At 73.7% G+C, this 56,707-nt stretch carries 54 protein-coding genes (1 of these 54 cut by a window edge); 26 read left to right on the plus strand and 28 right to left on the minus strand.

The features are described from left to right. Positions 1-101: 101 nt before the first annotated feature. Together eccB and eccD are read right to left on the minus strand one after the other, a co-directional pair. The gene (eccB, locus tag L2C96_RS02765; protein WP_237334980.1) at positions 102-1,496 is read right to left on the minus strand and encodes a type VII secretion protein EccB; all 1,395 of its coding nucleotides are present in this window, start codon (positions 1,494-1,496) and stop codon (positions 102-104) included. A gap of 3 nt (positions 1,497-1,499) precedes the next feature. Next, positions 1,500-2,873: a type VII secretion integral membrane protein EccD gene (gene eccD / locus L2C96_RS02770; RefSeq protein ID WP_237334981.1), complete on the minus strand. Its 1,374-nt coding sequence runs from the start codon at positions 2,871-2,873 to the stop codon at positions 1,500-1,502. 109 nt (positions 2,874-2,982) lie between these two features. Here eccD and L2C96_RS02775 point away from each other — a divergent pair, with 109 nt between their 5' ends. The 4 genes from L2C96_RS02775 to L2C96_RS02790 are packed head-to-tail and all read left to right on the plus strand — an operon-like array spanning position 2,983 to position 8,328. Further along, complete coding sequence (locus tag L2C96_RS02775; protein ID WP_237334982.1) at positions 2,983-4,203, plus strand: hypothetical protein; 1,221 nt, start codon at positions 2,983-2,985, stop codon at positions 4,201-4,203. Continuing rightward, a complete protein-coding gene (locus tag L2C96_RS02780; protein ID WP_020423507.1) occupies positions 4,200-4,901 on the plus strand; it encodes a helix-turn-helix transcriptional regulator in 702 nt (233 codons plus the stop codon). Before L2C96_RS02775 ends, L2C96_RS02780 begins: the two co-directional genes overlap by 4 nt. After that, positions 4,901-6,541 (plus strand): right-handed parallel beta-helix repeat-containing protein, encoded by a 1,641-nt coding sequence (locus L2C96_RS02785; protein WP_237334983.1) that lies wholly within the window; start codon positions 4,901-4,903, stop codon positions 6,539-6,541. The genes L2C96_RS02780 and L2C96_RS02785 overlap by 1 nt, the downstream gene beginning before the upstream one ends. A gap of 50 nt (positions 6,542-6,591) precedes the next feature. Next, positions 6,592-8,328 (plus strand): protein kinase domain-containing protein, encoded by a 1,737-nt coding sequence (locus tag L2C96_RS02790; protein ID WP_237334984.1) that lies wholly within the window; start codon positions 6,592-6,594, stop codon positions 8,326-8,328. Here the strand turns inward: L2C96_RS02790 and L2C96_RS02795 are convergent. From L2C96_RS02795 to L2C96_RS02820, 6 genes are all read right to left on the minus strand, one after another. Next, complete coding sequence (locus L2C96_RS02795; RefSeq protein ID WP_237334985.1) at positions 8,321-10,426, minus strand: transglutaminase TgpA family protein; 2,106 nt, start codon at positions 10,424-10,426, stop codon at positions 8,321-8,323. The two genes, L2C96_RS02790 and L2C96_RS02795, sit on opposite strands and share 8 nt — an antisense overlap. Positions 10,427-10,567: 141 nt before the next feature. Beyond that, positions 10,568-11,710 (minus strand): DUF58 domain-containing protein, encoded by a 1,143-nt coding sequence (locus tag L2C96_RS02800; RefSeq protein ID WP_237334986.1) that lies wholly within the window; start codon positions 11,708-11,710, stop codon positions 10,568-10,570. Beyond that, positions 11,707-12,684: an AAA family ATPase gene (locus L2C96_RS02805; protein ID WP_051123558.1), complete on the minus strand. Its 978-nt coding sequence runs from the start codon at positions 12,682-12,684 to the stop codon at positions 11,707-11,709. Before L2C96_RS02805 ends, L2C96_RS02800 begins: the two co-directional genes overlap by 4 nt. Continuing rightward, positions 12,669-14,582, minus strand: coding sequence for a fibronectin type III domain-containing protein (locus L2C96_RS02810; protein WP_237334987.1), 1,914 nt, complete (start codon positions 14,580-14,582; stop codon positions 12,669-12,671). Before L2C96_RS02810 ends, L2C96_RS02805 begins: the two co-directional genes overlap by 16 nt. 6 nt (positions 14,583-14,588) lie before the next feature. Further along, a complete protein-coding gene (locus tag L2C96_RS02815) occupies positions 14,589-15,893 on the minus strand; it encodes a sensor histidine kinase (RefSeq protein ID WP_237334988.1) in 1,305 nt (434 codons plus the stop codon). Then, entirely contained in the window at positions 15,890-16,573 is a 684-nt protein-coding gene (locus L2C96_RS02820) for a response regulator transcription factor (protein ID WP_235716171.1), read from the minus strand. Before L2C96_RS02820 ends, L2C96_RS02815 begins: the two co-directional genes overlap by 4 nt. Before the next feature lie 118 nt (positions 16,574-16,691). Here L2C96_RS02820 and L2C96_RS02825 point away from each other — a divergent pair, with 118 nt between their 5' ends. Further along, on the plus strand, positions 16,692-17,348 hold the full coding sequence (locus tag L2C96_RS02825) for a winged helix-turn-helix domain-containing protein (RefSeq protein WP_020419230.1): 657 nt from the start codon (positions 16,692-16,694) through the stop codon (positions 17,346-17,348). Here L2C96_RS02825 and L2C96_RS02830 read toward each other — a convergent pair. From L2C96_RS02830 to L2C96_RS02860, 7 genes are all read right to left on the minus strand, one after another. After that, positions 17,330-17,848, minus strand: a complete 519-nt coding sequence (locus L2C96_RS02830; protein WP_237334989.1) for a hypothetical protein — start codon at positions 17,846-17,848, stop codon at positions 17,330-17,332. The genes L2C96_RS02825 and L2C96_RS02830 overlap by 19 nt on opposite strands. A gap of 102 nt (positions 17,849-17,950) precedes the next feature. Next, a complete protein-coding gene (locus L2C96_RS02835) occupies positions 17,951-18,898 on the minus strand; it encodes a PDR/VanB family oxidoreductase (protein ID WP_237334990.1) in 948 nt (315 codons plus the stop codon). A gap of 16 nt (positions 18,899-18,914) precedes the next feature. Then, positions 18,915-19,640: an SDR family NAD(P)-dependent oxidoreductase gene (locus L2C96_RS02840; RefSeq protein ID WP_237334991.1), complete on the minus strand. Its 726-nt coding sequence runs from the start codon at positions 19,638-19,640 to the stop codon at positions 18,915-18,917. After that, complete coding sequence (locus L2C96_RS02845; protein ID WP_237334992.1) at positions 19,637-20,137, minus strand: aromatic-ring-hydroxylating dioxygenase subunit beta; 501 nt, start codon at positions 20,135-20,137, stop codon at positions 19,637-19,639. The genes L2C96_RS02840 and L2C96_RS02845 overlap by 4 nt, the downstream gene beginning before the upstream one ends. Next, positions 20,130-21,407: an aromatic ring-hydroxylating oxygenase subunit alpha gene (locus tag L2C96_RS02850; RefSeq protein ID WP_020419225.1), complete on the minus strand. Its 1,278-nt coding sequence runs from the start codon at positions 21,405-21,407 to the stop codon at positions 20,130-20,132. Before L2C96_RS02850 ends, L2C96_RS02845 begins: the two co-directional genes overlap by 8 nt. A 12-nt stretch (positions 21,408-21,419) precedes the next feature. Further along, on the minus strand, positions 21,420-21,800 hold the full coding sequence (locus L2C96_RS02855) for a hypothetical protein (RefSeq protein WP_027929900.1): 381 nt from the start codon (positions 21,798-21,800) through the stop codon (positions 21,420-21,422). A 29-nt stretch (positions 21,801-21,829) separates the two neighbouring features. Next, positions 21,830-22,963: an acyl-CoA dehydrogenase family protein gene (locus tag L2C96_RS02860; RefSeq protein ID WP_237334993.1), complete on the minus strand. Its 1,134-nt coding sequence runs from the start codon at positions 22,961-22,963 to the stop codon at positions 21,830-21,832. A 134-nt stretch (positions 22,964-23,097) separates the two neighbouring features. Between L2C96_RS02860 and L2C96_RS02865 the strand changes: the two genes are divergently transcribed. The 4 genes from L2C96_RS02865 to L2C96_RS02880 all read left to right on the plus strand — a co-directional run bounded on the left by L2C96_RS02865 (position 23,098) and on the right by L2C96_RS02880 (position 26,677). After that, positions 23,098-24,576 (plus strand): PAS domain-containing sensor histidine kinase, encoded by a 1,479-nt coding sequence (locus L2C96_RS02865; protein WP_237334994.1) that lies wholly within the window; start codon positions 23,098-23,100, stop codon positions 24,574-24,576. Between the two features lie 94 nt (positions 24,577-24,670). After that, entirely contained in the window at positions 24,671-25,177 is a 507-nt protein-coding gene (locus L2C96_RS02870) for a flavin reductase (protein ID WP_237334995.1), read from the plus strand. 10 nt (positions 25,178-25,187) lie between these two features. Next, positions 25,188-25,445 (plus strand): hypothetical protein, encoded by a 258-nt coding sequence (locus L2C96_RS02875; RefSeq protein WP_027929904.1) that lies wholly within the window; start codon positions 25,188-25,190, stop codon positions 25,443-25,445. Continuing rightward, entirely contained in the window at positions 25,442-26,677 is a 1,236-nt protein-coding gene (locus L2C96_RS02880; protein ID WP_237334996.1) for an amidase family protein, read from the plus strand. Before L2C96_RS02875 ends, L2C96_RS02880 begins: the two co-directional genes overlap by 4 nt. A gap of 194 nt (positions 26,678-26,871) precedes the next feature. Here L2C96_RS02880 and L2C96_RS02885 read toward each other — a convergent pair whose 3' ends face one another. The 3 genes from L2C96_RS02885 to L2C96_RS02895 all read right to left on the minus strand — a co-directional run bounded on the left by L2C96_RS02885 (position 26,872) and on the right by L2C96_RS02895 (position 28,306). After that, complete coding sequence (locus L2C96_RS02885) at positions 26,872-27,063, minus strand: LuxR C-terminal-related transcriptional regulator (RefSeq protein ID WP_237334997.1); 192 nt, start codon at positions 27,061-27,063, stop codon at positions 26,872-26,874. 80 nt (positions 27,064-27,143) lie between these two features. After that, positions 27,144-27,755: a response regulator transcription factor gene (locus L2C96_RS02890; RefSeq protein ID WP_237334998.1), complete on the minus strand. Its 612-nt coding sequence runs from the start codon at positions 27,753-27,755 to the stop codon at positions 27,144-27,146. After that, on the minus strand, positions 27,752-28,306 hold the full coding sequence (locus L2C96_RS02895) for a nuclear transport factor 2 family protein (RefSeq protein ID WP_237334999.1): 555 nt from the start codon (positions 28,304-28,306) through the stop codon (positions 27,752-27,754). The genes L2C96_RS02890 and L2C96_RS02895 overlap by 4 nt, the downstream gene beginning before the upstream one ends. Before the next feature lie 174 nt (positions 28,307-28,480). Between L2C96_RS02895 and L2C96_RS02900 the strand changes: the two genes are divergently transcribed. Continuing rightward, complete coding sequence (locus L2C96_RS02900; RefSeq protein WP_237335000.1) at positions 28,481-29,812, plus strand: MFS transporter; 1,332 nt, start codon at positions 28,481-28,483, stop codon at positions 29,810-29,812. 3 nt (positions 29,813-29,815) lie between these two features. On the opposite strand, the gene L2C96_RS02905 is transcribed toward L2C96_RS02900, so the two are convergent. After that, positions 29,816-30,403 (minus strand): TetR/AcrR family transcriptional regulator, encoded by a 588-nt coding sequence (locus L2C96_RS02905; protein WP_020419214.1) that lies wholly within the window; start codon positions 30,401-30,403, stop codon positions 29,816-29,818. Between the two features lie 125 nt (positions 30,404-30,528). On the opposite strand from L2C96_RS02905, the gene L2C96_RS02910 reads away from it, so the two are divergent. The 3 genes from L2C96_RS02910 to L2C96_RS02920 are packed head-to-tail and all read left to right on the plus strand — an operon-like array spanning position 30,529 to position 33,621. Beyond that, positions 30,529-31,821: a flavin monoamine oxidase family protein gene (locus tag L2C96_RS02910; RefSeq protein WP_020419213.1), complete on the plus strand. Its 1,293-nt coding sequence runs from the start codon at positions 30,529-30,531 to the stop codon at positions 31,819-31,821. Between the two features lie 27 nt (positions 31,822-31,848). Next, complete coding sequence (locus tag L2C96_RS02915) at positions 31,849-32,154, plus strand: hypothetical protein (RefSeq protein ID WP_020419212.1); 306 nt, start codon at positions 31,849-31,851, stop codon at positions 32,152-32,154. Between the two features lie 24 nt (positions 32,155-32,178). Then, complete coding sequence (locus L2C96_RS02920; protein WP_020419211.1) at positions 32,179-33,621, plus strand: APC family permease; 1,443 nt, start codon at positions 32,179-32,181, stop codon at positions 33,619-33,621. On the opposite strand, the gene L2C96_RS44950 is transcribed toward L2C96_RS02920, so the two are convergent. The 4 genes from L2C96_RS44950 to L2C96_RS02940 all read right to left on the minus strand — a co-directional run bounded on the left by L2C96_RS44950 (position 33,526) and on the right by L2C96_RS02940 (position 37,697). Continuing rightward, on the minus strand, positions 33,526-34,545 hold the full coding sequence (locus L2C96_RS44950) for a 3-hydroxyacyl-CoA dehydrogenase NAD-binding domain-containing protein (protein WP_020419210.1): 1,020 nt from the start codon (positions 34,543-34,545) through the stop codon (positions 33,526-33,528). The genes L2C96_RS02920 and L2C96_RS44950 overlap by 96 nt on opposite strands. Then, positions 34,542-35,630, minus strand: a complete 1,089-nt coding sequence (locus L2C96_RS02930) for an NAD/NADP-dependent octopine/nopaline dehydrogenase family protein (RefSeq protein ID WP_237335001.1) — start codon at positions 35,628-35,630, stop codon at positions 34,542-34,544. The genes L2C96_RS44950 and L2C96_RS02930 overlap by 4 nt, the downstream gene beginning before the upstream one ends. Further along, positions 35,631-37,010: a spinster family MFS transporter gene (locus L2C96_RS02935; RefSeq protein ID WP_020419208.1), complete on the minus strand. Its 1,380-nt coding sequence runs from the start codon at positions 37,008-37,010 to the stop codon at positions 35,631-35,633. Positions 37,011-37,109: 99 nt separating this feature from the next. Next, the gene (locus L2C96_RS02940) at positions 37,110-37,697 is read right to left on the minus strand and encodes a TetR/AcrR family transcriptional regulator (protein WP_020419207.1); all 588 of its coding nucleotides are present in this window, start codon (positions 37,695-37,697) and stop codon (positions 37,110-37,112) included. 20 nt (positions 37,698-37,717) lie between these two features. Between L2C96_RS02940 and L2C96_RS02945 the strand changes: the two genes are divergently transcribed. The 3 genes from L2C96_RS02945 to L2C96_RS02955 are packed head-to-tail and all read left to right on the plus strand — an operon-like array spanning position 37,718 to position 41,928. Beyond that, positions 37,718-39,655 carry a primary-amine oxidase gene (locus tag L2C96_RS02945; protein WP_255346854.1) on the plus strand — a complete coding sequence of 646 codons (1,938 nt, stop codon included), beginning with the start codon at positions 37,718-37,720 and terminating at the stop codon, positions 39,653-39,655. Positions 39,656-39,669: 14 nt separating this feature from the next. Next, a complete protein-coding gene (locus L2C96_RS02950; RefSeq protein ID WP_020419205.1) occupies positions 39,670-41,253 on the plus strand; it encodes an amidohydrolase in 1,584 nt (527 codons plus the stop codon). A 9-nt stretch (positions 41,254-41,262) separates the two neighbouring features. Beyond that, a complete protein-coding gene (locus L2C96_RS02955; RefSeq protein WP_020419204.1) occupies positions 41,263-41,928 on the plus strand; it encodes a DNA alkylation repair protein in 666 nt (221 codons plus the stop codon). A 179-nt stretch (positions 41,929-42,107) separates the two neighbouring features. Here the strand turns inward: L2C96_RS02955 and L2C96_RS02960 are convergent, their stop codons facing one another. Both L2C96_RS02960 and L2C96_RS02965 read right to left on the minus strand, forming a co-directional pair. Then, positions 42,108-42,542, minus strand: coding sequence for an ATP-binding protein (locus L2C96_RS02960; RefSeq protein ID WP_020419203.1), 435 nt, complete (start codon positions 42,540-42,542; stop codon positions 42,108-42,110). Positions 42,543-42,614: 72 nt separating this feature from the next. Beyond that, positions 42,615-42,974 carry an STAS domain-containing protein gene (locus L2C96_RS02965; RefSeq protein WP_237335002.1) on the minus strand — a complete coding sequence of 120 codons (360 nt, stop codon included), beginning with the start codon at positions 42,972-42,974 and terminating at the stop codon, positions 42,615-42,617. A gap of 143 nt (positions 42,975-43,117) precedes the next feature. Between L2C96_RS02965 and L2C96_RS02970 the strand changes: the two genes are divergently transcribed. The 9 genes from L2C96_RS02970 to L2C96_RS03010 all read left to right on the plus strand — a co-directional run bounded on the left by L2C96_RS02970 (position 43,118) and on the right by L2C96_RS03010 (position 52,363). After that, the gene (locus L2C96_RS02970; RefSeq protein ID WP_237335003.1) at positions 43,118-44,614 is read left to right on the plus strand and encodes an aldehyde dehydrogenase family protein; all 1,497 of its coding nucleotides are present in this window, start codon (positions 43,118-43,120) and stop codon (positions 44,612-44,614) included. Continuing rightward, a complete protein-coding gene (locus L2C96_RS02975) occupies positions 44,611-45,870 on the plus strand; it encodes an MFS transporter (RefSeq protein ID WP_237335004.1) in 1,260 nt (419 codons plus the stop codon). Before L2C96_RS02970 ends, L2C96_RS02975 begins: the two co-directional genes overlap by 4 nt. Continuing rightward, on the plus strand, positions 45,849-46,490 hold the full coding sequence (locus L2C96_RS02980; RefSeq protein ID WP_237335005.1) for a VOC family protein: 642 nt from the start codon (positions 45,849-45,851) through the stop codon (positions 46,488-46,490). Before L2C96_RS02975 ends, L2C96_RS02980 begins: the two co-directional genes overlap by 22 nt. Positions 46,491-46,508: 18 nt before the next feature. Continuing rightward, a complete protein-coding gene (locus tag L2C96_RS02985; RefSeq protein ID WP_020419198.1) occupies positions 46,509-47,468 on the plus strand; it encodes a LysR family transcriptional regulator in 960 nt (319 codons plus the stop codon). Positions 47,469-47,565: 97 nt separating this feature from the next. Further along, positions 47,566-48,591, plus strand: coding sequence for an amidohydrolase family protein (locus L2C96_RS02990; protein WP_237335006.1), 1,026 nt, complete (start codon positions 47,566-47,568; stop codon positions 48,589-48,591). Between the two features lie 34 nt (positions 48,592-48,625). After that, a complete protein-coding gene (locus tag L2C96_RS02995) occupies positions 48,626-49,921 on the plus strand; it encodes an MFS transporter (RefSeq protein WP_020419196.1) in 1,296 nt (431 codons plus the stop codon). Positions 49,922-49,933: 12 nt separating this feature from the next. Next, positions 49,934-50,707: a cyclase family protein gene (locus L2C96_RS03000; protein ID WP_237335007.1), complete on the plus strand. Its 774-nt coding sequence runs from the start codon at positions 49,934-49,936 to the stop codon at positions 50,705-50,707. Between the two features lie 13 nt (positions 50,708-50,720). Beyond that, positions 50,721-51,551 (plus strand): beta-keto acid cleavage family enzyme, encoded by an 831-nt coding sequence (locus tag L2C96_RS03005; protein ID WP_237335008.1) that lies wholly within the window; start codon positions 50,721-50,723, stop codon positions 51,549-51,551. Positions 51,552-51,571: 20 nt separating this feature from the next. Beyond that, the gene (locus L2C96_RS03010) at positions 51,572-52,363 is read left to right on the plus strand and encodes an IclR family transcriptional regulator (protein ID WP_027936048.1); all 792 of its coding nucleotides are present in this window, start codon (positions 51,572-51,574) and stop codon (positions 52,361-52,363) included. A gap of 4 nt (positions 52,364-52,367) precedes the next feature. On the opposite strand, the gene L2C96_RS03015 is transcribed toward L2C96_RS03010, so the two are convergent. Genes L2C96_RS03015 through L2C96_RS03025 form a run of 3 tightly spaced genes read right to left on the minus strand, consistent with a single transcriptional unit; the run spans position 52,368 to position 55,763 of the window. Next, positions 52,368-53,192, minus strand: a complete 825-nt coding sequence (locus tag L2C96_RS03015; RefSeq protein ID WP_237335009.1) for a fumarylacetoacetate hydrolase family protein — start codon at positions 53,190-53,192, stop codon at positions 52,368-52,370. 7 nt (positions 53,193-53,199) lie between these two features. Then, positions 53,200-54,129 (minus strand): VOC family protein, encoded by a 930-nt coding sequence (locus tag L2C96_RS03020; protein ID WP_237335010.1) that lies wholly within the window; start codon positions 54,127-54,129, stop codon positions 53,200-53,202. A 29-nt stretch (positions 54,130-54,158) separates the two neighbouring features. After that, positions 54,159-55,763, minus strand: a complete 1,605-nt coding sequence (locus L2C96_RS03025) for a bifunctional 3-(3-hydroxy-phenyl)propionate/3-hydroxycinnamic acid hydroxylase (RefSeq protein ID WP_237335011.1) — start codon at positions 55,761-55,763, stop codon at positions 54,159-54,161. Between the two features lie 133 nt (positions 55,764-55,896). Here L2C96_RS03025 and L2C96_RS03030 point away from each other — a divergent pair, with 133 nt between their 5' ends. Continuing rightward, on the plus strand, positions 55,897-56,707 hold the 5' portion of the coding sequence (locus L2C96_RS03030; protein ID WP_237335012.1) for an alpha/beta hydrolase. 80 nt of this gene lie beyond the right edge of the window; the window shows 811 of its 891 coding nt (coding positions 1-811); its start codon is at positions 55,897-55,899; the stop codon falls past the right edge of the window.

Here is a 56,707-nt window from a genome sequence, read left to right on the forward strand (position 1 = left end):
CCAGCTTGCGCGCCCGCGCGCCAGCCGGGCTTCGCTCTCTCCTCCCGGCCAGCACGCCCCACCGGCAGGCACAACCGCTCTGCCCGGCCGAACCTCCCTGCTCAACCGAACACAGCAGCCGGGTCCAGAGCACTCCCCAACGGCACCCGGCTGACCATCCCCGCCGGCAAGCGCACCGGCACGACCTCGCCATACCCGAGCACCCCCAGCACCTTCCGGTCGGCCAGTGGGTGCGCCCGCCCCTGGTCGGTCACCAGCAGCACCGTCCCGGCGTACGCGCCCGCGCTCGGCATCGCCTCCACCAGTGCCGCCCGCCCGGGCTCGACGTACACCCGGTCGGCCAGTGGCATCCCGAGCACGGTCCGGCCCGGCGTCGCCATCGCGGCGGTGGCGGGCATCCGCGGGCCGACGTGCACCACCGGCGCCGCGGCCCCGGGCTCGTACGTCGCGCAGATCGTGTCGCCCGCCGCGAACTCCGGGCGCTGCCGGGGCGCCGCGCCCGGGCCCGCGTCCGCGGCCGGCGCGATGCGGGCCTCCGCGGCTTCGGCCGGTCCCAGCGGGACACCGACCGGCTGGCCGCCCCCGTACGCCTGCCGCGTCGCCGGGTCGGCCCGCTGGATGTCGTACTGCAGCGGCGAAATCGGCCGCAACCGGTCCGCCTCGGCGAGGTAGTGCTCCCGGTTGCCCGCGGTGTCCAGGACGAGCAGCTGCCCGGCGCGGATGTCCGCCCGCCCCGGCACCGCCGACGACGGACCGCCCAGCCCGGCCGGCCGGACCGGCGCGATCGGCTCCCCCGCGGGCAGCACGTCGACCACCGCCATGGCCGTCCGGATCCTCGGCACGGACTGCAGCGCCAGCCCCACCGTCACCGTGTCGGCCTGCCGGATCCGGTGCCGGTGGCCCCCGGCGATCAGGTACTGGTCACCGCTGGCCGGGACCTCGGCGAGCACCGCCTCCGCCGGCGCTCCCCCGGGCGCCCCGGCCCCGACCAGCAGCACCGACTCGTCCACAGTGGAGCCGTCCGGGCCAGGCACCGGCCGTGAGCACAGGCTCCAGCCACCGGTCAGCAGCTGCCCGGGGTCCGGCAGCGAGTCGGGCGCGCCGGGGATCCCGATCTCCGCACCCCGCGGCACACCCGCGAGCGAATCGCGCGACACCGACACCGTTTCGGCACGTTCACCGAGCGCCAGCAGCGCCGAGGCGTAGTTCGTCACCGGGTGCAGCACCCCGTCGAGGTACACGTACCGCGCCCCGGTCTCCTTCGCCACGATCACCGCCGGCCGGTCCCGCCACGTCGTATTCCCGCCGGGGTTGACCAGCCCGTACACGCCGACCGCGACGAGGGCCAGCACCCCCAGCACGATGCTGCCGATCGCGGCCCCGCCCGGACGGCGGAACGGCGGCTGCTCCGGATCGGGCTCCCGCGTCACCAGCGCGGAAATGGCCCGCTGCGCGAGGAACTGGTGCGCCTGCAGCAGGTCGCGTTTGGACGCCACCGCTCACCCGCCCAGTCCGCGGACCAGCCCGTACACCCCGAGCACCGCGCACAGCACGGGCACGCAGGCGAGCACGACCGCCACCTCGAGCAGCTCGGCGTAGCGGCCGAGGAACGGGCTGGGCAGCCGCTTGCTGTGGCTGAGCCCCGCCAGCACGGCCAGCCCGCCCACCACGATCAGCACCGGCGCGGTGACGGCGAACGGAAGCCGCGCGCCGGGGCCGAGCGCGAGCGCGCCCGCGGCGGCCACCCCCGCCAGCAACAGCGGCGCCCGGTGCCGCAGGGCCGGGTAGAGCCGGGCGCGCAGGCAGAACCCCACTGACAGCACGGACAGCAGCACGACGACCGCGGTGCCGCCCGCCCGCGCGACGACGCACAGGCACACCACGGTGACCGTCGCCGCCCCGGCGATCATCCCGGTCAGCAACTGGTCGGCGCGCACCACCGCGGCGTAAACCGCCTTCCTGGGCGGTTGCGGGTCGTCGCGCACCAGGTCCGCGGTGGTGCGCGGGAGCACCGGCATCGGCACCCGCCCGAGGCGGATCGCCAGCGGGCCGGACAGCGGCGACAACAACAGCACCGCCACGGCCGCCACCGCCGCGCCGTCCGCGCCGTCCAGCGCGTCCGTGGTCGCCGGCCACGACGCGAGCGCCCCCACGACGCTCGCGGTGAGACCGGCGACGAACACCTCGGCGCGCTCGACCACGGCGACCTGCCCCAGCACCGCGGCGATCAGCAGCGCCGAACAGCCGCCGAGCAGCTGCGGCGCGCCCAGCCCGGCCGGCTGCGGCCCGGCGGCGAGCGCCAGCGCTCCCCCGGCGAAGGCGAACGGCATCGCGAGCGCGGCCACCACGGCACCCGCGCCGGCGTCGCCGAACGCCCTGGCCAGCGCGGCGCCCGCGGCGAGCAGGACGACGCCGCCCCCGAGCGCGGCCCACGCCGCCGTCTCCCACGGCGGCCCGGCCCGCACCACGGCGGCCAGCGCGAGCAGCACGGCGAACGCCCCGGTCAGCAGGCCCGCCGCGCGGGTGTGCACCGGCCCCCACAGGCGCCCGGTGTGCCCGGCTCCCTTGGCGATGGTGTCGGCGAGGTCGTCGTAGGACAGTTCCGGCCAGTGCAGGCTCCGGGACACCAGGTGCAGGACCTCGCCGTCCCGGATCCCGTACGCGGCCGGCGTCCGGCCGGGTTCGAGCACGGTGCCGTCACCGCGGCGGAGCAGCCAGCCCCCGCCGGCCACCCCGTCGTCGTGCAGGCTTTCACCGGCCCGGCGCAGCAGTCCCGGCAGGATCTCCCCCACCGGCGACCGCTCGGGCACGGCGAGGTCGATCCGCCGTCCGGGCGCGTCGATGGTCACCCGGACGAGGTTCGTCGTCGTCATGGCCCCCACCATGGGCTGGCGGGCCCGCGGCGGGAACCGTTCCGGCAGGTACCGGCCACCGCGCTGGTTGTCATCGGATCCTCATGTTCGGACCGGCAAGGTGATCGGCATGCTCCCGGCGACGACCACGCACCAGCCCCCGCGGCCCAGCGCCGCGGGCGCACCGCAGACCGCCGGGCGGCCGGTCGCGACCGTCGCCGCCCAAGCCGTCACCACCACCGCGACCCCTGCCAGGACCGCGCCGCCACGCCCCGTGGCACAGCCCACGACCCCGGCCCAGCCCGCGCCGGTCCACATCGGACACCTCGCCGAGCCGCCCGAGGAGATTCCGGAGCAGCGGCACACGCCCGAGCTGCCCGCGCTGCGGATCGTCTGCTGGCAGCTCGCGCTGGTGCTGGGCCTGATCGCGATCGGCCGCCCCTGGCCGGTGACGGCGGGCCTGCTGACCACCGCGGCGATCCTGCTGGTCTGGACCGCGGGCCGCGCGGACGGCCGCTGGCTGTCCGACGAGGTGCTGCTCCGGGCGCGCCTGCTGCGGCGGCGCCGTCGCGTGGCACGCGGCGGGGACCTGCTCGGCCACCTCGCGCCGGGAGCCCGGATCCGCACCGCCGAAGTCGCGGGCGTGCCGGCCGGGGTGATCAGCCGCGAGGAAGAACTGCTCGCCGTCCTGCGCCCGACCGGCGGTGATCCCGGTGCGTTCGCCCGGCTCACGCTCTCCGGAGCGCTGGTCTCGGGATCCGGGACAGCACCGGTGATCCGGCTCCAGCTGGTCCTGCACCGCGGTCCTCGGCAGACGCACGAAACCCGGGCCTGGCTCGCCGTGCGCGCGGTGCGCGAGCCCGGCCTGGCCACCGACGACGAGCTGCTCACCGCGCTGACCGGCGCGGTGCGCCGCACGCACCGCGAACTCCGCGCCGCGGGCCTGGGCGCGGTCGCCCTGACCGAGCAGGAACTGCGCGCGGCGCTCGCCGCGCTCACCCACACCGGCCCCGGCCGGGACCGGGTCGCCGAGGAGCGGCGGTGCTGGCGCGCGGGACCGGTCACCCAGATCGGCGTGCGCGTGACCGGCCTCGGCGCCCGCCCGCCGCGGGCCCGGATCCACGCGCTGCACCAGCTGCTCGCCGCCGTCCCCGGCGCCGCCCGCACCGTCGCGGTCACCGTGCCCGGGCACGACGCGGTGGTGCGGGTCGCCGCCACGACCGACGCCGCCGCCGATTCGGCCGTCGCGCGGCTGCTGTGGGCGCCGCCCCCGGGGCTGCGCCTGGAACGAATGGACAACCAGCACGGACCGGCCGTCGCCGCGTCGCTGCCGATCGGAGGAAAGCCATGATCCCCCAGCCCGCACTCGAAGCACGCCAGGCCCCGCCGCGCCTTTCGGTCCTCGATGGACAGTCCGCGGGGGCGCTGGTCTCCCGGCACGCGCGGGTCGCCACCAAGCTGGCCGCCGCCGAACGCGAGGTGCTCGTCGTCAGCTCGCTGTCCGGCGGCCCCGCCGATCCGGTCAGCACGTTCCGCCCGGTCGACCACGCCAACCTCGGCCGCGGGGTCCGCTACCGGATGCTCGTCCCGGACGCCGCGCGCACGACGCCCGGCCCCGCCCGGCGCCTCGGCAAGCTGGCGCAGGCCGGCGCGGAGATTCGCACGATGCCCGTCGTGCCCGTCGAGGCGCTGGTCATCGACGGCGCGCTCGCCGTGCTGCCCGGGGAGCACCGGGACATCGCGGTGCTCCGGCTGCCCAGCGTGATCGGCACGATCATGGAGCTGGTCGAGCACCTGTGGCCGGCCGCGGTGCCGCTCGTCCCGGCCGACCCGCCGTCGTGCGCGGAACTGGCCGGGCGCGACCGGGAGCTGCTGGCTCTGCTGTCCGCGGGCTGCACGGACGAGTCGGCGGCGGCCGCGCTCGGCGTGTCGGTGCGCACGGTGCGGCGCATGGTCGCCGGGCTGATGAACCGGCTCGGCGCCCGCAGCCGCTTCCAGGCCGGGGTCAAGGCCGCCGGGCACGGCTGGCTGGCAGGGAGGGCGAGCTGATGACGACCGCCGCCCGGACCCTGCTCGTGGCGCCGGGCCGGCACGGCGCCTACGCCACCGTCGGCGAGGCGGTGCTCGGCGCCCCGGACGGCGCGTGCGTGTCCATCGCCGCCGGCACCTACGCCGAGACACTGGAACTGGTGGACCGCACGCTGACCCTCCGCGCGGCCGCGGGCGCCGAGGTCGTGTTCGACGGCAGCGGGGCGGACGTGCCGGTGCTGTTCGCCCGCGGCGGCGCGCTCACCGTGCACGGGGTGACCGTGCGGGCGGGAAACGCGGCGGGGGTGCAGGCCGAGCACGCGGCCCTGACGCTCACCGGCTGCAGCGTGCACGCCGGGCGCGGCGCCGCCGTCGCGGTCCGCGGACCGGGACCGGTCGCGATCACCGACGTGTCGATCACCGGCGCGGAGCACGGGCTGGTGCTGGAAGGCACGTCCGGCGTGGTGGAGAACGTGACCATCGACAACGTCGCCGCCGACGGGATGATCGTCGGGCTGGGCGCGGATCCGGTGATCCGGTCCTGCGCCGTGAGCGGGTGCGGGCAGCGCGGTCTCTACGTCTACCAGCACGCGCGGCCGGTGGTGGAGAACTGCCGGATCATCCGCACCGCCCAGGCCGGGGTCCTGGTGGCCCACCGCGGCGAACCGGTGCTGCGGCGGGTTTCGGTGAGCGACGCGGGCGGCGTCGGCATCGACGTGGGCGCGCACTGCGGCGGCACGGTCGAAGCGTGCGACGTCACCAACACCGCCGAGCCCGCGGTGCGGCTCGCGGCCTCGGCGACCGCGACCGTGGTGGCCGAACCGGCCGGGGCGTCCGGCGGCCCGCTGGACGCGCTGCTCGCGGACCTCGACGGCATGGTCGGGCTGCCGGCGGTCAAGGCCGAGGTCCGGTCGCTGGTGGACGAGATCCAGGTGAACGCGTGGCGGTCGCGGGCCGGGCTGTCCACCGGCGCGCTGAGCCACCACCTGATCTTCGCGGGCGCGCCGGGCACCGGGAAGACGACGGTGGCCCGGACCTACGGCAGGCTGCTGCGGGAACTGGGGGTGCTCGGCGGCGGGGAGTTCCGCGAGGTGTCGCGGCGGGACCTGGTCGGGCAGTACGTCGGCCACACCGCCGAGAAGACGGCGACGGTGTTCGAGCAGTCCCTCGGCGGTGTGCTGTTCATCGACGAGGCCTACACGCTGTCGCGGCAGACCGGCAGCGGCGCCGACTTCGGCCAGGAAGCCATCGACACGCTGGTGAAGCTGATGGAGGACCACCGCGAGGAGATCGCGGTGATCGTCGCGGGCTACACCGCCGAGATGCGCCAGTTCCTCGCCGCCAACCCGGGGTTGTCGTCGCGGTTCGCGAAGACGATCGAGTTCGAGAACTACACGCCGGACCAGCTGGTCGGCATCACCGGCCGCATGGCGGCGGACGGCGACTACGAGCTCGACCCGCGCGCCCGGCCCGTCCTCGCCGGCTACTTCGACCGCATCTCGGCCGATCCCGCGTTCGGCAACGCGCGCGACGCCCGGAAGCTGTTCGAGGCCGTGCGGAAGGCCCAGTCCGGGCGGCTGCGGCGGCTCGGCCGGATCCCGGACCCCGCCGAGCTGCGTGAACTCCGGCTCGAGGACGTGCTGGCTGCGGTCGGGGCGTGATGGTTCGTACCATGGGACCGGCGACGGCGGCGATTCCGAGGACGACCACCATGACGGCAGCGGGGGACGCACCCGGCGACCTGGTTCCGCTGGGCGACGGGCCGAGCGCCACCGTGTTCGCCGGGGTGGACGAGGCGGCCGGGACGGCGTTCGCGCTCAAGGTCTACCCGGGCCGGCTCGACCGCGGCACCCGCGCCGAGCTGGACGCCGAACTGTCCGCGCTGGCCTCGGTGCGGGGCAGGGCGCCGGTCCTGGTGGCCGACGCGGTGCGCGAGCTCCCGGACGGCCGGTGCGCCCTGCGGATGGAGTTGTGCGCGCAGTCCCTGCCCGAGCTGGTGGGGGCGTTCGGGCCGATGGCGGCCGCCGACGCGGTGGCGCTGGGCCGCTCGCTGGCGTCCGCGCTGGCCGCGGCGCACCCGGCCGGGGTGGTGCACGGCGGGGTCACCCCGGGGAACGTGTTGTTCCGGCCGTCCGGCGAGGCGGTGCTGTCCGACTTCGGCCTGGCGCTGCGCCGCGCCTTCCCCCGCGACCCGGCGCGCGACATCGGGTTCCTGGCGCCGGAGACACTGCGCGACGGAACCGCCGACGAGCGGTCCGACCTGTACGGCTTGGGCGCGGTGCTGTACCTGGCGCTGACCGGCCGGTCGCCGCACCAGGGACGGCCCGGCGAGCCCGAGGGCGAGCTGGTGCTGCGGGTGCTGCACGAGCCGGCGCCGCCCCTGGAGCGGAGCGATCTGCCGCCGGGGCTGGCGCAGCTGATCACGGCGCTGCTGGCCCGGTCCCCCGACGCGCGCCCCCTCGACGCGGCCACCGTGGCCGCCCGGATGGCCGCCCCGGCCCCCGGCCAGGTGCGGCCGGCGTTCGACGACTTCGGGGGGTCCTTCGGCGCGCCATCCTTGGGCGGGCCGCCGGTGGCGCCGGGGCCACCTCCGGGCGGGCCCCCGCTGCGATCGCATCCGGGGCCGCCGTCGCACAACCCGACAGGGGAAGTGCCCTTGGGCGCGCCACCACTGGCCCCGCAAGCGGGGGCGCCAGCGGGACCACCCCCGGGCATCCCGCACGGATCGCAGGCAGGAGCGCCATCGCCGACCGCGCCACCGGCCCCCTTGGGCGCCCTGCCTCCGGGGACGCCGCCCCCGGGCACACATCCCACGGCCCTGCGTCCCGCGGGGCCGCAGCCGAATCCGGCTTCGCCGCCGGTCCCCCATGCCTCGGCGGCGCCGGCCGGGCCGGCACCCCACGGGCCCCCCGCGGCCGGGAACCGACCCGCAGCGCCCTGGCCCGCCGCCCCGCATCCGGCGCCGGGCGGGCCGCGGCTGGGCACGCCGCTCGTCGAGTACGGGCCGGCCGACCGCCCGCGCCGACGGCCGAGGCGGATGAATTCCGTCGTCGTGGCGCTGGCGGTGTTGTCGGCGCTCGCGGTGGCCGCCGTGCTCGTGCTGGTGAACACCCCGGAGGAACTGGACGTCGCGGCCGTGCCGCCGCAGATCGGGGCTCCCGGGCTGCCCTCGCCGTCGGGGCGGGCGGTGCAACTGGACCTCAACGACCCGGTCGACCTCGGCGATCACGTCGAACTGTCCTGGCGCAGCAGCGAGGCGCTGGACTTCGCGGTCATCGTCGCCGCCGAGGGCGAGCGGAGCACCACCGTCCTCGTCCAGCGCAACACCAGCCACCGGGTGCCGGTGGATCCGGTGCGCAAGTACTGCTTCCTCGTCCAGGCCACCGACGGCAACCAGGTCTACGAGAGCCAGGCCAAACCGATCCGCGGCGCGAACTGCGTCAAGTGACCCGCCGCAGCAGCGTCCACGGCTCGAACGCCGCGCGGAGCCGCGCCCGCACGCCCCGCCGGGCGAGGCCGCGCCGCACCCGGCGCACCGCCGTCCACGCCTGCGCCGCCCGGCCCTCGTCCGGCCCGGCGCCCGACCACAGCGCCACGTCCACCGTCCGGCCCAGCGACCGCAGCTCCTCCACAGTGGACTGATCCACGAACCGGGCGGCAGCGGTCGCCAGGTCCCGCACGGTCATCCCCGCCGTGACGGGCACGCCATGACCGCGCAGCCGGTCCCGCACCTCTTCCCAGGCGCCGATCACCGCGCCGGATCCACCCCGGCGCCGTCGCCGCCACGCGCGCACGCCCTTGGCCAGCGGCACGCCGAACACCCCGAGCAGCACCACGGCGAGCAGGACCGCCCCCGTCACCGCCCACGGGAAGCGGCCGGTCCCGCCGTTCCCGTCGCCGGTGCCCTCTCCTGCCGCCACCGGTGGGTCGAGCAGGTCCTGCGACGCGGGCAGCTGCGCCCGTGCCCCCGCGGTCGCGGCGGCCAGCCCGGCGCCCGCGGCCGCTCCGGGCGCGGCGGTGCCCGTCGGGTCGAGCGGCACCCAGCCGACGCCCTCCACGGCCACCTCCGGCCAGGCCAGCACGTCGCCGTTGCTCACCACCGTCGTGCCGGTCGGCGCGCGGAAGCCGACCACCAGCCGAGCCGGGATGCCCCGCACCCGCGCCAGGGCCACGTAGGCGGCGGCGAACTGCTCGCTGGTGCCGCGCTTGGCGGTCAGCAGGAACTCCGCGAGCTGGGGCCAGGAGTGCCCGGTCGGCAGGTTCTGGCCGCTGGCGAGCCGGTAGTTCTCCCGGAAGAACCGCTCCAGCGCGAGCGCCGCCTGGAAGGTGGGCCGGGTGCCGTTCACCGCCCGCTCGGCGAGCTCGGTGATCCCGGGCGGCACCGTGCCGACGCCGGACAGGCCGCCGGGCGCGTCCGGGTCGATCGCCGCGCCGTACAGCGAACCCGCCGGGATCTGCGGCGCCCACCAGGTCAGGGTGTAGTCGCCGGCGCGGCCGCCGTCCGGCACGAGCAAGGTGCCCTGCTGTTCCTCCACCAGCGGCTCGGCGCCGCTCACCCCGGCGGGCCAGGTCTGGCTCGGCAGCCACGGCCCGCCGAGGTCGACGGCGGAGATCCGGGCCGTGCGCGCCTCGACCGGCACGGTCACCGCCGGGCCCGGCCGGAGTTCGCTGCCGAGCGTGCGGTAGCGGGCGCCGGGCGACCAGTTGACGCCGTCGAACTCGTCCAGCACCGCCACGGCCCACCGGTCCACCCCGGCCGCGCCGTCGACGCGGAACACCGGCGTGCCCGGGTGGGCGAGCCGGTAGGCGATGTCGTCCAGCGGGTTGGCGATCTGGACCTGCGTGAGCGGGGCGAGCTGCTCGTCCTTGAGGGAGTACTTCGCCGGCGGGGACGGGACGGCGACCCCGGCGACCACCACGGCCGCCGCGGCGAGCGCGACGGCCGCGGACGGGAACACCGGCCGCCGCCCCTGCCCGCGCCCGGTGGCGAGCACGGCGCCCGCCGCCACGGCGTACGCGAGCGCCGCGCCCACCGCGCCCCAGCCGGACGCCGCCGCGTAGAACTGGCTGAGCACCACGACGGCGAGGCTCGGCACCAGCGCGGCCAGTGGCCGGGTGAGCCGGAGCAGTTCGGCGCCGAGCACCGCCGCGAGGACCGTCAGCAGCGGCACGAACAGCAGCACCGCGGGCTCGGGACGGGCCGGCCAGGTGGAGCGCAGGGCGAGCTGCCAGGACTGGGACACGCCGTCGGCGAGCGCACGCAGGGTCTCACCGGTGGGCACCCCGCCCACGGTGGTCGGCCACAGGGTCGTCTCGACGACCGCGAGCAGGCCGGCGACCAGCGCGACCAGGGGCCGCCAAGCCAGCGAGCCCGGCGTGCGCATCACGGCGACGACGACGAGCACGACGGCCGCGGGCACCCCGACCGGCGCCAGGAGCGCGGAAAGGCCGAACACCGGAGCGAACAGCAACCCCGCGACCACAGCCGCGAGCACCACCCCGGCGGCGGGGGTGATCGCGGCGCGATCTCCACGTGCGGTGCTCATCCGACCACCCCGGACCATGTGATTGGACAGTCCGGATGCGACAGTCGTGCGACGAAGGTGTGCTTCACGCCGTCACCTCGTGCGCTGAGCGCAGCCACGAACGGCAGTCCACAGCAGACACGTGCGATGTCCAGGCGTGCCTCACCCCGCCACCTCGTTCCACAACCGCACCGCCTGCACCGCGTCGGCGGCCAGCAGCACCCGTGCGCCCGGCGCCGCGGCCATTCGTGGTCCCGGTCCTTCCAGCGCGACCAGGAAGATCGTGTCGAACCGGTCCCGCAGCCAGGTCAGTGCGGGCGGCTCCGCGCGCGCCGAGCTGACCAGCACCAGGCATCCGCCCGCGCCGCCGCGTGCGGACAGCGCCGGCGGCACCAGCGCGTCCGCCGGGGCCTGCGTCGCCTGGCACAGCTCGTCCAGCAACTGCCGGGTCGCGGGCAGGCCGCCGGGTGTGGGCAGGTCGAGCCCGCCCGCGGTGACCAGCCGCGACGGGTGCCCGGCCCGCGCCGAGGCCACCAGCAGCGACGCGGCCACGTCGGCCGCCTCCTCGAACCCGGCAGGCGACAGCGATCCGGCGCGGGTGTCCAGCAGCAGCGTGAACCGCGGCTGCTCCGGGTCCACGAGGTCCCGCACCATCAGCCGCCCGGTGCGGGCCGTCGCCTTCCAGTGCACGTGCCGCACCTCGTCCCCGGGCACGTACTCGCGCACGTCCTGCAGGTCGATCGAGCCGCGCAGCGCGTCGTCGGTGCGGGCGCCGTCGTGGTGGTGCCGCGGGTGCCCGCTGACCAGCACCCGGGCCGGCAGCTGCCGCGGGTGCACCCACAGGTCCGAGGTCTCACCGGTGGGCTTGCGGTTGACGGCCAGCCCGAACGGGTCGGCCCGGTGCAACGTCAGCGGGCCGACCGGGTGCCGCCCGCGCGCGCCGGTGGGCAGCTCGTAGTGGTAGGTGGCCTCCGCGCCCGGCGCGAGCGCGCGCACCGAGACGGTCTGCGCCTGCCCGCCGATCCCGTCGGTGGCCAGGAACGCCGCCTGCCGCCGCTGCCCCGGGTTGCGCACCCGCAGCCGCGCCAGCGCGGCACTGCCCCGTTCGACCCGGTCCGGGTACACGGCACGGCGCACCTCGACACCCAGCCCGCGCGCCGTGACGGCCACCGCGGCGAGCACGGCGACCAGCGCCACCGCCCCCAGCGCACGCAACAGCGGGTACCCGCCCCACTGCCCGAACACCAGCAGCGGCACCGCCGCGACGAGCACCGCGACGCCGCGCCCGGTCAGCCGCCGCCTCACCGCCGGGCCGCGCCGATCGCCGGCGCCGGGGTGGCGGCCAGGACCTCGTCGACGATCTCGGCGGTGCCGCGGCCGTTCAGCTCGGCGTCCGCGGTGAGGATCAGGCGGTGCGCCAGCACCGGCACGGCCACGTCCTTGACGTCGTCCGGGGTGACGAACGCCCTGCCGTCGGTCGCGGCCAGCGCCTGCGCGGTCCGCACCAGCGCGATGCTGCCACGCGGGCTCGCGCCGAACCGCACCGCCGCGTGCTCCCGGGTCGCGGCCGCCAGCCGGGCCGCGTACTCCACGACCGCCCGGTCCAGGTGCGACCCGCGCACCTCCGCGATGGCCTGGCGCAACACCCCGATGTCGACCACGGTGGGCAGCTCGTCCGCGGTGACGCCGGCGCACTCGCTCATGACCACCAGCACCTCGGAGGCCACGTCCGGGTAGCCGACCGACAACCGCATCAGGAACCGGTCCAGCTGTGCCTCCGGCAGCCGGTAGGTGCCCTCCATCTCGATCGGGTTCTGCGTGGCCACCACCAGGAACGGCCGCGGCACCTCGTGCGCCACGCCGTCCACCGTCACGCGCCGCTCGGACATGACCTCCAGCAGCGCGGACTGGGTCTTCGGAGTGCCGCGGTTGATCTCGTCGGCCACCACGATGTTCGCGAACACCGCGCCCGGGTGGAACCCGAACTCCTCGTCCTTCTGGTGGAACACGCTCACGCCGGTGATGTCGCCGGGCAGCAGGTCCGGCGTGAACTGGATGCGGCTCCACTTCCCGCCGATGCTGCGCGCCAGGCACCGCGCCAGCGTCGTCTTGCCGAGGCCGGGCACGTCCTCGATCAGCAGGTGCCCCTCGGCCAGCAGGGCGGCCACCGCCAGCCGCACCAGCTCCGGCTTGCCCCGGATCACCTGCTGCACGTTGTTCGCGATCAGCCCGGCGACCTCGCCCGCTCGTGTTGCGCTCTGCACTATCCCCCCGGCCATACGTAGTAGTTGGAACGGACACCGTTGACTTCGACCCACACGCGGTAGCCGACGCTCTCGAACGGGAAGTCCTCGAACACCTCGTTGCCCTCCGCGTCGGTCCGGACGCCCCGGCCCGGGTTGGAGTAATCCGTGTTGTCGGAGAACACCTCTACCTCGTACCTGGTGTTGGGGTCGAACCCGGTCATCTCCACGTGCATGTAAGCGCAGTCCGGCGCCTCACAACCGTCGTAGGTCGTGTCCTCACCCCGGCGGATCGTGATCTGCGGGGTCCGCTGCACCGGCACCAGCGTCTGGACCGTGGCCGGCGCTCCCCGCCCGGCGCTGTTCTCCGCCACCACCGTGACGGTGTAGGTCACGCCCTGCTGCAACCCGCTCAGCGTGGCCGACCGCGCGCTGCCCGGACGGGTCATCGCCCCGCCCGCGCCGGACCCCGGCCGCCAGGAGATCTGGTAGGCGGTGACGGCCGCGCCGTTCGGCGGCGCCGCACCCCAGGTGAGCTGCACGTTCTCGCCCTGCACGGTGGCGCGCAGCCCGGGCGGCAGGCCCGGCGGGCTCGCCGGCACCGGCGGAGGCGACGGCGGCGGCACGGCCCGGGACGACGACGGCGGCGACTGGGTCTGCCCCGGCGGCCGGCCCCCGTCACCACCCGACGGCGGCCGGTTCTGACCCCCACCGGGCGGCGGCCCGTTCTGCGCCGGTCCATTTTGGACCGGTCCATTCTGCGCCGGTCCGTTCTGGGGCTGCGAAACAGGCGACTCCGGCGGCGGGGCGACCGGCGCGCCCGGCTCGTCCGGCCGCTGCGTGCCGACCACCGGCACCTGGTTCACCGCGCCGTCGTGGTCCACCACCAGCACGTGCCGCCCCTCGGCGCCGTCCACGTACACGCGGGCGTCCTCGCCGCGGGCCAGCCGCGGTTCGCCCGCCTCCGGCGGCACCGGCATCGTCCGCTTCGGATCGCCCTGGCTGCTGTAGGTCAGCACCGTGCTGCGGGTCAGGTCGAGCAGCACCACCGACGACCCGCTGACCGTCGGGCCGGCGTAGTCGCCGTCGGCCAGCGCCAGGCTGATCGGCGTCGCGGGCGCGCGCCGCCCGTCCAGCCCGGCCGCGTCGACCAGGTGCAGCCGCCGGGTCGCCGGGTCGAGCACGGCCACCCGGCCGTCCGCGTCCGCCGGGGCGATCCGGGCGCCGGGCGGCAGGTCCATCCGCGCGGGCACCGGCTCGCCGAACCCGTCCCCGGTGACCGGGCGCAGCACGTCGGAGGTGGTGTCCACGAACGCGGCGTCCCGGCCGACCACGGTCAGCCCGCCGGTGTGGCCTGCGGGAGCCGCCACCGGGCAGGACACCTGCTCCGCATCGCGCGGGAGCCGGCACAGCACCCCGGAATCCAGGCGGTGCAACCACACCGTGCCGTCCGGAGTGGCCACCGGGTCGCCGAGCACGCCGCCCGCCGGGATGGTCACCGCGCCGTCGCCGAGCCGCACCACCCGGCCCGCCTCGCGGTAGACCAGGTAGGGCCCGCCCGGCGTCTCGATCGCGACCGGCACCTCGCCGGTCGGCGGGACGAAGCTGCGCTCCACGCTGAGGTCGGACTTGCCGAACTCGTGGATCCGCGACCGCCCCACCACGTACCCGCTCGTCTCGCCCTGCACGACCTGGCTGCCCGGCTCCAGGCCCGGCACCTCCGCCGAGGCGTCCACGGTGCGGGCCGAGCCGTTGATGTGGAAAACCCGGTCCAGGCCGGGGAAAGCGACCCAGTGCCCGCCCGGCGCGACGTTCAGCCCGGGCAGCGGCCGTCCCGCCGCCGACACCGCCACCGCGACACCGGCGACCACGACCGCCACCAGCAACGCCATCGGCAGGCGGCGCCGCAGGCCGTGGGAAGTCCGCTCGTCCATCTGCGTCTACCCCCGATGCTCGCTGTACCAGGGCGCGTGGCCGGGCTGGGCGGCGCTGCTGACGGGCAGCACGAGCTCGAAGATCGCGCCGCCCTCCTCGGCGTTGTACACGCGGAGCACCCCGCCGTGCGCCTGCGCGACCCACCGCACGATCGACAGCCCGAGCCCGCTGGACCCGCCGCCGCTGCTGAACCGGTCGAAGTTCTCCGCCGCGACCGCCGGGTCGATCCCCGGCCCGTGGTCGGCCACCGTGACCCGGCCGCCCGCGACCGTGATGTGCACCAGCGCCTGCGCGCCCGGCTGCCGCCCGTACCGCAGCGCGTTGTCGAGCAGGTTGCTGATCGCGCGCTGCACCAGCGCCGGGTCGGCGTCGACGCGGGTCGGCGCGGCGGTGACCGTCACCTGGGCGTCCTCGGCCGGGGTCTCCGCCACCACGCTCGTCACCAGCTGGTCCAGCCACACCGGCTGGATGGCCAGCCGCTCCACCCCGGCGGCGAGCCGGGCCCGCACCAGCAGGCCGTCGATGATGCTGCCCATCCGCCCGGCCAGGCGCACCGTGCGGGGCAGCAGCTCGGCGCCCTGGTCGGGGTGCCGGGTCGCGGTCTCGGCGAGCGCCCGCAGCGCCGCGACCGGGGTGCGCAGGTCGTGGGCGGTCTCGGCGAGCAGCACCTCCTGCTGCTCCAGCGCCGCGGTGGCCGGCCGGATCGCGCGCCCGGACAGCAGGTGCCCGGCGACGCCGACCGCGGCCAGCAGCAGCACGCACCCGCCGATCACCATCAGCAGCAGCCCTTCGTGCCGGGACTGCTCCGGCCCGGCGTCCATGGCCGCGACCACCGCGCCGATGTACTGGCCGGTGCTGTTGCGGAACGGTTCGGCCCCGATCCGCACCAGCGCGCCGTTCGTCGCGCGCACGTAGCCCTTCAGCAGGGTGCCCGACTGCACGGCCCGCTGAGCGAGCCCGCCCAGCACCGCCAGGTCCACCGGCACGCAGGTGCGGCGGCTGACGTGCGGCTCGAACCGCTCGGCGCCGCCGGGCAGCACCGCGAACTGGGGGCACTGGGTGTTCAGCTCGTCCTCGGCGACGAACGCGGTGACCAGCGTGTCGTCGTACTGCAGGAGGCGGGTGACGGTCGAGGTGACGCGGCGCAGCTCGCCGTCCATCGCCTGCTCGCCCTTGTCCGCGTCGGCCTGGACCACCAGGACCGCGAACACGACCAGGCCGATCGCGTTCATCGCGGTGAACAGCCCGGTGAGCATCCAGCGCAGGCGGCGCAGGCGGTGCGCGGCCGAACCGCTCCGCGGCGCGCTCACGGCGCCATCCGGTAGCCGACCCCGCGGACGGTCTGCACCGCGTCCGGTTCGCCCAGCTTCCCCCGCAGCCGCCGCACCACCACGTCCACCACGTTCGACATCGGGTCGGTGCTGGAGTCCCAGCAGTGCTCGATCAGCTCGGCCCGCCGCACCGCCTGCTCCGGGCGCGCCATCAGGTACTCCAGCACCGCGAACTCCTTGCCGGACACCGTGAGCAGCACGCCGTCGCGGCGCACCTCGCGGCGGGCGCAGTCGACCTCCAGGCCGCCGTGCCGGAGCACGGACGGCCGCCCGGTGCCGGAGCGGCGGCACAGCGCGAGCACCCTGGCGGCGAGCTCGGCCGCGGCGAACGGTTTGACCAGGTAGTCGTCGCCGCCGTGCTCGAACCCGGCGATGCGGTCGTGCACCGTGTCGCGCGCGGTCAGGAACAGCACCGGCACCGCCCACCCGGCCTGCCTGCGCCGGTGCACGAAGTCGATCGCGTCGCCGTCGGGCAGCATCCGGTCGAACACCACGCACGCGTGCCCGGGCTCGGCGAGGGCCGCCGACGCCCCGGCGAGGGTCGCGGCGGTGTCCAGCCGGAGGCCGGCGGCGGTGAGTTCCGCGGTGACCGCGACGCGCAGGTCCTCGTCGTCCTCGACCACCAGCACCCGGGGCCGGGTCGTCACAGGTGCGGACACGGTGGATCCTTCGTCACGGGGAGCGTGTGCCCGGAAGCTTAGCGTCCCGCCGGATCTTGTTCGCCCGGTTTGCGGGTTTTGGCAGGAACCGGCCGCGCCGGGGCGATACCGTGGCGGGGTGCGTGTGCTGGTCACCGAGGACGACGAGAACCTCCGGGTGGCCGTCGAGGCGTCGCTGCGCGGGTCCGGGTTCGCGGTGGACGTGGCCGCCGACCTGCCGGCGGCGGACGAGGCGGTGAGCGTCAACTCCTACGACTGCACGGTGTTCGACCGCATGCTGCCGGCCGGGGACGCCCTGCGGTACGTGGCGGGGCTGCGGCAGCGGGGGTGGCCGGTGCCGGTGCTGTTCCTGACCGCGCGGGACACCGTGGACGACCGGATCGCCGGGCTCGCCCACGGCGACGACTACCTCGTCAAGCCGTTCGCGATGGCCGAACTCGTGGTGCGGGTGCGCAGCCTGTGCCGTCGCGGCCCAGCGCTGCCCGCCCCGGTGCTGCGCCACGGGGACGTCGAGGTGGACACCGGGCGGCACGAGGCACGGCGCGCGGGCACCCCGCTGACGCTGACCGCGAAGGAGTTCGTGGTGCTGGAGCGGCTGGTCGCCGCAGGCGGGCGGCCGGTCCCCCGGTCCGAGCTGATCGCCGCGGCGTGGGACGAGTTCGTGCCGCCCGCCTCGAACGTGCTGGAGGTGCTGATCGCCGGGCTGCGCCGCAAGCTCGGGCCGCCGCCGGTGGTGCGCACGGTCCGGGGCGTCGGCTACCTCCTCGGCGCCTGACCGCCCACCGCGGAGCCGGCGCGGATCGCGTGCTCCAGCAGCTCGTGCCCGTCCAGCGCGCCGGAGAACCGGATCTTCGCGCCGTCGGCGAACGCGACGGTGCAGCGGTAGTCGCGGATGACCAGCCGGGTCAGGAAGGTGCTGCGGCGCGGGTGGAACGGCGTGACCGCGGTGACCGCCTGCCACGGCCAGGCCCGCGTCCGCCCCTTCGCCGTGTGCGCGAGGCCCGCGTCGCGCACCTCGAACGTCTCCGACAGCCCCTGCCGCGCCACGTGCACGACGAGGAACACCGCGAGCGTCGCGGCGAAGACGGTCACGGTGATGCCGAACCCGATGGCGGTGCTGTACTGGTAGGAGTACCCGGACAGCATCATCGGCGTGGTCAGTGCCCCCATCACGGCGGCGAGGACGACCGCGGCGACGGCGATCAGCGCCAGGCGCACGTGGGAGACGCGGTAGCGGTGCCCCACCGGGCCGAGCAGGTCGGGATCGGTCGTCACGGGGCCACCTCCGGTCGGCTGCTGCACGATCACCGGACGATCGTGCGGCAGCCCGCCACGCCCGGCCAGGGCCGTGGCAGCAACCGGACAGGCGACTCCGGCTCAGTACAGCTCGATCTTCAACCGGGCCGTCCTGGCGCGGGAGACGCACAGGGCCATCTGGTCCCCGGCGGCCTTGTCCGCGGCCGACAGGCAGCTGTCCCGGTGTTCGGGCACGCCCTCCAGCACCCCGGAGACGCAGGACCCGCAGATGCCCTCCTCGCAGGACTTGAAGACCTCGATGCCGTTCTCCCCGAGAACCGCGAGGATCGACTTGCCCGCGGGCACCTCGAACACCTCGCCGGTGTCCAGCTCGACGGTGAACGGCTGGTCGCCGCTGGTGTCGACGTCGGCGGCCACGAAGTGCTCCACGTGCACGCGCGACTCGCCGACGACGGGCGCGAAGACCGCCGAGACCTGCGCCATGAACCCCTCCGGCCCGCACGTGTACACCTGCGCGTCCGGGGTCAGCTCGCCCGCGACCTCCTTCAGGATCGTCGGCTGCTCGGCGCGCGGCACGCCGAACCGCAGGTGCACGCGGTCGCCGAACTCGCGCTCCAGCAGGCCGGCGAACGCGGCCTGCTCACGGGCGCGGGCGAAGTAGTGCAGCTCGAACTCCGCGCCGCGGCGGTGGAGCTCGTAGGCCAGGCTCAGCAGCGGGGTGACGCCGACGCCGCCCGCCACCAGGACGTGGCGGGCGCCGTCGGCGACGCGCAGCAGGTTGCGGGGCTCGCCGATCTCGAGCGTGTCGCCGGCCTCGACGGTGTGCAGCGCCTCGGAACCACCGCGCGAGGCGGCTTCCTTCTTCACCGCGATCAGCAACGACTCCGGATCATGCGGCGGCGAGCACAGCGAATACTGCCGTACCAGGCCGGTCGGGCCGACGACGTCGACGTGCGCACCGGCCTCGTACGGTCCCAGCGGGGCGCCGTCGTCGCGGACCAGGCGCAGGCTGCGGATCCCGGCGGCTTCCTGCCTGACCTCCGCGACGCGGACCACGGTTGAAGTCATCGTCCCTCCCTCGGGTTCAGCGCAGGTAGAGCCCGCCGTTGGCGTCCCAGCAGGCGCCGGTGACGGAGGCGGCCTCGGGCGAGGCGAGCAGGGCGACCATCCGGGCGATGAACGCCGGGTCGCCGAGCCTGCCCACCGGAATGCTCCGCGCGAGCCCGTCGACGTCGTCCACAATGGACCGCACCGCCGGACTGTCCTGCGGGCCCGGCGACACCGCGTTCACCGTCACCCCGTGCGGCGCGAGCTCACGGGCGAACACCTTGGTGGCGGACAGGACCGCGCCCTTGGAGGACGCGTAGTGCCCGCCGGTCGCGGTGCCGCCGTTCTGCCCGGCGAGCGAGGCCATGTTCACGATCCGGCCGTAGCCGTGCGCGGCGAAGTGCGCGCCGAAGACCTGGCAGGCGGAGAACGTGCCGCCGAGGTTCACCTTCAGCACGGCGTCCAGCTCGTCGGCGGTGATGTCCATCAGCTTCTTCGCCTGCGTGCGGGCGGCGTTGTTGACCAGCACGTGCACTGATCCGAAGTCGGCCAGCACAGCGGCGAGCAGGCCGTCCAGCGCCGCGCGGTCGGCGACGTCGACGGCGTACCCCGTGGCCTCGCCCAGTTCCTTGGCCAGCGCTTCGGCGGCGCCCCCGTCGAGGTCGGCGATCGCGACTCGGTAGCCGTCGGCGTGCAGGCGGCGCACGATCGCCTCGCCAAGGCCGTGGGCGCCGCCGGTGACGACCGCGGTCTGCGCGCTCACAGCAGGAACCCCGCGGCGGGCACGGCGTCCTCGCTGTCCACCAGCCGCACGACCTTCTCCGCGATGCGGTCGCCGGAGGACGACAGCCGGACGCGGTGGCGCACGTCGGCGGCCCAGATGTCGTGCCGCCCGCGCTTGTAGGCGATCAGCACCTGCGCCGAGCGCAGCACGACCTCGGTGTCGGTCACGGTCTCCGGCACGAACCGGGACACGGTGCGCACGGTGCGGGCCGCGTCGACGGCGGCGATGGCGTAGCCCTCGGTCATGCGGGTCACGCGCATGGCCCGCATCCGCGCGTCGTCGTAGATCATGTTGAGCGTGCCGGCGAAGTCCTCGGTGTCCGGGTCGATCGGCACGACGTAGCGGGCGTCGTCGGTGTAGAGCTCCTGCCACACCAGGTAGTCCTTGCGGTCGAGCAGCTCGGCCTCCCGCCAGACCAGCTCGACCGCGCGGGCCACCCGGACGTCGGTCAGCGGGACGGTGATCGTGTCAGTCATCGCTCATCATCTGCTTCCACATCCGGTACGCGGCGCGCATCCCGGTTTCGTCGGTCACGTGGGCGGTCGGCCAGCCGTGCTCGTCGTCCTTCTCCCTGCCGAGCCCGCGGTTGACCAGGATCGGCATGTCCGGCGCGGCCTGGGCGCCGCGCTGCACGCGGTCCCAGCCCTCGGCGTCGTCCGGGGTGCCGAACCCGAACGGTCCCTGGAAGTGCTCGTGGATGCGCAGCCGCTCGCGGTTGACGACGTCCAGCTCGGGCGGCCCGTCCGGGCCGATCGCGATGTGCTCGATCAGCGTCTCGTCGACCGAGATCGGCCGCAGGACCCGGAAGAACGCCGCCGACATCGACACGTTCGGGAACAGGTTCAGGTTGAACCCGGTGCCGTGCATGGCGCGGACCACCTTGCGCACGGCCGCGTCGTCGAGCGTCTTGGACAGCTCCGCAACGACGTGGTCGAAGCGGGCCTGCAGCGGTTCGCTGCCGTCGTCGGCGTCGAGGTCGGAGTGCTCGGGCACCATCTGCATGACGCTGTGGCCGTTGCCCAGCGCGTGGGTGATCGCCGCCGGGTCGGTCATGAACGACATCATGTCCGCGGTCTCGGCGTCCACCGACGCCATCCACGACCGGTGCACGATCGGGAAGTGGTAGCCGTCGGTGGTGTTCTCCAGCTGGATCTTCCAGTTGCCGCGGAACCGGAACTGGTGCTTGCCCAGCACCTTGATCGGGTAGCCGCCGCCCTGCTTCATGAACCGGTCCAGCCACAGCTTCGCGTCGCCGAGGAAGTCCGCCAGGGGCTCGATGCCCTCGTCGAACGTCGCGAAGACCATGCCGCCGTAGGACTCGGTGCGCAGCTTGCGCAGCGACAGGTCCTTCTTGTCCGCCACGCCCTCGTACCCGTCCGGGTACGGGATGCCGCGCAGCGTGCCGTCCAGGCCGTAGGACCAAGCGTGGTACGGGCAGGTGAACCCGTTGGCCTTGCCCCGCGGCTTCTCGCACAGGCTCGCGCCGCGGTGGCGGCAGCGGTTGAGCAGCGTGTGCAGGGTGCCCTTGCGGTCCCGCGACACGATCACCGGCTGGCGGCCGACGTAGGTGGACTTGAAGGTGCCCGGCCCGGGCAGCTCGCTCTCGTGCGCGACCCACACCCAGGTGCGCTCGAAGATCTTCGTCATCTCCTGCTCGAAGATCTCCGGGTCCGTGTAGAGGCGGCCGGCGACGCGGTCGTCGAGCACGAGGTCCGCGGGCGCGGCGGCGAAGATGTTCTCGGTCATGGTGTCCTCTCCTCAGCCGGGCAGCTCGACGTCTTCGCGCACCGTCAGCGCGCGGCCGATGCGGGCTTCGACCTTGGCGAAGCGCCACAGCTTCGCGCCGCCGTCGCCGACCGGGGTGGTGCGGAACAGGTTGCAGGCGGCCTTGACGGTCTCGGCGGTGTCCACGTCGGCGAGGATGTAGGCGGTCCACGGCCAGCCGTCGGAGGGGCCGACCATGTGCGAGTCGTCGTCGATGTCGCCGATGAAGTCCACGCCCGGCAGGGCCTTGATGCCGTCCATCATGGACACGAACGCCTGCCACACGTGCCCGGGCGTGATGCCGTCGGCAGGCAGGTCGAAGAAGTTCTGGTTGATGCCGATGCAGAACAGCACGCGCAGGGGCGTCGCGCTCATCTCGGTCCTCCTCGTCGGTGGTGGTCGGGTCAGCGGAAGCCGGGGCTGGTGGGCGGCAGTCCCATGAGGACGGCCCCGGCGGAGTCGAAGATCGCCGGCCCGAGGAAGGCGTGCTGCTTGGGCACCAGCGCGTCGCCCGCCAGGTCGCGCAGCGGGTGCTCGGTGTAGATCGGGGCGGTGCCGGAGATCTCGACGAGCCGGTCCACCACGCCGGACGCCACGCGGGCCAGGTGCGCGGAGGCCAACCGCAGCCGGGCATTGTGCTCGTCGGTGGCGGTGTCGCCGCGCAGCACGTGCTGCCACACCTGGTCGCTCAGGTCGTAGAACCAGGCGCGGGCCGAGCTCAGGTCCGCCTCGGCGCGGGCGACCTCGGTGCGGTAGTAGGCCCGGTCGGCGAGCTTCGGCGCGCCGGTGACCCCGGTGTAGCCGCCGCCGACCTGCTTGGCGTGGTCCAGGGCCGCGCGCGCCACGCCCGCGCCGACCACGGCGAGGACCTGGGAGGCGTAGGCGATCGTCGGGTAGTGGTAGAGCGGCTCGTCCACGGTCGGCGCGCCGCCGCGGATGAAGGTCCACTCGCGGGGCACCTCGACCCCGCGCACGACGATGTCGAACGAGCCGGTGGCCCGCATGCCCACGACGTCCCAGTCCTGGACGATCTCGACCTGGTCCGGCCGCAGGACCGCGGTGCGCGGCTTGCCGCCGGACTCCTCGTCGCCGGGCAGGCCGACGCCGATCAGGTCGGCGCCCATGCAGCCGCTGGCGAACTTCCAGTGCCCGTCGACCAGGTAGCCGCGCTCGGTGGCGGCGGCGCGCTGCATCGGGAACAGCGCGCCGGCGAAGGCCACGTCCGGGCCGTCGCGGTACAGCTCGGCCTGGGTGTCCAGCGGCAGAGCGGCCAGGTAGATCTGCGCGGAGCCGAAGCTCGCGACCCAGCCGGTGGAACCGTCGACGACCGAGATCCGCTCGACGGTGTCGAGGAACTCGGCGGGCGGCAGCGGCTGCCCGCCGAACTTGCCCGGCGTCGCCGCCCGGTAGATCCCGATCTGCTTGAGCCGTGCGACGAAGTCCTTCGGCACGTAGCGCTGCTCGCGGAACTCCTGCCGCCGCTGCGCGAGCTCGGCGAGGACGTCGTCGAACCCGACGCCCTGCGGGGTGTGCACCATCGCGCCTCCTCCTACTCGCGGGTTGCCCCCCGACGGTAGGCAGCCGGGGCCGCCGCGCGGAATTGGTGGTTCTGCGGCACCGGGTAGGGGATTCCTTCAGCGCGCGCCGGCCGCGCCCGGCTTACCCTGGCGGGATGCAGGTGGATCCACGCGCGCCCGAACTGGTCACCGAGGACTTCGTGACCATGCTCCACGCCAGCCGCATGTGCGTGCTGGTGCACGACGCGGCGACGAAGAACATCCTGTGGGCCAACCCGGCGGCGTGCGAGATGCTCGAGTGGAGCGTGGCCGAGCTGCGTCCGCTCAAGGCGAACCACATGAGCAGCACCGCGCGCCAGTACGACCGCGTGATCGGCCGGGCGTGGCTGCAGGACGCGGTGGAGAAGGGCACGAACAGCATCGAGTGGCACTACCGGTCCCGCACGGGACGGGTGATCCCGACCGAGGCCATCGCGATCCGCGTGGAACTCGCGCAGGGGCCGGCGGTGATGGTGCAGTTTCGCGACATCGAGCGGGAGCAGGAGATCGAGCAGGAGCTGCGGCGCACCGCGTCCTACATGGACGCGCTGGCGCACCGCACGTCCACGATCGCGCTGATGCTGGACCGGGACGGCGTGCTGCGGTTCGCCACCGACACGGCGTTGAAGGTGATCGGCGCGGACAGCGGGCAGCCGCTCGGCCCGTTGTCGGGTTACGGCACGCTGCGGCTGGCCGGCCGCCCGGCGTCCTGGCCGGAGGTCCTGGAGCGGGCCGATCCGGTGACGACGGTGCAGCTCGCGCTGACCGGGGCGGACGAGCCGGTGTGGCTGGAGGGCAGCCTCGAACGGCTGCAGGAGACCGGCGGGGACGCGTTGCTGATGATCCTGCACGACGTGTCCGGCCGCGTGCAGGAGGACCTCCGGCGGGAACGCGAGCTGCAGCAGGAGAACTACCTGGCCCGCTACAACGCGATGGGCGACATGGCGATGGCGATTGCCCACGAGCTGGGCCAGCCGCTCGCGGCGGCGGCGAACTTCCTCGGTGGCGCCGCCCGGCACGCGTCCGGGACGGCCGCGGAGCAGGTGCGGTTCGGCATCGACAGCGCGGTCCGGCAGATCGACCGCGCGAGCGCCATCGTCGCGGCCCTGCGCGCGTTCGTCGGGCACCTGGAGCACGTGCGCCAGGTGGCCGACCTCGGCGAGATCGTCACCGAATGCCTGTACTTCGTGCGGCTGCGGGCGGACGCGGCGGGCGTCGACGTGGTGGTCCGCGAGCCGCCGGGTCCGGTGCCGGTGCGGTGCGAACGGGTGCTGACCGGGCAGGTGGTGCTCAACTTCTGCTTCAACGCCATCGACGAGGTGGCGGCCTTCGGCCCGGAGCGCCGCGAGATCGTGCTGACCACGCGCGCCGAGGGCGGTGAGGGCGTGCTGACTGTGGAGGACTGGGGACGCGGCCTGCCGCGGGACCCGTTCGCCGAGTCGTTCACCTCGAAGGAGCACGGCAGCGGGATCGGCCTGGCGTTGTCGCACCGGATCATCACCCGCCAGCACGGCCGGATCTGGGCCGAGCCCCGCGACGGCGCCGGCTCGCGGTTCGGCTTCGCCCTGCCGCTCGCGGAAACCCCTGAGACGTAAGGGAAACCCTTACCGGGGCGGGAAGAACTCTCACTTCCCGGCGGCCCCGCCGCGCGCGTACGTTCGAGCTGTTCGGCGATCGTTTGGAGGAATCGTGCCCGAGCTGACCCGGCAGCAGACCGAGTTCCGCGCCGCGATGGCCAACCTCTCGGCGGCGGTCACCGTCATCACCACCGACGGTCCCCGTGGCCGCGCCGGCATGACCGTGAGCGCGGCCTGTTCGGTGACCGACTCGCCGCCGACCGTGCTGGTCTGCGTGAACCGCACCGCCCGCTCGCACGACGTGCTGGTCGGCAACGGCAGGCTGGCGGTGAACGTGCTGGGCGCCGGCCAGGAGGACCTGGCGCTGCACTTCGCCGGCGCCACCGGCGTGCCCACCGCGGAGCGGTTCACCGACGGACGGTGGGACCTGGCGACCCACGGGGTGCCGGTGCTCACCGGGGCGTGCGCCTCGGTGGTCGGCACGATCGTCGCCGAGCAGGCGTCGGGGTCGCACTCGGTGCTGTTCGTCGAGGTGGACACCGTGATCAGCGGGGACGACCCCGCCGCGCTGGTGTACTTCCAGCGCCGGTTCCACAGCCTCGGCACCACTGCGGCGTAGGAGAGCGGCCATGGAGCGGATGACGCTGACCTGCTACAACGACACGCACGGCTACGGCTGGCGGCACGTGGACCTGTTCGTGCACGACGCCGAGGGGCGCGAGCTGAACTGGGTGCACTGGCAGGTGCCCGACGACGGCCCGGAGGCGGCGGACGCCGTGACCAGGAAGGTCGAGCCGACGTTGCGCCGGACCTCGGAGTGGCGGCACGGCGTGAGCGAAAGCGGCATGGACTTCTGGGTCGCCGACGCCGCCTGGGAGGACGCGTGAAGCCGCTGCGCGCGCCGTGGTCCCTGCGGGAGCTGGTGAGCGGTTCGGTGGACGGGGCGCTGCGCCGGTCCCGTGAGCGCATCGCCGAGACGGAGCCGGCGCTGCGGGCGTGGGTGGAGCTGGCGTGGCCGGAGCCGGTCGCGGCCGGTCCGCTCGGCGGCGCGCCGCTCGGCGGGGTGCCGCTCGGGGTGAAGGACATCATCGACGTGGCCGGCCTGCCCACGCGGTGCGGATCGGGCCTGCGCGCCGGCAGCCCGCCCGCCGCGGCCGACGCCGCGATCGTGACGGCGTGGCGGCGCGCGGGCGCGGTGCCGGTCGGCAAGACGGTGACCACGGAGTTCGCGTTCTTCTCCCCCGGCCCGACGGACAACCCGAGCGCGCCGGGCCACACGCCGGGCGGGTCGTCGAGCGGCTCGGCGGCGGCCGTCGCGTCGGGGCAGGTGCCGCTCGCGCTCGGGTCGCAGACCGCCGGTTCGGTGATCCGGCCCGCGTCGTTCTGCGGGGTCGCGGCGATGGTGCTCAGCCACGGCCAGTTCCCGGTCGACGGGGTCACCGGGCTGAGCCCGAGCCTGGACAGCCACGGCTTCTACACCGCCCGGGTGTCGGATCTGGCGCTGGCCCACGCGGCGCTGACCGGTTCGCCGGACGCGGCCGGACTGCCCGCCCGTCCCCCGCGGCTGCTGCTGTGGACGGGCATCGCCGGCCCCGCGATGCGCGCGGCGCTGGCGGTTGCGAGGGACCGCCTGGTGGCGGCCGGTGCGGTGGTGGAGGCGTTCCCGGACGAGCGGCTGATCGCCGACCTGACCGCGGCGCACCCGGTGGTGATGGCGTACGAGGCGGCGCGGGAGCGGGCCGCCGAGCTGGAGCGGGTGGCGGAGTTGAGCGCGCCCCTGGCGACGCTGTTGCAGACGGGTGCTCAGACCCCGGAGGCGGAGTACCGGCGGGCGCGGGAGTTCGTGCGGTCGGCCGCGTCGGCGGTGTCGGATTTCCTGGATTCCTACGACGCGATCCTCGGCCCCGCGGCGCCCGGTCCCCCACCGGAGGGGCTGGCCGCCACGGGAGATCCGGTGCTGAGCCGGCCGTGGCAGGCGCTGGGTGTTCCACAGGTGGCCGTGCCCGGGCCGTCCACTGAGGACGGTCTGCCGCTGGGGGTGCAGCTGATCGGCCGGGCGCGGGAGGAGACCGCTTTGCTGACCACGGCTTGCTGGGTGGAGCGCGCATTGTCGGAGTGATCGCGCGCTCGGCAGTGGGCGCACGGGATCCACAAGGGACCTCCCGCCGGGAGGCAGCGCGACTCGCTCGGTGAAACCGGGGGGCGCCATCCGGCCCCGCACCACGCACCGCCGAAATGCGACGCGGCCCGCCAGACCGGCGAGCCGCACTCAGCCGTGAGCACTCGGGCTCCACAAAGGACCCGCAGAAACCCTCACACCACCACGCGGTGCGTGAGGATGTCGTGCACCAAGGCGCCCAGGCTCTCCGCCCCCGTCTTCGCCTTGATCCGCGCCCGGTGCACGTCGATCGTCTTCACACTCGTGCCCAAGCGGTTCGCCGCCATCTGGCTGGACACCCCTTCGACCACCAACCGCAGCACCTCGCGCTCCCGCTGGGCCAGCACGCAGCACCATCCACCGACCGAATGCAGCGCGGCTCGCCGGGGGAAACCGGCGAGCCGCGCTCAACGATCCACAAGCGACCTCACACCAGCACGCGGTGCGTGAGGATGTCGTGCACCAAGGCGCCCAGGCTCTCCGCCCCGGTCTTCGCCTTGATCCGCGCCCGGTGCACGTCGATCGTCTTCACGCTCGTGCCCAGGCGGTTCGCCGCCATCTGGCTGGACACCCCTTCGACTACCAACCGCAGCACCTCGCGCTCCCGCTGGGTCAGCTGCGCCAGGCGCGCCTCCACCGCCCGGCGCGCCGCCTCGCGGGTGAACCGCCGGCACGCGTCCTGCTGCTGCCGTTGCACCACTTCCAGGATCCGCTGCGGCTCGTAGGGTTTCTCCAGAAAATCCACCGCGCCGCGGGTCATGGCGCGCACCGACATCGGGATGTCGCCGTGCGCGGAGCAGAACACGACCGGCGCCGGGTAGCCCCGCGCGGTCAGTTCCTCCTGCAACTGGAACCCGCTCATGCCGGGCATCCGCACGTCGACGATCACCACCGCGGGCTCGTCCGGGTCGAACTCGGCCAGGAAGGCGGGCGCGTCGGGGTAGGTCAGCGCCTGGATGCCGACGCTCTCCAGCAGGAACGCCAGCGACTGCCGCAGGCCCTCGTCGTCGTCGACGATGTGCACCACCGCGTCGGTCATGGCTTCATCAGTACCGACGCAGACGGGTGGTCGCTGGCGAAGTGGTCCGGCAGCGGCGCCACGAACACGTTCTCGGTGCGGGTGCGGGTGATCCGCCACCCGCCGTCCTCCTTCCGGAACGCGTTGTTCAGGCGGCTGGACCGCAGCAGCGCACTGCCGTCCGAGAACAGCCACGGCTGCATGTGGATCCACTGGCCGTCCGCGGTGTCACCGTGCACGTGGATCTGCTCCGACGTCAGGTAGTGCGCGTTCAACAGCAGCGCCGGATCCCGCTTCTCGCCCCAGAACCGCTCGAAGTGCTCCCGGATGGCCTGCTTGCCCTCGGCCCGCCCGAACTGCCCGTCGTAGTACTCGCCGACGCCCTCCCACACCGCGTCCTCGGTGTAGAGCTCCAGGATCAGCTCGATGCGCTTGGCGTCGTCGGAAATCCCGTACTCGGGCAGCGGCGTGTCGCACAGGAACATGTAACGAGCCTGTAGCCGGCGGATTTCGGCTTCGGCCTCGAGCACCTCGACCCGCCGGGCGAGTGCTTCGAGAGCGGTGTCGGTCAACGGGATTCTCCTTCTCCGAGCGGGAGGCGCGATGCCGAACACCATCTGTCACCGGCGCGAACCTTGTCAAGCGCGCTGCAGGTTTCCCCTATGCGGCTGCGGGATTTGCGACTGGGAGCCGCGGCGGGCGCTTCCTACCGTAACGGGAACCACCACGGACGATGAGGACGGTCGATGACCACACACGGCCCCGCTCAGCCCAGCCTACCGCGCATCGGAGTGGCCGCCGCGGTCGGCACTTCGCTGGAGCTGTACGACTTCCAGATCTACGGAACCGCCGCCGCCCTGGTGTTCGGCCAGGTGTTCTTCGCCACCGGCGACGCGTGGTTCGGCACGTTCATGAGCCTCGCGACGTTCGCGATCGGCTTCGTCGCGGCGCCGCTGGGCGGCGCCGTCTTCGGCTGGCTCGGCGACCGCCGCGGCCGCAAGACGGCCCTGTTCGGCGCGTTCGTGCTGATGGGCCTGGCGACGCTGGGCATGGGCGTGCTGCCGACCTACGCGGCCGTCGGCGTCGCGGCGCCCGTCATGCTGGTGCTGCTGCGGTTGTGCCACGGCCTGGCCAGGGGCGGCGAGAACTCCAGCGCCGCCGTGCTGGCGATCGAGCATGCCCCCGAGCGGCGCCGCGGCCTGTACGGGTCCTTCGTGGCGATCGGCTCGCCGGTCGGCACGATCCTCGCCAACCTGGCCTTCACGCTGGTGCTGCTGCTCCCCGACGACGACGTCACGGGCTGGGGCTGGCGGATCCCGTTCCTCGCCGGCGGCCTGGTGCTCGTGGTCGGGCTGTGGATCCGCAAGGGCGTCGCGGAGAGCCCGGTGTTCCGGGAGATGGCCGAGCAGGAGGGCGCCCGGGTGAAGGCGCCGCTGCTGGCGGTCGTGAAGGCGAACTGGCGGCGGCTCGCGCTGGTCGCGGGCGTCAACATCGGGCTCACCGCCAGCACGTTCGCGCTGGCCACGTTGATGCTGTCCTACGCCACGGCCCGCGCCCCGGAGGGGCTGGGGCTGCCCCGCCAGCCCATCGTCAACGGCTCGATGATCGCCCTGGTCTGCCACGCGCTGTGCAACGTCGGCGCGGCGTGGCTGTCCGACCGCCTCGGCCGCAAGCCGGTGATGCTGGCCGGTGTCGTGCTGTCGCTGGGGTCGGCGCTGCTGATGTTCCCGCTCAGCTCGGCGGGCACGGTCGCCGCGGTCAACACCGCCGTGATCATCGGGTTCTGCGCCACCGGTGTCCTCTTCGGACCGATGTACACGTTCTTCTCCGAACTGTTCCCGCGCGAGCAGCGCCAGTCCGGGGTTGGCGTGGGCTACCACGTCGGCGCCGTGCTGGGCGGCGGCATCTCGCCGATGATCGCCAACCGGATCGTCGCAGGCACCGGGGACGCGCTCAACGTCGGCTTCTACCTGGCCGCGCTGCTCGGGCTGTCGCTGGTGTGCCTGCTCTGCCTGCCCGAAACCGCGCCGGTGCGGGCGCGCCGCCGGAGCGCGGCGGTCCCGGAGCCGGTCCGGTGACGGTCAGCTCTCCGGCCGCAGGCGCGTGAGCACGTGGCGCAGGGTGTCGAGGACCCGTTCGGTCGGCAGCTCGTCGACCCCGCAGATCTGCTGGAAGACCAGGCCGTCCATGGCCGCGAACACCAGCGCGGCCAGGCCCTCGTCGTCCAGCCCGGCGGCGGCGAGCTCGGCGCGGATCGCCGCGCGGTAGCCGTCGTAGAGCTCGCGGACCTGCGGGGCGAGCTCGGGGCGGCGCCGCGACTCCAGCGTCAGCTCGTACTGGAACGCCTGGGTCTCGGGCTGCTCGGCGACGAACTCGGCGAGGCCGTCGCCGAGCAGGTCCAGCCTGCCCGAGCCCGGCTCGGGGGTCACCGACGGCACGCTGCTGTCCAGGGACCGCCGCAGGGCCTGGGCGGTCAGCTCGTCGATGCTGCCGAAGTAGTGGGTGACCAGCCCGTGGTTGACGCCGGCCTCCTTCGCGACCGAGCGGTAGGTGAGCTGCCGGAGCCCCTGGCGCGCCACGACCCGCACCGCCGCCTCCAGCAGGGCCTCCCGGCCCGTGCCGTGCGGCCGCGCCCGCCCGCGGGACGCGCCCGCCGTCTCGTTCGTCACCGTCGGAATGGTACCGGCCGCCAAATTATCCACTTGACTAATTTAGCGGACCGAGTCACAGTTGGGCACACCCCGGACGCCCGCCACCGGCGGCGTCGACCTCTCCTTCCGCAAGGGATTCCCTCATGCCTGAACGCGCCGATGTCGTCGTGGTCGGAGCCGGGTTCGCGGGCCTGACGGCCGCCCGCGAACTCACCCACCGCGGCACCACGGTCACCGTCCTGGAAGCCCGCGACCGCATCGGCGGCCGCACCTGGACCGCCGAGCGGCTGGGCCGCCCGCTCGAACTCGGCGGCACCTGGGTGCACTGGACCCAGCCCCACGTGTGGGCCGAGATCTCCCGCTACCAGCTGGAACTGACCCGCAGCCCGGTCCCCGCCCGCGCCTACTGGCACGTCGGCGGGCAGGCCCACGAAGGCAGCGCGGACGAGCTGTTCGCGCGGTTCGACCCGGGGATGCAGGCGTTCCTCGCCGACAGCCGCGAGTGGTTCGAGTGGCCGTGGGAACCGTTCCGGCGCCCCGATCCGGACGTCCTGCACGCGCTAGACCGGCAGTCCGTCACCGACCGGATCGACGCGCTCGGCCTGCCGCCCGCCGACCGGGAACTCCTGGCGGGCATGTGGGCGCTGAACTTCAACAGCCCGCCCGAGGACGGCGCGCTCACCCAGGCGCTGCGGTGGTGCGCGGCGGCCTCGGGCAGCTGGCCGCTGATGTTCGAGACGTGCGCGACGGTCAAGTTCACGCACGGCACCAAGGCACTCGCCGACGCGATCGCCGCCGACACCGACGCCGACATCCGCCTCGGCACGGTCGTCACGAAGATCCGCCGCACGAGCACCGGCGTCGCCGTGGAAACCGCGTCGGGCAAGACCTTCGAAGCCGGCGACGTCGTGGTGACCCTGCCGCAGAACGTCCTCCCCTCGATCGAGTTCGAGCCCGGGCTGCCCGCGGTGCTGCGGGACGCGGCCCGCGCCGGGCAGGCGTCGAAGGGGATGAAGACGTGGATCCGCGTCCGCGGCGAGGTCGAACCGTTCGTCGTGTTCGCGGGCCCGGACTCGCCGCTCACGTTCGGCCAGACCGAGTACACCGTGGACGGCGACACCCTGCTGGTCGCGTTCGGTCCCCGCGCGTCCGCGCTGCGGCCGGACGACACCGAAGCGGTCGCCAAGGCCCTGGCGCTGTGGCGGCCGGACCTGGAGGTCGTCGCCGCCGACGGGCACGACTGGGTCGCCGACGAGTTCGCAGGCGAAACCTGGCCGATGCTCGCCCCCGGCCAGCTCCGCGCGCTCGAAGAGTTCCGCAAGCCGCAGGACCGCCTGCACTTCGCCGGCAGCGGCTACGCGACCGGATGGGCCGGGTTCGTCGACGGCGCCATCGAAACCGGTCTGACCGTCGCGCGGCGGCTGCTCACCCGCTGACACCGTCCACAACAGAGAGGAAACCCCGTGCCCTACTTCGTCGAGTTCGTCCACTACCGCACGGACCTGCCCGAGGACCGTCTCGTCGCGTTGCGCTCGGCCGCGATCCTGGCCGTGCGGGACGCCCATCCGGACCTGCTGTCCGTGCCCGCGCTGAGCCGCGGCGAGGACGGCTCCTGGACCGACGTGTGGATCTACCGGACCCAGGAGGCGGCCGAGAAGGCCAACGCCGGGGCCGGCGACATCCCCGAGTTCACCGCGTTCGCCGGCGCCCTCTCCGGCGTCGAGATCACCGCAGGCCACATGCCCGAGTCCGCCGTCTCCCCGCTCTGACCGGAAACCCACGGAAGGACAACGATGTCTCTCCCCACACCGGATCACGGGACCGCCCTGCGCCGGGGTTCGCTCGGCGTCGCGGCGATCGTCTTCTTCGTGCTGTCGGCGCAGTCGCCGCTCACCGGGATCGCGGGCGCGCTGCCGATCGCGATCACCCTCGGCAACGGCCCGGCCGCCCCGGCCACGTTCCTGCTCGTCGGGGTGGTGATGGCGTTGTTCGCCGTCGGCTACATCACGATGAGCAGGAACGTGACCGACGGCGGCGCGTTCTACACCTACATCGGCCGCGGCCTCGGCACGACGACCGGCACCGCGTCCGCCTTCGTCGCCCTGTTCGCCTACTGCACCGTCCAGGCCGCCATGTACGGCCTCTACGGCGTCACCGTGTCGGGCCTGCTCGCCGCCTACGCCGGGATCTCCGTGCCGTGGTGGGCGTGCGGCCTGGTGACCATGGTGCTCGTCATGGCGTGGGCCTGGCTGAACATCGAGATCGGCGCCCGCGCCCTGGCCTGCCTGGTCGGCCTGGAGATGGGCATCCTGCTGGTGTTCGCGGTGATCACGTTCGCCCGCGGCGGCGGGCCGCAGGGCCTGGACTTCGGCGCGACGTTCGGCCCGTCGGCGATCGCCTCCGGGGCGCCCGGGGTCGCGTTCACCTTCGCCGTCGCGTCGATGTTCGGGTTCGAGTCGACGGCCCTGTACGCGCCGGAGGCCCGCGACCCGCGCCGCACCATCCCCCGGGCGACCTATCTCGCGGTGGCGGTCGTGGCGGTGTTCTTCGCCTTCGTGGCCTGGATGGTGGTCAGCTTCTACGGCGCCGGGTCCGTTGTGGACGCCGCGGGCCAGGCGGTCGGGGCGGGCGAGGCGAGCGGGCTGGTCGCCGGCGCGATCCAGGCGACGCTGGGCGGCTGGGCGGCGCACGCGGTCGGGATCATCCTGGCCACGTCGTTGCTGGCCGGCGTCCTCGCGTTCCACAACGCCATCAACCGGTACCTGCACTCGCTGGCGGAGAACGCGGTCCTGCCGCGCCGCCTCGCCTGGACCAACCGGCACGGCTCGCCCTACCTCGCGGGCGTGGCCTCGACGGTGGTCGCGGCCGCGCTGGTGCTGCCGTTCGCGGCGCGGGGCATGGACCCGGTGCTGACGTTGTTCTCGTGGTTCGGCGGGGTGTCGGTCGTCGGGCTGCTGGTGCTGTACGTGCTGACCAGCGTGTCGGTGCTCGCCTGGTTCCGGCGCGACCGGCGCGGTGAGTCCACGTGGCACACGCGGTACTCACCGGCGCTGGCCGCGGTCCTGATCCTGGCGGGGATCGTGCTGCTGATCGTCAACTTCGGCACGCTCACCGGCGGTTCGGGCGCGACCGCCGCGGTGCTACTGGCGTCCGTCGCGGCCGTGTTCGTCCTCGGGCTGGTGGTCGCGGTCGTGCACCGGCGACGGGCCACCGCCGCTGTGGCTCTCGCGTCCTGACGGGGACCGGGCCGGCACCGGCGTGCCGGCCCGGAGCTCCGGTTCCCGCAGGCGGAACAGTTCGGCGAACTCCCGCATCCGCGCCGCGCGGTACGCCGGGACGCCGTCCGGGTCGAAGGTGTAGAAGCCGGTCCCGTCCCGCAGACCACGGCGGCCGGCGGCCATGTTCTCCTCGATGACGTCCGGGTGCCGGAACCGGTCGCCGAGCTGGGCGGCCAGGTAGCGGGAGGCGTAGTACAGGATGTCACCGCCGCCCCAGTCGATGAACTCCAGCGGCCCGAGCACCGAGAACCGGGGGCCGAGCCCGGCGCGCACGGCGAGGTCGATGTCGGCGGCGCTCGCCACGCCCTCCTCGACCATGCGGGCCGCCTCGTTCATCACCAGCGCCTGCAGCCGCGGCACGATGTAGCCTGCCGCGGGCCCGCACACCACCGGGATCTTGCCGAGGCGCTCCAGCAGGCCGGTCAGGCGGGACACCGCGGCCGGGTCGGTCTCGTCGCTGCGGCTGACCTCGACCAGCGGCATGACATCGGCGGGGTTGAGCCAGTGCGCGTTGACCGCCCGTTCCGGCCGCTCGACCAGTCCGGCGATCTCGGTGACCAGGAACGTCGACGTGGTCGAGGCGATCACCGCGTCCGCGGCGACCTCGCGGCAAACCCAGGCCAGCACGTCCCGCTTGATCTCCAGCACCTCCGGCACGGCCTCGAACACCACCGAGGCACCGGCCAGCGCGCCCGGCTCCCGCCCGCACACGGTCACTCCGGACCCGAGCCGGGCGCGAAGCCGGTCGGCGTATTCGCGCCGTTCTTCATCCGCGCGGTCCTTGACGTCGGCCAGCACAACGGGAAAACCGGCCGCGAGGCAGGTGAGCGCGATGCCCTCCCCCATGCGGCCGGCCCCGACGACGGCGATCTCGTCGCTCACGAGGTGAAACCCTCCCGCAGCAGCCGCGTCAGCTCCGGCCGGGAGAGTTCCGCCAGCCCGAGGCTTTCCAGCGTCCGGCCCTCCGCGTAGAGGTCCCGCCCGGTGACCGCCGAGGCGATGCTCAGCAGCCCGGCCGCGACCGGCGTCGGCACCCCGGCCCAGCGGCCCACCGACACCAGCAGCGACAGCCCCAGCCGCGTGTCCTCCAGCATGTAGCGGTGGGTCAGCAGGTCGATCTTCTCCCGCCAGTCGCCGGAGTCGGTGAGCTTCTCGTGCGCGGCCCGGCCGTACATCCACTCGTCACCGTCGGTGGCGTAGTGGTCGGCCAGCGGGAAGTGCGGCGCGCCGTAGCCCAGCGCCTCCCGCAGCGCGATGCGCTCGCCGTCCAGCGCGTCGGTGACCCGCCGGATCGCGGGTTGCGTGCCCTCGTTGTGGATGTCCCACGCCTCGAAGTGCTCCAGCGGCCCGGCGTTCATCAGGATCAGCGGCGGGTGGATCACCGGCCCGGCGTTCATCAGAGCCCCGCTGAGGCCGTCCTCGCTCTCCTCGACGCTCGGATAGGCCGCGCGCACCACGTCGAACGCCTTGGCCGCCAGCCGCGCCGGGAACACCCCGGTGGGCAGCCGGGTCGCATAACCACTGATCACCACCTCGGTGGCGCCGTGCCGCCGGGCCAGGTAGGGCAGCGTGCCGGTCTCGGCGAACGCGACGTCGGCCGGGTTGCCCGCCTCCGCCAGCGCCTTGCCGAACAGGACCGACCCGAGCGTGCCCGGCGGCAGGAACACCACCTGCCCGTCGGTGAGCAGCGGGGCGAGCCGGGCGGCCAGGTCGGCGTGCGTGGTCGAGGGCAGCGGGATGACGATCAGGGCGGCGTCACGCACCGCCTCGGCGAGGTCGGTGACCAGCTCGCCCACCCGCACCTGCCGGGTGCCGCGGTGGTCGCGGACGGTCATCGCGCCGGCCTCGCGGAGGGCCTGGTGCGCGGCGGCGTCGCGGCGCCACCACCGCACGTCGTGGCCGTTCTCGGTCAGTTCCGCGGCCGCGGCCCAGCACCCGTGGCCACCGCCCAGCACTGCGATCCTCATTCAGCTGACTCCTTCCGGTTGTGCGGCGGGTTCCCCGGCCGCGCGCTCCGCCGCGACGCTGCGCCGGAAGTGCCGGCACCCGCGCCACAGCAGCAGCACCGTGAGCACGGACGCGAGACCGTAGACAATGGACAGTGACGAGCCGACCATCTTCGGGTCGCCGAACACCCGGTCGGTGACCAGCGCGACGAGCGTGGTGCCCAGCGCGAGCCCGATGAGGTTCGAGATCAGCAGGAAGATCGCCGACACCTGGGCCCGCATCTGGTTGGGGCTGAGCACCTGCATGGCGGCCGTGGAGGCCGGCATCGGGAAGGAGGCGAAGAACATCGCGACGGCCAGCAGCGCCAGCGACAGCCACAGCTGGCCGACCTGCGTGAAGGCGACGACCGGGACGGTCATGCCCAGCGCGCCGATAACCCCGGCCCGCATGGCCGCGTCGGTGTGGCCGCGCCGCGCCAGCCGGTCGACCAGCCAGCCGCCGAAGAGCACGCCGCTGCCGTTGGCCACCAGCACCACCACGCCGAGCAGGTAGCCGGCCTCGGTGGAGGTCAGTGAAAACGCGCGGATGTAGAACGCCGGCGTCCAGGCCATCATCCCCAGCAGCACCAGCGCGTAGAGCGAGAACCCCAGGTAGTGCGCCGCGAACGTGCGGCGGTGCCGCCACAGGAACCCGATCACGTGGCGCAGCGCGACCTTCTGCACGCCGCCGTCGGCGTCGCGCCGGAGCCCGCGGCGGCGCGGGTCGCGCACGGTGAGGAACACCAGCAGCGCCAGGACGATCCCGGGCAGCCCGACGATCAGGAACGTCAGCTGCCACGCGCGCACCTCGCCGAGCAGCGGCAGCGTGACCGCGTCCACCGACTTCAGCAGGTTGATGACGTACCCGCCGATGATGAACGCGGCGGCACCGCCGATGAACGAACCGAGCGAGTAGATGCCGTAGGCGCGCCCGAGCTTGCTCTTCGGGAACATGTCGCTGAACATGGAATACGCGGCGGGCGACAACGCGGCCTCGCCGACGCCGACGCCGATCCGCGCGAGGAACAGGTGCACGAAGTTCTTCGCCAGCCCGGAGGCCGCGGTCGCCAGGCTCCAGAACGCGACCCCGATGGAGATGATCAGCGGGCGGGAGCGCTTGTCCGCCAGTATCGCGATGGGCAGGCCCATCACCGAGTAGAGCAGGGAGAACGCCAGCCCGTTGAGCAGGCTGAACTGCGTGTCGGTGAGGTGCAGGTCGCGCTTGATCGGCTCGATCATCAGCGACAGGATCTGCCGGTCGACGAACGAGAACACGTAGGCGAGCATGCAGATCGCCACCACGTACCACTGGTAACGATACGATTTCCGCGCTTCGGGCAACAGGTCTTCGTCCAGCGGCACGAACGCCTCCCGTGATTTCGCCAGCGTTGCTGGAAAACGCTAATCACGGGAGGATCCGGGCGACATTGGGTGTTTCCCGTCGCCCGCTGAAGGATTCCCCTACGCCAGCCCGTCCAGGAAGGCGTCGATCATCCGGCGCTGCAGCTCCGGCGTGGTCGTGCCCGGGGTGAGCAGCGCCAGTGCCTGCACCCCGTTGAGCATGGCGAGCAGCTGTTCGACCACGACCTCGTCCGGCACGGGCGTACGGACCTCACCGGCGGCGCGGGCGTCGCGGAGGAACCCGCCGATCCGCTCGCGCCAGGCGGTCATCGCGGCGTCGTAGACCGACTCCAGTTCGGCGTCGGCGAGCGCGCGCTGCCAGAACGGCAGCACGACGCGGGCCTCCTGGCGGGTGACGTCCTCGACCGGCATGACCTCGTGGCAGAACACGCGGAGCGCGGCCAGCCCGGTCGCGTCGCCGAGCCGGTCCCGCACGCGGGCGTCGGTGTTGTCGACCACGCGGGTGAACGCCGTGCGGATGACGGCGTTCTTGCCGGGGAAGTAGTGTTTGAGCGCGCCGTTGGCCATGCCCATCTCGTCGGCGATGGCCCGCATGGTGGCCGCGTCGATGCCGCGCTCGGCGATCACCCGCCACGCGGCGTTGGCGATCTCCGCGCGGCGCTGGGCGTGGTCGACCTGCTTCGGCATGCCTTCACGGTAACGGGCTCTTGCGTTCGCGGCGAAGATGCCTCACCCTTTCGTCTACACGTGGAGAAAAAAGGAGCCCGACGATGCCTCCGCACCCGCTCGACCCGTTGACGGCCGACGAGATCACCACCGCCCGCCGCGTCCTCGCCGACGCCGGCCTCCTCCCCGGCACCGCCCGGGTCGTCTACCTGGGCCTCGAAGAACCCGCCAGGGACACCGACCGCCCCGATCGCGTGGCGCGGATCCTCCTGCACGACGTCACCGGCGGTCAGGACGTGCTGGTGTCGCTCACCGCGGAGTCCGTCGTCGCGCGGCGCGCGCTCGACCCGGCCGTGGACGGGCAGCTGCCCGTGCTGGACGAGGAGTTCGCGCTGGTCGAGGAGGTGCTCGCGAAGGACGAGCGGTGGCTGGCGGCGCTGGCCGCCCGCGACCTGGACGTGGCGAAGGTGCGGGTCGCGCCGCTGTCGGCCGGGGTGTTCGACTACCCGGAAGAGACCGGGCGGCGCATCCTGCGCGGTCTGGCGTTCGTGCAGGAGCACCCGGCGGACCACGCGTGGGCGCACCCGGTCGACGGGCTCGTCGGGTTCGTCGACGTCCTGGCCAGGGAGGTCACCCGGGTGATCGACCTCGGCCCGGTGCCTATCCCGGCCGAACCGGGCAACTTCGACGACCCGGCCGTCACCGGTCCACTTCGGACCACCCAGAAGCCGCTGGAGATCACGCAACCGGACGGCCCCAGCTTCACCCTCGACGGGCACCTGCTGCGGTGGGAGAACTGGTCGCTGCGGATCGGGTTCGACGCCCGCGAAGGCCTTGTCCTGCACGAGATCTCGTTCCGCGACGGCGACCGGGACCGGCCGATCGTGCGCCGCGCCTCGATCTCCGAGATGGTCGTGCCCTACGCCGACCCCTCCCCCATCCGCTCGTGGCAGAACTACTTCGACACCGGCGAGTACCTCATCGGCCGCTACGCCAACGCGCTCGAACTCGGCTGCGACTGCCTCGGCGAGATCACCTACCTGGACGCGGTGATCGCCGACGAGTTCGGCCACCCCCGCGTCCTGCCCAACGCGATCTGCCTGCACGAGGAGGACTACGGGATCCTCTGGAAGCACACCGACCTCTGGGCGGGCTCGGCGGAGACCCGCCGCCAGCGCCGCATGGTCATCTCGTTCTTCACCACGATCGGCAACTACGACTACGGCTTCTACTGGTACCTCTACCTGGACGGCACCATCGAGTGCGAGGCCAAGGCCACCGGCGTCGTGTTCACCTCCGCCTACCCCGGCAAGGGCTACCCGTACGCCTCCGAACTCGCACCCGGTCTCGGCGCCCCGTACCACCAGCACCTGTTCAGCGCCCGGCTGGACATGGCCGTGGACGGGACCGCGAACCTGGTCGAAGAGGTCGACGTGGAGCGGGTGCCGATCGGGCCGGACAACCCGCGCGGCAACGCCTTCACGCTCCGCAAGACGCCGCTGCGGAAGGAATCCGAAGCGCAGCGGCTCGCCGACAACCGCCGCGGCCGGATCTGGCACATCACCAACCCGGAGTCCCGCAACCGGCTCGGCGATCCCGTCGCCTACGCGCTCGTCCCGGAGGGCAACCCGGAACTGCTCGCGGACGACGCGTCGTCCATCCACGCTCGCGCCACGTTCGCCACCAAGCACCTGTGGGTCACCCGTTATGACCCGGCGCAGCGCTACGCGGCCGGCGACTTCGTCAACCAACACCCCGGCGGTGCCGGGCTGCCCGCCTACGTGGCCGGTGACCGCGACCTCGACGGGCAGGACCTCGTCGTGTGGCACACCTTCGGCCTCACGCACTTCCCCCGCCCGGAGGACTGGCCGATCATGCCGGTCGACTACACCGGCTTCAAGCTCAAGCCGGTCGGGTTCTTCGACCGCAACCCCGCCCTCGACGTGCCGCGGGCCCGCGGATCACACTGCTGCGACTGAGTGGAGGAATTCCCGTGTCCGTTCAGATCCACCGCAACGCCCGCATCCGCACGCTCGACCCGGCGCGGCCGGAGGCCTCGGTCCTCGTCGTCACCGACGGGGTGATCACCGCGGCCGGCGGCGAGGACCTGCTGGCGGCTCACGACGGCGAGGTCGTCGACCACGGCGGCGCGTTCCTGATGCCCGCGCTCGCCGACGTCCACAACCACCACCTGACCGCGGGCCGGGCCGACCTGTTCGAGCTGCAGTTCGACGGCACCGAGGACCTGCCCGGCCTGCTGAGCGCCATCCGGAAGTGGTCGGCGGAGCTGCCGCCGGACGGGTGGGTGGTCGGCGGCGGATGGGGCAGCACGCTCATTCCCGAGTTGTCCACTTCGGACGCTCTGGCGGCGCTCGACGAGGCCTGCGGCGGACGGCCGGTGCTGCTGCGTGACGACAGCTGCCACAACCGCTGGGTGTCCTCCGCCGCACTGGAACGCGCGGGAATTTCGGCGGACAGCGGGCTGCTCATCGAGTCCGCCCTGATCCCCGTCGAGCGGGCGTACGCGGCGTCGGCACCGTCCGATGTGGAGCAGGACGCCCGGGCTTCGCTGCGGGGCATCGAGATCCTGCACTCGTTCGGGATCACCGCCTTCCAGGACGCCGCCGCGTCGCTGCCGATGCTGCGGGCGCTCAAGCACCTCGACGACACCGGGCGGCTGGACGCGTGGGTGGTGACGTCGTTGCAGGTCAACGACCAGATCTTCGGCACCCACCCGCTCGGGCAGGACCTCATCGACCTGCGGGAGGACTACCGCGGCGGCCACCACCGGCCGGACTTCGTCAAGATCTTCCTCGACGGGGTGCCGACGTCGAAGACCGCCGCGTTCCTGCGCCCGTACCTGCCCGACGACGTGCACGGCCCGTCCTGGCGCGGCGAGACCACCATGACCGCCGACGAGCTGACCGGCTGGCTGCTGCGGGTGGCGGCGCAGGGGATGTCGGCGAAGATCCACTGCACCGGGGACGCGTCGGTGCGGATGACGCTGGACGCCGTGGCCGCGGTGCGCGCCGCCGGGCACGAGGACGCGAAGTTTCACATCGCGCACGGCCAGTACGTCGCCGAGGAGGACGTGCCGCGCCTGGCCGAACTCGGGGTGACCGCCGACCTGTCGCCCGCGCTGTGGTTCCCCGGCGTCATTTTCGACGCGATCTGCGCGTGCGTGCCGCGGGAGCGGGCGGAGAAGCTGCACCCGAACCGGAACCTGGTCGACGCCGGGGTGCTGATCGCCGGCGGCTCGGACTGGCCCGTGGTGCCCTCGCCGAACCCGTGGCCGGGCATCCAGGGACTGGTGACGCGGGCCGACCCGACGGGCACGCATCCCGGCGAGCTGTGGCCGGAGCAGGCACTCACCCTCGAGGAGGCCCTGCACGCCTACACGCTGGGCGCGGCTCGGGCGATGGGCGTCGACGACGTCACCGGTTCGCTGGTGGCGGGCAAGTCGGCCGATTTCGTGGTGCTCGACCGCGATCCGTTCGCCGTGCCCGCCGACCAGCTGGCCGGCACGCGGGCCGAGGAGACGTGGTTCGCGGGCCGCCGGGTGTACCAGCGCCGGTAGGGTGGCGTGATGGTGGCGGAGGTGATGGCCGAGCTGGCCGCGCTGGAGGACCCGAAGGCGCGGGCGGTCAACGAGAAGCACGGTGACGACCACGGTGTGAACCTGGGCAAGCTGCGCGCGATCGCGAAGCGGCTGAAGACGCAGCACGACCTGGCGCGCGAGCTGTGGGCGACGGGCGACACGGCCGCGCGGCTGCTGGCGCTGCTGATCTGCCGCCCGAGGGCGTTCGAGCGCGCCGAGCTGGACGCGATGCTGCGCGAGGCGCGGGCGCCGAAGGTGCACGACTGGCTCGTGAACTACGTGGTGAAGAAGAGCCCGCACGCGGAGGACCTGCGGCTGTCCTGGCTCGCCGACGCGGACCCGGTGGTCGCGAGCGCCGGGTGGGCGCTGACGACGGACCGCGTGGCGAAGCGGCCCGGGGGGCTCGACCTGGGGAGGCTGCTGGAGGTCATCGAGGCGGAGATGAAGGACGCCCCGGACCGCCTCCAGTGGGCGATGAACCACTGCCTGGCGCAGATCGGGATCTCCCACGCGGAGCACCGGGACCGGGCGATCGGCATCGGGGAGCGGCTGGAGGTGCTCAAGGACTACCCCACGCCACCGAACTGCACATCCCCCTACGCACCGACGTGGATCACGGAGATCGTGCGACGGCAGGAGGCCAGCCCGGGGTGAGCTCGGGATGAGGCAGCGGCGCGGTTGCCTGGCCGAGCCGCCCGGACCGCCCCCACCGGAGCACCGGAACCACGCCCATCGGCATCGCCGAGCGCCTGGAAGTGCTCAAGGGGTGGATCACCGAAATGGTGCGACGGCAGTTGGCCAGCCCGGGGTGAGGCGGTTGGCCTGGCCCGGCGTCAGGGGCAGCGGCCCCACGGATAGCTCGTGCAGTCGATCGCCGCCCACACCGTCTTCCCACCGTCGCCGCGGCGCCGGCTGCCCCAATCCCCGGTCAGCTTGGCCACCATCGCCAGGCCCCGGCCACGCGGACTGGCCGGGTCCGGCCTGCGGAGTTCCGGTCGCCGCGGGGAGGGGTCGTCCACCTCGACGCGGATCCGGCACGGGTCGCGCTCCCGCCACAGCCGCAGCTGCCCGGCGCCGCCCGCGTGCTCGTGGGCGTTGGTGAGGATCTCGGTGGCGACCAGCTGAACAGCGACGAGGTGGTCCTCCCCGAGATCCGACAGCGCTCTGGCCGCCCACCGCCGCACCGCCACCAGCGGCGGCACCGTGCCCGGTTCGAGGTCCAACGTCAGCGGTTCCGAGATCTCCGACATCGGCTGCGTGGTCACCATCCCCAACTCCGTCCTGTCTGCTCAAGACGGTCGCCGACGACCACCCTGCTGGCCGGACGCCAAAACCGCAACTCAAGCGACGCCGGCCTCGGCGTGCGCGACGTCGGTGTAGACAGCGAGCGTGCCGGTCAGCCCGCTCAGCTCGAGAACCCGCCGGGAGATGCCGTCCGCCACGATCCGCAGCCGTGTGCCGCCGCGCAGGTGCGTCTCGACCAGGGCCCGGAGACCGCAGGCCGCCAGGAAACCGACCCCGGTCAGGTCCACCACCAGCACCCCGGGCGCCTCCCGCAGCGCCGTCGCCAGCGCGTCCTCGAGCACCGGCATCGCCTCGAGATCCACTTCGCCGTGCACCGACAGCACCAGCCCGGTGCCGGTGCGCCGCACCTGGACGCGGCACAGGGCCCGGGGCGGGTGGTCGAAGCAGGTCTGCATGGTGCCGCCATCATCCACCCTCCCCGGACCGCCCGCACCCTCCGCACATAGAGTCTCTCGATTTCCGGCATAGCCAGAATTGGCTTCCTTGTGGATCGCGCCCGGCTCACGATGTGTCGCACGAAGCCAGATGGGAGCGTGACGTGACAACAACGAGCAGCCCAGGGGACGTGATCCGCACCCGGTGGTCCTCTTCGGACGACGCCGACCGGTTCACCGTGGAGAACCCGGCCACCGGCGAACCGGTGGCGGTCGTGCAGGGCGCCGGGGTCAAGGAGACCGACCTCGCCGTCCAGGCGGCCTACGACGCGCACTTCGCGTGGAAGGCCCGCAGCCCGCGGGAACGCGGCCGCTGGCTGTGGAAGATCGCGCAGGCGGTGCGCGAGAACGCCGACGAGATCGCGGCGCTGGAAACCTCCGACAACGGCAAACCGCTGTCCCAGGCGCGCCAGTTCGACCTGGAGGCGGCCATCGCGATCTTCGAGCTGTTCGCGAGCCTGTGCGAGGCGATGCCGAACCAGGTCCGCGACGCGGGCAGCACGCTGGACATCACCACCCTCGAACCGTACGGGGTGGTCGCCGCGATCGTGCCGTTCAACTGGCCGCCCCTGCACGCGGCGGGCAAGCTGGCCCCCGCGCTCGCGGTCGGCAACGCGGTGGTGATCAAACCACCGGAGCAGGCGCCGCTGTCGGTGCTGCGCGTCGTGGAGATCGCCCAGTCGATCCTGCCCGACGACGTCGTCCACGTCGTGCCCGGCACCGGCCGCATCGGGGCCCGGCTGGCCGGGCACGAGCTCGTCGGCAAGATCTCGTTCACCGGCGCGCCGAGCACCGGGTCCGCGGTCATCAAGACCGCCGCGGACAACCTCACCCCGACACTGATGGAGCTCGGCGGCAAGAACCCGTTCATCGTCTTCGACGACGCCGACCTCGGCAGCGCCCTGCCGTGGGCGATCGAAGGCGGGTTCTTCAACCAGGGCGAGGCGTGCACGGCCGCGTCGCGGGTCCTGGTCCAGGCCGGCGTCCACGACGAGGTGGCGCGCCGCTACGCCGAAGCCGTGCCGCGGCTGCGGGTCGGCGACGGCGCGGACCCCGGCACCCACGTCGGCCCGATGGTGACCGAGGCCCAGCGCCGCCGGGTCCTGGACTACATCGACGTCGGCATCGCCGAAGGCGCCACGGTCGCGGCCCAGGCGCCGCTGCCTGCCGACCCGCGGCTGGCCGGCGGCTTCTACGTCCCGCCGACCCTGTTCACCGGCGTCCGGCGGGACATGCGCATCGCCACCGAGGAGATCTTCGGCCCGGTCGTCACCCTGATCCCGTTCCAGGACGAGGCCGAGGCGGTCAGCATCGCCAACGGCACCGACTTCGGCCTGGTCGCCGGAGTGTTCACCCGTGACTCCGAGCGCGCCCTGCGGGTCAGCCGCGCCCTGCGCGCCGGGATGGTGTTCGTCAACAACTACAACCGCGCCTTCACCGGCACCCCGTTCGGCGGGGTCGGCGCGAGCGGCTACGGCCGCGAGCACGCGCTGGAAACCCTGCACGAATTCGGCTACAGCAAGAGCATCCGGCTGCCCTCCGGCACCAGCGAGATCCCCCGCTGGGCGCCGTCGCTCGAAGTCACCGGGCGGAACGGGTGACGACGGCGGCCGCCGGCACGGCGGTCCCGCCCGAGGTCCGGCGCCGGGCGCTGCGCAAGGTCGCGTGGCGCCTGGTCCCGCTCGTCCTGCTGATGTACACGGCCGCGTTCCTGGACCGGGTCAACCTCGGCACCGCGGCCCTGACCATGAACGCCGACCTGGGGCTGTCCGCGGCCGCGTTCGGTTTCGCCACCGGCATCTTCTCCGCCGGCTACATCGCGCTGCAGATCCCGAGCAACCTGGCGCTGCAGCGGGTCGGCCCGCGCCGGTGGCTGGCGTTGCTGATGGTGTGCTGGGGCGCGGTCGCCACCTGCACCGGGTTCGTGCAGGGCCAGGGCTCGCTGATCACCCTGCGCGTGCTGCTCGGCGCCGCCGAGTCCGGGTTCCTGCCCGGCATGCTGCTCTACCTCACCTACTGGTTCGCCCCGGCCAGGCGCGGGCTGATCAGCGTGATCGCGAGCCTGCCGTTGTACGCGGTGATCGGCACGCCGCTGTCGGCGGTGATCCTGCAGGGCACCGACGGTCTGGGCGGGCTCGCCGGGTGGCGGTGGATGTTCATCCTGGAGGGCCTGCCGTCGGTGCTGATCGGGCTGCTCGTGCTGGTGTGGCTGACCGACCGGCCGGAGAAGGCGCGCTGGCTCACCCCGCAGGAGCGCGCGGCGGTGCTGGCCGAGGTGCCCCCGCCCGAGGGCGGCCGTCCGCGCATCCGGCTCGCCGACCTCACCGGGCGGCTGCGGGACGCGCGGCTGCTCACCTTCGCCTTCGCGACCGGGCTGCTGTGGGTCGGGTTCGCCGCGCTGACCGCGTTCCTGCCGCTGATCATCGCCGGTTTCGCCGAGTCCTACGACACCCGGCTGAGCCTCGTGCAGACCGGCCTGGTGACCGCGCTCGTCTACCTGCCCGCGATCGGCGTCGCGCTCTTCTGGGCGCGCCACTCCGACCGGCGCGCCGAACGGGTGTGGCACTCGGCGGCGGGCGCGCTGCTCGCCGCGGTCGGCGTGCTCGTCGCGATCAACGGCAACGGCCTGGTCGTCACCCTCATAGGCACCGTCCTGCTCACCGCGGGCATCTACGCCAGCCTGTCGCTGATGTGGCAACTGCCCATCGGCCACCTCCGGCCCGGCCCGGCGGTGGCGGTGGGCAGCCTCCCGGCAGAGCCGCTCAGTGCCCTCGTACAGGTTGCGGGTACCAGGGAAACGTGGTCGGTGGCGAGAATCAGGCCCCCTTCACGCGGATGCGGCCGGCCAGGACGGTGAGCGCGGCGCACGGGCTGGGCCAGTACGAGGGCGGCTGGTTCCCCGGTCTGGGCATCGCCAACCGGATCGTCCCGCTCGGGCCGGACCAGTACATCGAGGTGGAAAGCGTCATCGACGCCTACTCGCCCGAGCACAACGCCTCCGACCGCTGGTTCTACGAGCAGATCCGCGGCGGCGACGTCTACCTCGGCTGGTGCCTGCGGGTGGACACCCGCGCCGAACTCGAAGCCGTCGCCGCGCGCCTGGGCACCGGCATCATCGAAACGGGCTTGCGGCAGCGGCCGGACGGCAGCCTCAGCGCGCCCGCCCGCACCCCGGACACCGTGTCGTGCTGGAGCCGCGGCCTGCCCAACGTCTTCCACCTCCCCGACCTGAGCGTCCATCCGGCCGCGCAGCCCTGCCCGTCCGCGGTGACGCCGCGGGGGATCGCGTGGATGGAGGTCGGCGGCACCCGGGAGGACATGGTCGCCTGGCTCGGGCCGGAGGCGGCCGGGCTGCCGCTGAGGTACAACGGCGACCGGCCGGGCCTCTACGCGGTCGCGGTGACCACAGCCGACGGGGAGATCGTCATCCGGCGCACGGCCGTCACCCAGCCGGAGCCCGCCGGGCGCGGGAGCTGAGCGACCTACGATTCCGGGGTGACCGCCGATCGCGCGAAGGGAACCGGGATGGAGCCTGCCGACCAGGGCGAGCTGCGGCTGTCCGGACTGGACCTGCCGCTGCTGCACGCGTTGCACGCCCTGCTCGCCGAGCGCAGCGTCACCGGCGCGGCGATCCGCCTCGGCCGCAGCCAGCCCACCCTGTCCAGCGCGCTCGCCCGGCTGCGCCGGCACTTCGGCGACGACCTGCTGACGCGGTCCGGCAACCACTACGTGCTCACCCGGTTCGCCGAGCAGCTGCGCCCGCTGACCGGGGTGGCCGTGGCCGCCGTCGAGCGCGTGTTCAGCGCCGAGGCCGAGTTCGACCCGGGCGAGACGAGCCGCGAGTTCACCATCGTGTCCTCCGACAACGGCATCAGCGTCGTCGGCGGGCTCCTGGTGGCGCGCGTCGCGCGGGAGGCGCCCGGCGCGCGCATCCGGTTCGTGCCGGTCACCCCGGAATCCATCAGCCGCAAGGACGAGTTCTACCGCACGGTCGACGGCGTGCTGATGCCGCACGGCTACCTCGACCTGCCCCGCAACATCGACCTCTACACCGACCGCTGGGTGTGCGTGGCGTCCGCGGCCAACACGCGGATCGGCGACCGGCTGACGATGGACCACCTGCGGGAGCTGCCCTGGGTGGCGACGTTCGGCGACCCGCTGGGCCGGGCGCCCGCCTGGCGGCAGATGGAGATGCTCGGCGTGGTGCCCCGGGTGTGCGCCACGGCCGAGTCGTTCCTGGCGATGCCGCAGCTCGTCCGCGCGTGCGACGCGATCGCGCTGCTGCAGGAACGCGTCGCCGCGCTGGTCGCGGACGTGCCCGGACTGCGGATCCTGGAGTGCCCGTTCGACGCGATCCCGCTCGTCGAGGCGTTCTGGTGGCACCCGATCCACGACGACGATCCCGGCCACGCCTGGCTGCGGCGCTGCCTGACCGGACTGCGGCCGGACGCATAGAGTCCGTCCATAACCGGCATCGGAAGTATTGGCTTCCTTCGGAATGCCCGCGGCCGAAGAATCGGCAGGGTCCCCGCTCTTCCCTGGAGGCTCACCGATGAACAGCCGACCGCCCACTGTGGACGTGCACGCGCACGTCTGGCTGGACGACGTCGAGGCACTGGCCGCCGGACGGCCCGGCTACCGCGAGCACACCGAGCTGGAACTGCGCCGCGCGGGCACCGCGTCCGCCGCGGTCAGCGCGGACCAGGCGGTGCGGCGGCGGCCCCGGCTCACCGACGTGACCACCCGGCTGTCCCTGATGGACGAGTCCGGAGTGGACGTCCAGGTGGTGTCGGTGGTGCCGACGCAGTACCACGGCTGGGCCGACCGGGGCCTGGCGGCCGAGATGGCCGCGACCACCAACGCGGGGATCGCCGCGCACTGCGCCCTGGCGCCGCACCGGCTGGCCGGCCTGGGGGTGGCGCCCCTGCGCCACCCCGACCTCGCGGTCGCGGCGCTCGACGACGCCGTGCTCGGGCACGGGCTCAAGGGCGTGGAGATCTCCTCGCACGCCCCCGGCGTGGAGCTCTCCGACCGCGCGCTGGACCCGCTGTGGCAGCGGGCCGCCGAGCTGGACGCGGTGGTGTTCCTGCACCCCTGGGGGTGCACTTTGGACGAACGGCTGGGCCGCTGGTACCTGTCCAACTCGGTGGGGCAGCCGGTCGAGCACGCGGTCGCGTTGTCGCACCTGGTGTTCGGCGGGGTGCTCGACCGGTTCCCTGGCCTGCGCCTGATCGCCGCGCACGGCGGCGGCTACCTGCCGCTGTGCCTGGGGCGGGCCGACCACGCCTGGCACCACCGCCCGGACGCGCGCGGGTGCGCCGAGCCGCCGAGTTCGTACCTGCCGCGGCTGTGGTTCGACTCGCTCGTCTACACCCCCGGCGCCCTGCGCGGCCTCGTCGCCGCCGCCGGCGCGGACCGGGTGCTGCTCGGCTCGGACTACCCGTTCGACATGGGGGTCGCCGACCCGGTCGCGCGGGTGCGCGCCGCCGGGCTCGACCCGGCCGCCACCGCCGCCGTCACCGGCGGCAACGCCCAGCGCCTCGGCCTCCTGCCCGCGGCGGTGGCCGCCCGCTCCTGACGTTCTCCCCCGCCTTCAACGAGGAAGGAATCCCATGACCACCACGTCCACCACCGGCAGGCCGGTGGCGCTGCGCCGCGCCGCGGTCGCCAGCACCGTCGGCAGCGCGGTCGAGTTCTACGAGTTCACCATCTACGGCTTCCTGGCGGTCGTGTTCGGGCCGCTGTTCTTCCCCTCCGGCGACGCCGCGGCCTCGACGCTGTCCGCGCTCGCGGTGTTCGGCGGCGGTTACCTGGCGCGGCCGCTCGGCGGGATCCTGTTCGGCGCGCTGGGCGACCGGATCGGACGGCGGTCGGTGCTGATGGCCACCATCTTCCTGATGGGCGGCGCGTCCACGCTGATCGGCGTGCTGCCCACCTACGCGCAGGCCGGGCTGGTGGCTCCGCTGGCTCTGCTGGTGCTGCGGCTGGTGCAGGGCCTGTCCGCGGGCGGCGAGTTCACCGGGGCTCAGACCTACATCGTGGAAATGGCGCCGCCGCGGCGGCGCGGCGCGCTGGGGTCCCTGCCCGCGCTCGGGATCGGCCTCGGGTTCGGCGTCGCCTCGCTCGTCGTCGCGCTGCTGAGCACGGTGCTGACCGCGGAGCAGCTGAGCGACTGGGGCTGGCGGTTGCCGTTCCTGCTGTGCCTGCCGCTGACGATCGTGTGCCTGTTCCTGCGCCTGCGGCTGGAGGATTCGCCGCAGTTCACCGAGATCGTGGCGAAGGCGGAGCGGACCCGGACCCCGGTGCGGGACGTGCTGCGCGGGCACCTGCCCGACGTGCTGCGGGTCGGGGCGCTCACCGTCGCGACCCTCGGCCCGGGTTTTCTCGCCAAGCTGTACCTGGGCATCCACCTGGTGCAGGTCAAGGACTTCCGGCCGGCCACCGTCTACGGCCTGCTCGGCGTGGTGCTGCTGGCGACGGCGGCGCTGTTCCCGGTGATGGGGCAGGTCAGCGACCGGCGCGGGCGCCGGCCGATCGCGCGTGCCGGGTTCGCCGCGTTCGCCGTGCTGTCGCTGCCGCTGTTCCTCGTCGTCGACGGGACCTCCAGCCTGGCGGTGATCCTGCCGGTGGTGCTGGTGTTCGCCGCGATCGAACCGTTCGTCTCCGCCGCCGTCTACACGACCTTCGCCGAGCTGTTCCCCGCCCGGACCCGTTACACCGGCACGTCGATCGGCTTCAACCTCGGCACCATCGTGGCCGCCGGGCTCGGCCCGTTCCTCTGCGGGCAACTGGTCGCGTGGACCGGCTGGGGCGCGGCACCGGGGCTGTGGGGCACCGCGTGCGCCCTGCTCGGCCTGCTCGTGATCGCCATGACGAGGGAGACCGGCCGGGCCGGTCTGGCCCGCTGAGAAAGGACTTCCATGACCAGGATCGTCGACCTGTCGGTGCCGCTGCGGGCGGGCATCGCCTCCGACCCGCCGGGCCTGCTGCCCGAGATCGACTACTACTCCCACGCCGAGACCGCGCAGGAGGTGGTCTCGTACTTCCCCGGGGCCACGGTGGACGACCTGCCCGACGGTGAAGGCTGGGCCATCGAGCGCCTGCGCGTCACCACGCACAACGGCACGCACCTGGACGCGCCCTACCACTTCGCGTCCACTATGGACGGTGGCGCGCGGGCCGTCACGATCGACGAGGTGCCGCTGGAGTGGTGCCTGCAGCCCGCGGTGAAGCTGGACTTCCGGCACCTGCCCGACGGGTACGTGGCGACCGCCGCCGACGTCGAGGCCGAGCTGGCGCGGATCGGTCACGACCTGCGGCCGCTGGAGATCGTGGTGGTCAACACGGCGGCCGGAGCCCGGTACGGGCAGGACGACTACGTCTCCGCCGGGTGCGGCATGGGCCGGGAGGCGACGCTGTACCTGCTGGAGCGCGGCGTGCGGCTCACCGGGACCGACGCTTGGAGCTGGGACGCACCGTTCGTCCACACGGCACAGCGCTACGCGCGCGAGCGGGACCCGTCGGTGATCTGGGAGGGCCACCGCGCGGGCCGCGACATCGGCTACTGCCACCTGGAGAAGCTGCACGGCCTGGAGGACCTGCCCGCCGACGGGTTCTCCATCGCCTGCTTCCCGGTCAAGATCCACGCCGCGTCCGCGGGATGGACGCGCGCCGTGGCGATTTTCCACGAGTGAAGGAGAACTGTTCGTGAGCGTCGTGATCACGGTCGCGCCGACCGGCCCGATCGCCACCAAGTCCGACAACCCGCACCTGCCCACGCAGCCGGAGGAGATCGCCGACGCCGTGGCCGCGGCCTACTCGGCCGGGGCGTCGGTCGCGCACATCCACCTGCGCGACGCCGACGGACGGCCGACGGCCGACCCGGACACCGCGCGCCGCACGATGGACCTCATCGCGCAGCGGTGCCCGATCCTGGTCCAGCTCTCCACCGGGGTGGGGCTGACGGTGCCGTTCGAAGAGCGCGCCGCGCTGGTCGAGCTGCGGCCCCGGATGGCGACGTTGAACCCGTGCAGCATGAGTTTCGGGGCGGGCGAGTTCCGCAACCCGCCGGACGCGGTGCGGCGGCTCGCGGACCGGATGCGGGAGCTGGGCGTGAAACCGGAACTGGAGGTCTACGACACCGGCCACCTGGACGCCTGCCTGCGACTGCGGGACGAGGGCCTGCTCGACGACGAGCCGATGCAGTTCTCCCTGGTGCTGGGCGTCGCCGGGGGGATGGCCGCCACCCCGGAGAACCTGCTGACGATGGTGCGGCGCCTGCCCGAGGGCGCGGTCTGGCAGGTGATCGCGATCGGCCGGGCGAACCTGCGGCTGACCGCGATGGGGCTCGCCCTGGGCGGCAACGCGCGCGCCGGCCTGGAGGACACGCTGTACCTGCGCAAGGGCGAACTGAGCCCGGGGAACCTCCCGCTGGTGGAGCGCACGGTCCGGCTCGCGCGGGAGCTCGACCTGAGCGTGGCCGGCGTCGAGGAGACCGCGCGGCTGCTCGGCCTCCACCCGGAGCCCGCGAAGACCTGAAACGCGGTATGGTCGTCCGCATGTCAGGACAACCGCGTACCGGGTCGTACCGGGAGCGCAACTCTACGGCCGACCGCGCCCTCGACATCCTGATGATGTTCACCGACGAGGAGCGGGTGCTCTCCGGCGCCGCCGTCGCCGCCCGCCTGGAGGTCGCCCGCTCCACCGCCTACCGCTACCTGCAGAGCCTGGTGGCCAGCCGGTTCCTGGAGGAGGCTCCGGGCGGCGGCTTCCGGCTGGGCCTGCGCGTGCTGGAACTCGGCCGCATCGCGCGCCGTTCCTACGGGCTGTCCGAGGCGGCCGCGCCGGTGATGGCCAAGCTGAGCGAAGCGGTGCGGGAAACGGTGTTGCTGACCCGTCGCGTCGGCGAGCTGGTCGTGTGCGTCGACCGCGAGGAACCACCCGCGCACCACGTCCGCCTGTCCTACGAACGCGGCAGCACCCTCCCGCTCAACGCCGGCGCGTCCGCCCTCGTGCTGCTGGCGTGGAGCGATCCGGACGAGGCCCGCGCGGTGCTGAAGTCGGCGCCCCTGCAGCGGTTCACCCCGGCGACGCTGACCGACGTCGACGCCGTGATGCGGCGCCTGGCGGAGATCCGGGAGCAGGGCTTCTCCGTCACCCGCGGCGAACTCGACCCCGACGTGCTCGGCATCGCCGCGCCGATCCGGGACGACGAGGACCGGGTGGTCGCCGCGATCAGCGTCGCGGCCCTGGCGTCGCGGGTGCCGAAGAAGCGCGAGGCGCCGATCGTGGAGCAGGTGCGGTCGGCGGCCGCCGAGATCGGCGGCCGCCTCGCCCTGATGAACGGCTGACCGGTCAGCCCTCGGCGCGCACCCGGTTGACGAGCGTGCCGATCCCCTCGACCGACACCGTGATCTCGTCGCCGTCGCGCAGGAACACCTGCGGATCGCGGCGGAAACCCACGCCGCCCGGGGTGCCGGTCAGGATGACGTCCCCGGGGAGCAACGTGGTGAACTCCGAGATCGCCGCGATCAGCGTGGGGATGCCGAAGATCAGCCGGGAGGTGTCCGAACTCTGCAGTTCGCGGCCGCCCAGCACGGTGGTCACGCGGGCGGCCGTGAGATCCGCCTCGGCCGGGGTGACCAGGTACGGCCCGAGCGGCGTGGAGCGGTCCCACGCCTTGCCCGGCAGCCATTGGTGCGTCTTGTACTGGTAGTCGCGCATGGTGACGTCGTTGGCCACGCAGTAGCCGAGCACGTGGTCCACGGCCTTCTCCGGCGGGATCCGCCGGCCCGCCTTCCCGATGACGACCGCCAGCTCGGCTTCGTAGTCGACCTGGAGCGACTCCGGCGGCAGCACGATGTCGTCGTACGGGCCGATCAGGCTGGAGGCGAACTTGGTGAACAGCACCGGATAGGTGGGCAGGTCGCGTCCGGTTTCGCCGACGTGCGCGTGGTAGTTGAGGCCGACGCACACGATCTTGTCCGGGTTCGGCACCGGCGGGCACACCCGCACCGCGGCCATCGGGACGGCCTCGGCGGGCCGTTCGCGGGCCGCCGACAGCACGTCGGACGGGGTGTCCCGGCCCAGCTCCGACAGCCCGTCGAGTGGGACCAGCCGGTCCCCCTCGACCCGGCCGACTCGCCGGGCGCCGCCGAATTCGTAGGTCGCGTACGGCATGGCCGCCTCACTGCCCTTCCGAGGTGGTGCGCCAGCTCGCGAGCTGACCGCCCCACAGGTTCACGCTGCGCGGCACCGGATCCCACCGGCGCGGCACGTAGGTGACGCGGTCGTCGTGGAACTTCTCCATCTCCGCGGACAGCTCCACGTGGTTGCCCGCCGGATCGTCGAAGAACACGAACAGGTTGTTGCCCGGCCCGTGCCGCCCGGGACCCCACACCACGTCCACGCCCTCGTCGGTCAGCCGGTCGCACCAGGCCTTGAAGTCCGCCCACTCGGCGAGGTCGTAGGAGTAGTGGTCGAGCTGTCCCGGCCGGCCGCCGGCGACGACGGCGAGGGTGTGGTGGTCGCGGTCGCTGCGCAGCCACGCGAACCGGCCGTCGGCGAGCTGGTCGGAGATGCGGAACCCGGCGATCCCCACGTAGAACCCGGCCATCGCGGCGACGTCGCGCGTGGACAGGGTGACGTGCTGGTACTTGACCGGGCGGCGGCCGGTGTCGGCGGCGTGCTCACCGCCGCGGCGCACCGGGCCGTGGAAGTGGACCGTGTTGCCGTCCGGGTCGGTGCAGACCAGGCCCGGCTCACCGGTGACCGCTTCGGTCAGGTACGCCTCGTCCAGCGTGCTGACGTGGTGACCGGCCGCGGTGAGCCGTTTCTCCAGTCCCGCCAGGCCGTCCGGGTCGCGGACCTCGAAGGCGATGTGGTCCAGGCCCGCTTCGCCGGGCAGGAGGTCGAGCACGTGGTGGCCGCTCCCCCATCCCAGGCGCCGGCCGCCGCCGGGCAGGTCGTCGTGCGGCACCAGGCCGAGGACCCGGCCGTAGAAGTCGGTGGTGGACGCCACGTCGGGGACACGCAGGCCCAGGTGGGACACCGCGGTCCGGCGCAGGCTGCCCGCGGCGCCGGGCTCGGCGAGAATCACGCGTTCGGGTGTGGGCACGGGTTTCTTCCTCTCTCCACTGTGGATGGTCAGGCGACCGGTTCGGGAACGGGGCGGCGCGCCAGGCGCAGCGGGCCGGCCAGCGCGGGCGGCCCGGCGGGCCGCCAGGCGGCGGCGACGAACCGGTCCGGCCGCAGCAGGACGACCCGGCCCCGGTAGCCGGCGAGCTCGGCGTCCAGCCCGCCGTCGACGTCGACGAGGACGCGGTGCCCCCGGGTGGACGGCATCCGGTCGTCCACCGCCACTTCCGCGACGGCCGGCGCGAGCGGGCCGGCGAGCGCCGCCGCCTCCCCCGGATCGACCCCGACCCCGAGCAGGGCCCACCCGGTGCCGAGAACCTCGTCGAGCAACCGGATGCGGTGCGCGGCGGTGTCGAACACCCGCGGCTGGCCGATCATCCGCCCGGCGAGCCCGGGTTCCCCCGCCAGCAGGCCTTCGGTGTAGACGTGCGGCGGGCGGTACCGCATGTGCTCGAAGTACGCTCGGCCGTGCTCGGTGCGCATCGCGGCGCCGATGAGCCGGTCCCGCTGCCGGGCGAGCCGGGGACTGGTCGTCATCACCACCCGGCCCAAGCGGGCCGAGAGCCGGACCGTCGCCTCGACGTGCGGGCGCCGCTCGGTCTCGTAGGTGTCCAATGCGGACTCGCCCAGCCGCCCGGCGAGCACGTCGGCGATCTTCCAGGCCAGGTTCGCCGCGTCCCGCACGCCGGAGTTGAGCCCCTGCCCGGCGAAGGGCGGCATCATGTGCGCGGCGTCGCCGAGCAGGAAGACGGCGCCGTCGCGCCACCGGTCGGCGACCACGGCGTTGAACCGGTAGTTCACGGCCCGCTCGACCTGGCCGGGCGCGATGTCGCGGTAGGGGGCCAGCAGGCGGCGCACCAGCGCGAAGTCCGGCCGCTGTCCCGGGCTGCCTTCGCCCGGGTGCAGCAGGAACTCGTAGCGGCACCGGCCGTCCCGCCCTGGCACGATCACGTGCGGGCGCGCCGGATCGCCGTGGTGCATCCCGTACCGCTGGTCGTGGTGGTCGCCGAGCACGTCGGCCACCAGCCACACCTCGTCGTGGCTGCGCCCGGTCATGCCGATCCCCAGCAATTCGCGGACGGTGGAGCGGCCCCCGTCGCAGCCCAGCACGTACCGGGCCCGGACCAGCGACGTCGTGCCGTCCTGCCGGCACCGCAGCCCGGTCCGGCCGTCGGGGCACCCGGCGAGGCCGGTGACCGTCGTGCTCATCCGGACTTCGGCGCCCGGGGCTTCGACGAGGTGGCCGTGCAGTTCGCGTTCCAGGTCGGGCTGGGCGAAGGGGTTCTTGAACGGGTACCCGTGCCGGAACGGCCACGGGCTGCCCGCGTGGAAGACGGGACGGCCGGTCGCGTCGTAGTACCTGGTCCCGGTGCCGGGCACGATGATGCGCAGCAGACGGCCGGCGAGCCCGGCCGACTGGTACACGCGCAGCGCCTCGTCGTCGATGCTGATCGCCTTCGGCTCGTCGCTGGTGCGCGGTTCGCGCTCCAGGACGACCACGTGGACGCCGCGGGCGGCCAGCAGCGCCGCCGCGGTCATGCCCACCGGCCCGGCCCCGACGACCGCCACCTCGCAGTCGGTCTCCGCGGTGGGCGGCGGTTGCTGTGTCTGCACGAAGTCTCCTCCCTTCCCCAGGTGGTGCTCGTTCACGCTAAGCCACCGGTGTCCTGGATACAAGAACTTGTGTTGCGCTTTTCAGGACAGTACCGTCGGCGGGACAGCGCCGGAGAAGACAAGGAGCTCCCCTGTGAGTTCGGAACAGCTCGAGCAACTGAAGAAGAACCTCCGTGAAGGCCCGCTCGACATCGGCGGACCGGTCGCCGAGACCCGGCGGATGTTCGAGGCGATCCACGCCGATCTCCCGGTCCCCGACGACGTGCGGCTGTCCGAGACCAGGCTCGGCGCGGTGCCCGCCCTCGCCGCCGAGCCGGCCGGGGCGGCCCGCGACGCCGCGATCCTCTACCTGCACGGTGGCGCCTACGTCGTGGGCAGCTCGCGCAGCGCACGCGCGGTGGTCGCGGCGCTGGCTGCGCAGGCGGGCTGCCGGGCCGTGGCCGCGGATTACCGCCTCGCCCCGGAACATCCGTTCCCGGCGGCCGTCGGCGACGCGCTCGCGGCTTACCGCGCCCTGCTGGACCAGGGGATCGACCCGGGCCGCCTCGCGCTGGCCGGCGACTCCGCCGGCGGCGGGCTGGCGATCGCGACGCTGGTCGCCGCACGCGACGAGGGACTGCCGTTGCCCGCCGCGGCCGCGGTCTTCTCCCCCTGGGCCGACCTGACCCTGTCGGCCGGCTCGCTGATCAGCAAGGCCGGCGCCGACCCGGCCCTCACGGCGCGGTCGCTGAGCACCCGCGCCGCGGACTACCTCGGCGGGCAGGACCCGCGCACGCCGCTGGCCAGCCCCGTGTTCGCCGACCTGACCGGCCTCCCGCCCCTGCTGATCCAGGCAGGCACGGCGGAGATCCTGCTGGACGACGCGGTCGGCCTGGCCGCCGCCGCGGCGCGCGCCGACGTGGACGTGGACCTGCAGATCCGGGCGGAGATGCCGCACGTGTGGC

Origin of the sequence: Amycolatopsis tucumanensis (assembly GCF_021654135.1) — a bacterium.
Lineage (GTDB): Bacteria > Actinomycetota > Actinomycetes > Mycobacteriales > Pseudonocardiaceae > Amycolatopsis_E > Amycolatopsis_E tucumanensis.

Excerpts from the sequence above, each read along its gene's own strand:
- L2C96_RS02835 (WP_237334990.1), bottom strand. The coding sequence starts at position 18,898 with ATGACTTCAACCGTGGTCCGCGTCGCGGAGGTCAGGCAGGAAGCCGCC.
- L2C96_RS02930 (WP_237335001.1), bottom strand. The coding sequence starts at position 35,630 with ATGAGGATCGCAGTGCTGGGCGGTGGCCACGGGTGCTGGGCCGCGGCC.
- L2C96_RS02965 (WP_237335002.1), bottom strand. The coding sequence starts at position 42,974 with ATGCAGACCTGCTTCGACCACCCGCCCCGGGCCCTGTGCCGCGTCCAG.
- L2C96_RS02855 (WP_027929900.1), bottom strand. The coding sequence starts at position 21,800 with ATGAGCGCGACGCCCCTGCGCGTGCTGTTCTGCATCGGCATCAACCAG.
- L2C96_RS02920 (WP_020419211.1), top strand. The coding sequence starts at position 32,179 with ATGTCTCTCCCCACACCGGATCACGGGACCGCCCTGCGCCGGGGTTCG.
- L2C96_RS02850 (WP_020419225.1), bottom strand. The coding sequence starts at position 21,407 with ATGACCGAGAACATCTTCGCCGCCGCGCCCGCGGACCTCGTGCTCGAC.
- L2C96_RS02910 (WP_020419213.1), top strand. The coding sequence starts at position 30,529 with ATGCCTGAACGCGCCGATGTCGTCGTGGTCGGAGCCGGGTTCGCGGGC.
- L2C96_RS02940 (WP_020419207.1), bottom strand. The coding sequence starts at position 37,697 with ATGCCGAAGCAGGTCGACCACGCCCAGCGCCGCGCGGAGATCGCCAAC.
- L2C96_RS02995 (WP_020419196.1), top strand. The coding sequence starts at position 48,626 with ATGACCACCACGTCCACCACCGGCAGGCCGGTGGCGCTGCGCCGCGCC.
- L2C96_RS03010 (WP_027936048.1), top strand. The coding sequence starts at position 51,572 with ATGTCAGGACAACCGCGTACCGGGTCGTACCGGGAGCGCAACTCTACG.
- L2C96_RS02960 (WP_020419203.1), bottom strand. The coding sequence starts at position 42,542 with ATGGTGACCACGCAGCCGATGTCGGAGATCTCGGAACCGCTGACGTTG.
- eccD (WP_237334981.1), bottom strand. The coding sequence starts at position 2,873 with ATGACGACGACGAACCTCGTCCGGGTGACCATCGACGCGCCCGGACGG.
- L2C96_RS02900 (WP_237335000.1), top strand. The coding sequence starts at position 28,481 with ATGACCACACACGGCCCCGCTCAGCCCAGCCTACCGCGCATCGGAGTG.
- L2C96_RS02785 (WP_237334983.1), top strand. The coding sequence starts at position 4,901 with ATGACGACCGCCGCCCGGACCCTGCTCGTGGCGCCGGGCCGGCACGGC.
- L2C96_RS02875 (WP_027929904.1), top strand. The coding sequence starts at position 25,188 with ATGGAGCGGATGACGCTGACCTGCTACAACGACACGCACGGCTACGGC.
- L2C96_RS02980 (WP_237335005.1), top strand. The coding sequence starts at position 45,849 with ATGCGGCCGGCCAGGACGGTGAGCGCGGCGCACGGGCTGGGCCAGTAC.
- L2C96_RS02990 (WP_237335006.1), top strand. The coding sequence starts at position 47,566 with ATGAACAGCCGACCGCCCACTGTGGACGTGCACGCGCACGTCTGGCTG.
- L2C96_RS02955 (WP_020419204.1), top strand. The coding sequence starts at position 41,263 with ATGGTGGCGGAGGTGATGGCCGAGCTGGCCGCGCTGGAGGACCCGAAG.
- L2C96_RS02780 (WP_020423507.1), top strand. The coding sequence starts at position 4,200 with ATGATCCCCCAGCCCGCACTCGAAGCACGCCAGGCCCCGCCGCGCCTT.
- L2C96_RS03000 (WP_237335007.1), top strand. The coding sequence starts at position 49,934 with ATGACCAGGATCGTCGACCTGTCGGTGCCGCTGCGGGCGGGCATCGCC.
- L2C96_RS02790 (WP_237334984.1), top strand. The coding sequence starts at position 6,592 with ATGACGGCAGCGGGGGACGCACCCGGCGACCTGGTTCCGCTGGGCGAC.
- L2C96_RS02810 (WP_237334987.1), bottom strand. The coding sequence starts at position 14,582 with ATGGACGAGCGGACTTCCCACGGCCTGCGGCGCCGCCTGCCGATGGCG.
- L2C96_RS03015 (WP_237335009.1), bottom strand. The coding sequence starts at position 53,192 with ATGCCGTACGCGACCTACGAATTCGGCGGCGCCCGGCGAGTCGGCCGG.
- L2C96_RS02860 (WP_237334993.1), bottom strand. The coding sequence starts at position 22,963 with ATGGTGCACACCCCGCAGGGCGTCGGGTTCGACGACGTCCTCGCCGAG.
- L2C96_RS02805 (WP_051123558.1), bottom strand. The coding sequence starts at position 12,684 with ATGGCCGGGGGGATAGTGCAGAGCGCAACACGAGCGGGCGAGGTCGCC.
- L2C96_RS02845 (WP_237334992.1), bottom strand. The coding sequence starts at position 20,137 with ATGACTGACACGATCACCGTCCCGCTGACCGACGTCCGGGTGGCCCGC.
- L2C96_RS02775 (WP_237334982.1), top strand. The coding sequence starts at position 2,983 with ATGCTCCCGGCGACGACCACGCACCAGCCCCCGCGGCCCAGCGCCGCG.
- L2C96_RS02795 (WP_237334985.1), bottom strand. The coding sequence starts at position 10,426 with ATGAGCACCGCACGTGGAGATCGCGCCGCGATCACCCCCGCCGCCGGG.
- L2C96_RS02890 (WP_237334998.1), bottom strand. The coding sequence starts at position 27,755 with ATGACCGACGCGGTGGTGCACATCGTCGACGACGACGAGGGCCTGCGG.
- L2C96_RS02865 (WP_237334994.1), top strand. The coding sequence starts at position 23,098 with ATGCAGGTGGATCCACGCGCGCCCGAACTGGTCACCGAGGACTTCGTG.